Here is a 57,671-nt window from a genome sequence, read left to right as displayed (position 1 = left end):
GGGGTGTTTGGCAGTCTGACGCCTGTCATTGCACTGTGGCTGGCCACAATTACGCAGGTGCCTGAAGCACCGGTTGTCTGGCTCATTGCCACGACTACTATCGCACTGTTGCTTATTAAGCATCTGGCCGATCAGGAACCTTCCGGCTAATTTTCCTGACAAAGACACCCGTGTGGTTATCGGAGATATCTGTGCACAGTGGTTGGTTCTCAACTATACCTTCACTTGCGATTAAATCGGACACTCTCCGATGGAAAACTGTGTCGCAATTTTAAACCCTTAACAAACAGTTATTTCCGATGAACAGAAAAGCACAGGCATTGCCTGTGAACAGTATGAGTTCCCCATGCAGTTAACCATTGATCGAATAGACAGGCGTACAATCAATTACCAAACGTTTTTCGACAACTACTTGAAACCGGAAAAGCCTGTCATTCTGTCTGGAGAAAATCAATATAATCCCTCACTGCTGGAACCTGATTTTATTAAAGCCCATTACCAGGTCGAAGAATATCGTCGGGAGGGCTGGTTTGATTCTCCTTTGAATAAAGATGATCCCCTTATTACCATTCCCCCCTTTATTCAGGAAACATTACATCGACGTGATATTTCCCTCAGGCCCTACCCGATGCGCGTTTTCATGCAGCCCAAGGGACACAAGACACTGGCGCACTTTGATGGCAACAGCCTATCCGGCTTTAACTGGCAGATTGCCGGACAAAAGCGCTGGATACTGGTGTCACCCAACACGCCATTACCCTGTGCGCCTTTTGCGTTTTTTGCACTGGTATCTCTCGCATTCAAGGTCAATCCAGCCCGCCATGATTTTTACGATTTCACCACGCACCCCGGTGATGTTCTCTATTTACCGCGTTACTGGTTTCATGAAGTTTATAGCCTTCAAGAAAAGAATATTAATATTAACTGGGTTTATACCCCTTTAATGCCTAACAGAAATACCATTATTGGTCGCAGAGAATGCGAATTATTGAAATTGCGAAAAGTATTCAAACCCATCAATCGCATCATGCTGGATGATTTTGATGAATATGGCGGTAATGGTGTCACAATTATCAATAATTATACAAAGGGTATTCATACACGAGCGGGCATATCCCGCTTCTTCAAGGAAATCATCAAATTGCCAAAATTTATTCTTCTCGGTAATGACCTGAAGCTCAGTGCACGACTGTTCTCACAGAATAACTTTAATATTCACTAGTCTTGTTCATTGCTCTAAATGGCCATCACCATAGGTGTTCCGGTTAGCGACTGATGAAGCCACGTTATACAGAAAAACGACATGTTGCCGTTATCGGTGCGGGGTATGCTGGACTGATCACGGCGCATGCGCTGAAAGAGAAAGGCATTCAGGTATCCGTTTTTGAAAAACAGTCCGGCCCCGGTGGTTTATGGCGTTATGCAGACAGTCATCGCAAGCCTCCTGATATCCGCCACAACGCTGAACCGTTAAGCAGTGCGATTTATCCAGGCCTGCGTACGAACCTGCCGATAGAGTTAATGACACCGCCCAATCTGCCCGATTTCTTTGCAGATAAAACCCTATACTCACGATTTCCGAGTCATACGGCTGTACTCCAATACCTGGAGCGATATGCCAGGCACAAGTCACTCAACACCTGTATTCACTATGGCCAGGAAATTCTGCATATAAAACCCAAGACACTCTATCCATTACCAGTAAAACACAATCAATTGACACTCGTTATTCGTGATATCACAACCCACCATTTATCGTGTCATCAATATGATTCCGTCGTCGTGTGTAACGGTCACTTTCACAAGCCTTACATGCCTGCAACCCCCGACTTTTCTGCTTACCGTGGACACCTGACTCATAGCCTCTATTACCGAGAACCTCATTATTATCACGGCCAGAATGTCATCGTCGTAGGCGCGGGTAGTTCAGCAGAAGATATCTGTAAGGCATTGAGTCCTGAGGCCCGGCATGTTTATCAGTGTCGTCGTCCCGGTGACAATGCCATATCCCCACTACGCAACGGACGTTACGGCAGCGCCGACAATATTACCCAACACAGCTTCATCAAGAGTTGTGATAACCGAACCATCAAACTCCGTGATGGCGAGATACTGAACAACATTAACAGCATTATTCTCTGTACCGGCTACCAGTATTATTTCCCTTTTATCAGTGGATCTCTTGCCAGCCTCATCAAAAACACCGGACGCGATGTGGGACCACTGTATATGGATATTTTTTGTCCTCTTTTACCCGAATTAGCCTTCATTGGACTGCCAAACAAAGGACCTTCCAGCCACCTCATGTTTCATCAGGCACGTTATGTCGCCAGCATTTTTTCGGGTGAGATAGCGCTACCCTCCAGCCGGCAAATGCTGGCAGCCTGCCAGCATGCAAGACATCCCTATCCGAAGGGTGCTATCGCATCAGGGCAGCTACTTGATTATCAGGAGCGCAATTTCACCATGATGCCGCTGTTGGCAAGATTGGCCGGCACCGCTTCCGATATCAGCGCCCTGGAAGCGCTGTACCGTAAACTGGGGCAACATCGTCGCAACTTTCCCGACAACTACCGGGACGTTCCCCTGCCACCCAGCTGACGCATCGGTCAAACCACAGGTTGCACTGTAATTACCGCAACCCGTGAAAAAATCACTTTTCGAGAGTTGACACTCAAAAACGTAATCTCTAATATGCGCCGCACTTGCTGAGGGGACGCACTCACAGCAAGGACTGGGTTTCGCCGAGGTGGTGGAATTGGTAGACACGCTGTCTTCAGGTGGCAGTGTCCAATGGACGTGCGAGTTCGAGTCTCGCTCTCGGCACCATTAACCCAGGGTTTTATCAAGCTGAAAAGCTTATCAAAGTGGTGCCGCCCAGGTGGTGGAATTGGTAGACACGCTGTCTTCAGGTGGCAGTGTCCGCAGGACGTGCGAGTTCGAGTCTCGCCCTGGGCACCATTACTTAGAAATCCTCCCAAAAGAAATTCTTTCTCTTAGCATCGCCAAACACCTTTCTTTTATTGCATACTCCCGTACGCAACAGCGCTATATTTAAGCACCCAACCTTCATACTTTTGCTACCTGGCATTGATCACCATGACATTGGCAACCTGGCTTGGCTTCTTCACGGCCTGCATATTGGTCAGCATTTCTCCCGGCGCCGGCGCCATCAACACCATGAGCAGCGCCAGCCGTTTTGGCCTGATAAAAACCCTACCCTCCATACTGGGATTACAGGTCGGGTTACTGATTCATATTCTGATTATCTCCATTGGTCTTGGCGCCCTACTGGCGGCATCAGAACATGCTTTCACTATTATCAAATGGGCTGGCGTTGCCTATCTGATATGGCTTGGCATCCAGAAATGGCGGGAATCGCCAGAGCCTGACACGATCAACACCCATGCATCGACCTGGAAACTCAAACCTCAGCTGCTGAAAGCGGTACTGGTCAACCTGACCAATCCGAAGGCTATTGTCTTTCTTGGCGCCCTGCTTCCGCAGTTTATTAACCCCAACCAACCTGCCGCGCCGCAGATCTTTCTGCTGGCGATTACCATGATTACGGTGGATATGATTGTGATGGTCGGTTTCGCCCTACTGGCCGGTCAGCTGCAGAGCTTTATCAGCACCAAGCGACATATAATTCTGCAAAATCGCCTGTTCGGCAGCCTCTTCATTGGCGCCGGCGGTCTGCTGGCCAGCTGGAAAGCTTGACGTTATTTTTTCTTCGAATACATAGACACTGGACTACTGATGCTGGTTGCTGGTTTTTTCTTTTTCCAGGACAGCATCTGCCAGCAGTGTGGAGAAGGCAACACATAGCCACCGCAGAAATCCACAAGAATCGACATCACCATATTATCCGGCATCACCTTCTTAGCTTTGGCTTTCTTCTTCATCACGTCATCCTCCCTGCTGACATTCCCGACGACAGATACTGCTTTCAACGTTGGAACTTGCCTCAGCGACTGCTGAACAATTACGAGTACTCAGGATAAGAGAGCGGACGGGATGACGGTATGCCACCTTAGTCGCCACCGTAGAAAAAGCCTCCAAATAGAGGGGTTTCTGTGCGTTATACCTTGGTCGAATTCAACTATCGTCGTAGTGGCTCAAAGCTCAAAACAGCGCCTTTGGCGTAGAGCAGCGCAAAGGTGAGAAATAGTATTGACAAAAACCGGAGTCATCCATATTATTCGCTGCGTCTGGCCGGCTTAGCTCAGTTGGTAGAGCAACTGACTTGTAATCAGTAGGTCGAGGGTTCGACTCCTTCAGCCGGCACCAACAAAATCAAAGGGTTAGCGGTTAACAGCCACTAACCCTTTTTTGTGTTTTCCGATTTAGTCACCACTATGGTCACTACTTCTGTTTTGGGGTCACCACTTTCGACCGCAAGGCTGCCTAACAAAATTCAATAACAGCCTCGAAGCAGAACACATTAACCAGCAATACCATTCACTTATCAGCAATAAAATTGCTTGAAGCACACTTCATTCATTGAACATCTCTTGATGCGTTTATACGCCAAATTTTTCTCCCTCTGTCGTACCCGAAACTGCCATCAATAATTCAACTATCAATGCAACAGAAGGACGGATCGACGTTTCACCGTTTTCCCATTTCTGATATTGCCGCAACCCAGTTCGCATACGAGTTGCCATTGCCTGCTGGGTAAGTCCAAGCGCAGCCCTGGCTTCTTTTAACTCTTCTCTAGTCATCGCGTGTATCAATCTTTATCCAAGGTTCGTCTGTCCAAAATGGCAGTTCATATACAAGATAGCTGTCGCCAGGTTTTAATTGAAAACTAAATCTTTCTGCTGGCCACAAAACCAAAACCAGTATCCCCAACATTACCCACAACGCATTTTTCACAGCAGCACTCCAAGTGAGTAAACGTTATTTCCAAATAGAACCAAGACCGGCGACTTCGACAAGTATCGCCCAAGCGGAATAGGGAATCTTTTGCTCTTCACCAGTCCATTTACGGATAGTGCGGGAATTCACACCGACAATTGCTGCCGCCTTACTACCAGTCAGATTTGCCGTTTTCAACAGCTCGCGCACTTCCTGCCCGTCAGGTTGTGTCCAGGAATCACTATAGCGACAAAGGGTTTCTTTTCTGATGCTCAAGATAACTACCAAGCAATGAGTTACAACATGGAACAACAGCTGCCCGCTCAATCACTATCTGACTAGCGGCCCTGTTATTGAACAAGTATGACTACACATTTAGCGCGGCATAGTAGGCTTCATGGTTCAACCGTTCAATGGTTTTGATACCTTTCTAAGCTATCACAAGCCATTTAAAGCAAGCCTTCTTATGACAGATGGAACGATTTTATTCTATTCCGGTCTACATATTCGTAAGACCCTGTTGTGGGATGGAGGGAAACATCGGTAACCACTAATGGGTTATGCGGATGATCGCCATCGAAGCCCGCAGGGTCTTATTTTTTTACACATTTCCATAAACAGACAGAAGCCAGTTTTCATTCACAATCATGAACAAACTGCTCCATCACCTATATGGTATTATCTTGCTACTAGCGTTGTTTGGACTGGCTCTTCAGACATTAGACGTCATGCTTCCTGGCGTACTCCCATAACTGAATACACCCTATTCAAAAGACATTATTACGCAGCAAAAGCAATCATTCTTCATTAGTGTCATAGAGACATTTACACTGAGCGTGTGTCCAAAAAACCAATGATCAGTTGCGGTAGCTCATTAGGGAACACACAACAAAATCGCACTCAATATTGCTTTGCTTTTTAGCGTAGTCCTCTTGCAGTTCAACATTAACGAAAAATAAATAACGCCAGCTTTAGGACATGGAAATTTACATTTCACAGGGAGTCGCCATATGGAATATGACATCCAGTCCCGTTTACAGGGAGTACCGGGCACAGTGATTGATTGCTTGAATGGCACTAACAGTGACGCTGCGTTAGTTGCTGTTATTCCAGGCGTACCAGTAGGAAAAAGTCGTCCACGCTTTTCACGTAAAGGGCGCACCTACACGCCGTCAAAGACAGCCTTGGCCGAAGAGTATGCCCGCGCAATTGTTGTTAGCCAGACGGGCTGTAAAAGGCTTGAAGGGCCTGTCGCAGTTGAAATGCTGACTGTTATGCCAATACCGTTAAGCTGGACAAAGAGAAAGCGAAAGGCGGCACTGGCTGGGGATATTCGTCCGGCAGTAGCGCCAGACTTTGATAATCTGGCAAAGCTTTACTGTGACGCGATGAATGGTGTCTGGTGGCAGGATGACAAACAGGTAGTCGATGGACGTTGTATCAAATGCTATGGCCCTGATCCGTTTGTCATGATGTGGTGTTGGCCAGTTCATTAACTGCCAGGAAACGGGTGTCATGAGTGCAAAATGAACGGTTTATACCCCTTGGTAAATCGAGTTTCTGGAACACTATAAAAAAAGGGACACTTTTACTCACTAAAACAACAAGTATGATGCCCTGTAGACTGACCAGCATGGCTGCCCATGACCGCCCAATACAGGGAAAATACAGTCCCTTTGCCGTATAAATAAACGCTGTCCAACTGGCCAGAAAAATAGTTTCTGTACCTCTATAAAAAAAGGGACACTTTTAAGCCGTGTTTCCAGGCTGTTGTTAGTTGATCATGTTGTATATTGTCTGGCGGCTGACACCGTACTCTGTCGCAAGTGCTTTCTTGGATTCGCCCGCCTTGATCCGCTTTTTCACGGTGGCGATCTGCTGCTTTGACAGCTTAGGGCTGGCACCAATTTTCTTACCCCGTTTCTTGGCAGCAGCTATCCCTTCACGCTGTCGTTCCCGAATCATGCTGCGTTCGAATTCAGCAAAGGCCCCCATCATTTGCAGCATAAGCCGTTGCATGGGGTTTTCTGATCCGGTGAACGTCAGGTTCTCTTTGTGAAACTGAATGGTTATACCGCGCTCTGTCAGGTCTTCGACCAGGGATTGCAGGTCTTTCAGGTTACGGGCAAGGCGGTCAATGGAGTGGACGTGTAGCGTGTCACCACGGCGAAGATGGTTAAGGCAGGCCTGTAGCTGGGGGCGTTTGGTATCTTTGCCGCTACAGTGTTCTTCGAAGCGTATATCCAGCGTAATTCCATCAAGCTGGCGTTCTGTGTTCTGGTCAAGGCTGCTGACCCTGACATAGCCGACGTGCTGTCCATTCATGGCGATACTCCTTTTTCTTCATCCATGTAAATAAAAGCCTAGACCTAATTAGACAACGTGTCTAAAAATCAGTTCAGGACTTTCTTGGACACGGTAGATCAAGGACTTACAGCACCAGCAGGACGTGTAAAGGAAGTACACTCATGTGGACACAGCTATCGATGGCTGTTTCTTTTGACAGTTCAGTCTTCGGGTAATCCGTAAACATTGAACGCTTTGAATTTTGGCAGGTCTATCATGTAGCCCCCGTTGCAGGCTGGATCACTACGTCAGCTATTTCATTGGAATGGTTGCTTGTCCCAGAAATCCCAACGGGGGCTTCTTTTCAGACATCCGATACAGACAGCTATAGAAGCTCATAATTGCAGCATCCGGAATATCCTAAATATCGCATGCATAAAAATACATTTGCCCGTTATGTTGAAAAACATAGACGGGCAATCGCACTTTTAGCCTCGTGGTTAGCTGTTATGTCTCACTGGTATTGAACATGCCAGCATTAATGTTGATATGAAATGCTGCTTTCCGCATATCTTTGAATTGCTGAACATATTCTTGGTCATTCTCGTCTTTTACATAGATAGAGAAGAACTTTTCTACTGGCACTACACTTGGCGAAAGGCATTCTGCCATACAGACGCTTTTCGAATGTGCCTCTTGGTAATCTCGCTTCTCCATGGCATCCCAGTCAATCGTATTCATTCCATCGTCATAGTCCATAATTTTGGGTTCAGGGAATGCCAATGGATGACGTGGGATGATTTTCCAGCCATTGGCTTGAGCCATATCCCTACGTACAGCAATCAAGATAAAGCGCTTGCCAGTATTTGATGACGATGTCTGAACATTGCCGTCAAACGGGTTTCTGGCAAAAAAATGAAAGGGAACATAATCAGCCAGTTCCATTCGACTACGGGAACATATAATTTCAGGGTCTGCTATATCATCGAAGCCACCGCTTGGAAGGCTGTTGCGTGGTAGAAGACCAGACTCAAGAATACTGCCTAAATTGTCGCGGCAGGTTAAGTGGTACAGTAACTTTTGATCCCTGATACTTGGCATGTCCGATGTCTTCCATACGAAAAAACATGATCGTATGATGAAAAGACACCGGTTTCATTGACGCAACTGCGCCATGGCGGTTTTGACTTGGTAAGAACTAAACATCCGAGCTTTGCGATCCGACCAGTTTTCCAACTCCCTGGCCATGTCATCTTCTGAATCAATGTGTTCTTTATCTGCCAGCCAGTGGACGGACGCCAGTAGCTCCATGCCATACGGTGTTTCAAATCCTTCAATCAGCTTGGCCACACTACTCAGGCGCTGTTGCGCATCCTCATCGCTACCGATGTATGCCTTGGCTTCATCAATTGCGCCATCTAATAATTCAATTTCCTGATTAGGGTTTTCGTTATCGCCAAAACCGCGAATGTAATGACCCTCAATCCTTGTCAGAACATGCCTGAGCTTTTTGGCATATGGGCCGTAAATGTGTCTTACATAATCAAGTTTCAACGGCTCCCCTTTAGCCTCAAGGAAATACGCCAGCTTGTGTATTTCAAGCAGCGTCAGAGCATAATCAAGCTGTTTATACTGATCCATCAGCATGATCAGCAGTGCGCGGGCACGAGTCATCTTTGGCTTTTTGGTGTTGACCGGCTGATCTTTGGCCGCAGGGGCACCTTTTGGTTCATACAGGTAAACCTCAACGTCCGTCAGTTCGCTGAACGCCTGCTCAATGCGTGGTTTTATCTCGTTCCAGTCCAGTCCACCCAAACCACAACCAAGCGGAGGAATGGCAATACTGCGTATGCCGTATTGCTTGATGACATCAATCAGCGCCACCAGCCCGCTTTCCACATCCTCCATACGTGACGGGTTCCGCCAGTGCCGCTTGGTGGGAAAGTTGATGATATAACGGGGATTAATCATTCCGCCGGTTTCGAACACGTTCATTTTACCCGGCACAACTTCACCAGCCTTACAGGCTTTGTGGTAAGCATCATAGTTGTGAGGAAACTTTTTCTTGAACTGAAGTGCGATCCCTTTGCCCATATAGCCAACACAATTCACAGTATTAACCAGCGCTTCCACGTTAGCACTGAGCAGATTCCCTGATGCTTTTTTAATCATGTTAGCCTCCCTGATAATACCATTGTGGCACTGGATGAACCGGCGGGTGATGTAAATCCGGAAATTGCGCCAGTATGGCTTTGACCTTGTCTGCCATGATTTCGTTCAATACCGCTATGCCCTGAATCATATCCCATGGCAAAGACTTATGAATAAGAAACTCGGCTTGTTTACGGCGCTTACGGTCATTGTCCTCAGTGGTATCTGCCCAGACACGCCCAAGAATGACGGGCCAGTCCAGCTTGCCTAGACTGTCCAGAGTATCAAACCATTGGGTGAAGGCAGCGATACCGTGCCCATCTGAAAATACAAACCCCATGTTACGCGAAGCCACTTCTTCAGCCCTAGCGATCAAGTAGATCAGTGGCTCTTCACCTTCGTCATAGCCTTCAACACCACCTTTACCGAGCTTATACAGCATGGGCGAAAGCGGGCCGAGGTAAAACGGCAGGTAGTCATGAATAACACCGCTGGGGCCACAAGGAATTGACCGCTGGTATCGTTTTTCCTGGATACTGGCGTCATGAATCGTGCGATAGGGTAGGCCATCATGAGGCGTGTGTAACGGCGCATGAAGGGCTTCACGCCTCAGTAAGGTGTCCAGATTATCAATATGGGTTAGCCGGAAAAGGCGAACCTTGGGCGGCACCGTCATGTTGTTTTCCTTATTCACACATCCAACCCCATCCGTTCCACTTCCGCATGACACCGTTCCCAGTCCGGGTAATGACGCGCCACCAGTGTCCAGAAAGCGCTGTCGTGATGCTTTTCGACGGTATGGCACAGTTCATGGACAATCACATAATCCAGCACAGCCGGTGAAAATTCCATACACTGCGGATGAAATTCAAGGATGTTCTGTTCCGAGCAACTGGCCCACCGGCTAGGAAATTTGAACAGGCGCGCGCCACGGGCTTCAAGGCCGGTCTGGCGTTCCCAGTAGCGAATTCGGGGGAACAGCTTGTCCTTTGCCCGGTCGCGGAAAAACACCTCCCTGGCGTCTTCCAGCAGCGGACGTGACAGGCTGTCCCCTTCCGGCGACTGAACCAGGAACCGGCTATGGTTGAAGCTGATGATGGCCTTGCGTTGTTCCAGCGCCGGGGTGACCTGGCAGTAATACCAGCGTCCCCGATACAGCAGGCGACTGCCGGTGACATAGGTATCCTTCAGTGGCCGGTTCACTTCCTTCAGCCGTTCCCTGATCCACCGTGCCCGGTTACGAATCAGCGTCACCTTGTCATCATCGGACACGGCAGGACCTCGCAGTAGCACCGGCTGGCCGCGTTCTATCGTGACATAGTGATGTTTCAGGTTCGGCTCTTCGCTGAACTCCCAATGAATCGCTGTTGCGCCGTACTGGTAGACTGGCATCAGGCGTTCATCAGTTATTCATAAGAATGTCGAACAGCGCCGCACTGTGCTGACGGCTGGCTTTCAGGTCCCAGCTTGCCAGTCCCTTGAAGGTCTTGCGTATCTGTTTTTGCATATCCTGGTGAATTTCCTTTTTCTCTTTCCAGATCGGGCTGGCCAGAATGGTACTCAGCATGTCGTCGGCAAACAGCGTCGACGTCCATTGCCGGGCGGCTGCTTCGCCCACTTCGGCGTTAAGGTAGTCGAACACGCCCACCTGTGCCGCTGATTCAAACCCGGCGTTACTGGCTCCCGCTTTCCTTTCGTTGATACGCTGGATGAACATATCCAGTTGTTTCAGGAATTCCGCCTGTTCGACCCGCTGTTCTTTTTCCTGCGCCAGCAGTCGATCCAGTTCTTCCTGAAGTTTGCCGTAAAAGCCGGGGTTTTTCTGTAGCCCGGTACGGATGATTTCCTTCAACTGGTTTTTCTTGCGCAGTGCGATACTGCCCGCGCCCTGTAATCGCTTCAGCCGTTCCATCTCCTGGGTATCGAAGATGGACACTTCCTTACACAGCAGACTACGGACTTCATCCGCTGCCACATGGTCGTCCAGCAGTTGCTGTAACAGGGCGGATTCCAGTTGGTTTAGCGGCCCTTTGTAGGCCGCCTGCGGCAGTTTGTTACGCAGCGCCATCTTGATCTCGCCCAGGGTCTTGAAATAGGGCTTATAGCGCGCACCACGCTCATCCGGCAGTACGACGTCCAGTCGCCGGTTGAAGTCCGCAAACGCCGCCATAAAGTCTTCCACGACATCCAGCCGCTTGTCCGGGTCGAGCCACAGGTCGGCGTCGGCCTTGTACGCTTCCGGGTCTTTCAGGATGTCATGCTTTTTCGGCAGCAGTGACAGCACTTTCTGTAGCGCCGCTTCCAGCTTTGGCAGTTCGCTGTCGATGTCCGTCCATATCTGTTCCGGCTTCACGTCGCCTCCGTAGATTTCCAGCGCCTGATCCAGTGCGGACACGATGCCGTAGTAATCCATGATATACCCGGCGTTCTTTCCCTTGCGGGTTCGGTTCACCCGTGCGATAGCCTGAAGCAGCGTGTGTTCCTTCAACGGCTTGTCCAGGTAGAGGGTGTTGACGATGGGGGCGTCCCAGCCGGTCAGCAGCATATCGGAAACAATCAACAGACCGATATTGTTGAACCGGGTTTCATGGTCCGTGTTTTCCGCTTCATCGCCATAGGGCTTTTTGAACAGTTCGTTGACCAGTTGCGGGATTTCATCCGTAGGGACGGCTACCGGCGACTTGCCTGCCTTTTGTTCCGCCCGCACCCGTTCCTCAATGGTCTGGACAGTGGTATTCGCATCGGACGCCGCCTGCGCCTGATCCACTCCGGTACGGCTGTCGGTAATGCTGCCCAGAGAGATGACCACCCGGCTTTCAAAGGTCTCCAGCCCGGCTGCCTGCCGTTCGGCCATGATGGCGTCCAGGGTGTCTTTGTAGCGCACCGCCATGTCACGGCCATCACAGACCAGCAATCCCTTGAATCCCCGCGCTTTAACGCTGGACAGGAAATGCTCGACCAGGTGACGACTGTTCTCGGTGATTCGTTCTTTCGCCGTACGCCGCTTTTTCAGCAACGCCTGACGCAGCTTGCCTTGCCGCGCATCGTCTTCCTTACCGAACTGATCCTTGAAGGCCTGATCCAGTTCCGCGCTGACCAACTGTTCGCTCAGCCCGTCCTTGTACTTGATGGGCAGGGTTGCGCCATCGGCCACGGCTTCATCCAGCCGGTAGGTGTCGATGTAGTCACCGGCCCCGAATTCGCTCAGGGTGTTACGGTCCTTCTTCGAGATCGGCGTACCGGTAAAGGCGACAAACTTTGCCTTGGGCAGACTGGCGCGCATAAACGCCGCCAGGAACCCGTACTGGCTCCGGTGGGCTTCATCCACCATAACGTAGAAGTTGGGCTTGGTACTCAGTACCCGGAAATCCACCGCTTCCCGGCTTTGTTCGACCCACTTGGCGGTCACCGGGTTACCGTCTTCATCCCGTGCGCCAAACCGGACGTTTTCATCGACACAGATAAAGAACTGACCATTGTCGTGAATACGACGGACGCGGGTACGGTTACCCCCGTTCTCAGCCTCTTCATCATCTGATGACTGCGGCGTCAGCGGCTTGCCGTCCCGCTCCTGGAACTTCTGGATCGTGCTGGTGAATATGCCGCCGTAATCGTTGGACAGCATCTGTTCCAGCCCCGCCACAGAAGGCGCTTTCATCGGGCTCAGGCCAATATTGCGGAAGGTGTTGCTGATCTGCCGATCCAGGTCGGTGCGGTCGGTGAGAATCAGGATACTGGGGTTATCCAGCCCGGTGCTTTCAGCGCGCAGCAACCGCGCCAGGTACGCCATGGTCAGGGATTTTCCACTGCCCTGGGTGTGCCAGACTACGCCGCCCTGGTCGTCCCGTGTCAGCCGCGTCAGGGTTTTACAGACCGCCCGCCACTGCTGGTAACGGGGCAGCTTCTTGATGGTGCGGCCATCGTCCAGTTCAAACAGGACAAAATGGGTGACCAGTTGCAGAAACCGGGACGGTTCAAACAACGCCCACAACAACCGGTCCTGCTCGGTCAGTGCGTCACCGCGCAAGGCGGCAGCCTGGGCTTCCTCAGCGGGTTCCAGCCGATAACGCAGGTAGAAGGCTTCCGGCGTAAATATCGCCCCGTACAGCGCCTCATTGCGGTTGATAGCCACACAGACCTGGTTATAGAGAAAATGGCGGGGATGACTGTTCTGGTAGGCCAGCAACTGACGGATGCCCTGGCTGACTTTCACATGGCTGGCCTTACACTCAATCACCGCCAGTGGGATGCCATTGACGAACAGCAGCAGGTCAGGCCGGAACAGATCGCCCTCGCTGTTGCTGCCGACGTACTGGTCCACCACATGAAAGCGGTTGTCACTGACCTTATCCGGGTTGAAGAACCGCAGGCTGCGCAGACGCCCCTGTTCGTCCTTCACCTGAAGGTTGCCCTGGTGGACGACGTTCTGCCAGAACGCTTCGTTGGCGGCCATCAGATTGTCCGCAGAGGCGAACCCCGCGCCGAACTGACGCACTTCTCGCAACGCTGTTTCTACACCGCCGCTGACGTCTGCCAGCCACGGGTTCAGGTCTAGCAGCCGGTCACGCAGGATATCGGTCAACAAGGGTGGCAAGTGCCGGTGTTCCTGCTGCTGGCCGACGTCACTGCCGGATAGATGGGTATAGCCCAGGGTTTCCAGCCAGCGGATGGCGGGGCGTTCAACGCCGTCCAGTTCGGGCTTTTGGCCAGCCTGATCGCCAGCCACTGTTTCCGTGGTCATATTATTATTTCCGATATCAGACTTTGACGCGCAATTGGCCGGTCAGCAGTTTTTGCATAAGGCCTTTTTTTAAGATTTGTAATTGTGATTTTTTTGCAATGGCTTGATCTAGCTTACGGTTCATAGTGCTAAGGATGCCTACAATTTTGACCTGCTCTTCAATAAGAGGGCAGGCAATCAACATTTTGTCCACCTTAGTGATATAAATATGCTTAATGGTTGAACCGCCAGCATCGTCCAGCATTTTTCGCTGATAAGTGGGCGATTCAAGAAGTAGCTTCAAAAATTGTGTTTCCACATTCTGTTTTGGTCGTAGTAAGGCGACAGATTGATTGATACAAAGCTTTTCGCTATCTACTAAAGCAAGTCTGCCAAGAGAACCATCTTTAGTTAAAAGAATATCTCCCTGTATGGGACGGCTTTTGTCTGTTAGTAAATTACAGAACGCTTCCTCGGTTGTTCTCCGGGCATTCGCAGTGTCTATGCGACCATTGTTAATATTGGCCGCAGTCACCATTAAAATGCCTTCATCAGCCGTTGGCATCGGATTGGTAAAACCATATGTGATCAAAGATAAGAAATCCCCCAAAGGCTTGATTTCCCACCCAGCCGGAATCCGCCCAAGCTCGCTATCCTTGAACTCGGTATGGGGCTGCCAGTGACCGTCCGCATTCCGGGTGCCGACGCCCTGGGAAAAGAGTCGTTGCATCAGCCCTTTCTTCAGGGTGCGGGTGGCAGTGATTTTCCGGGCGATCAGGTCCAGCTTGTTATCGACGGCGGACAGGATGCTGGCGATTTTTTTCTGTTCGGGGAGTGGGGGACAAGTGATTAGTAAGTTTTTAACATCGCTTGAATTGATCGCAGGGTAATTTGATCCCACCACCAATGATTCTATTTGATCAGTGACATGATCTGAATATATGGACTGGTAAAGGAATTCACCGTCATTGTCATCGTTTGCTGATATTACAGAGTAGCCTGTTGAAGCCACCAATGGAGAGTCTACAGACTTTATTCGGATAAAATTTTTCAGGTTTGGTCTTACTGTTGCCAGCAAAATATCGCCACTACTGACAGATTTTCTTGCCCGTGATGGCGACTCACTGAACGTCATTTTCGGCAGCTCATTCACTATCCTGCCCTTTTCAACATCTCCCAGTGATATATATTCAAATGAAAAGTCGGCAGGTGTGCTATTCGATAGACTTTGTTTATCAATGACAGCACAGTCAGATAGCCTGCAAACCTCCCATGTTTCGGGGACTGGTCCAATCTGGCTATATTTGTAACCTTCAGCTAGATCAGACATCACACCACCTCCGCCTTTACAGACGAAACCAGCAGGCCCAACTCTTTCAGATAGCCATTCAGTTCATCATCCACAGTCGCCATCTGCTTATCCAGATCACTCAATTCTGCCAGCACAGCAGGAATATCAACCTGATCTTCCGGTTCGGACGTGTCGATATAGCGGGCAATATTCAGGTTGTAATCGTTGGCGGCGATCTCGTCCATATCGACCACACGACAATATTTGTCTTCATCGGACTGCTGTTCGACCGCTGCCGTGTAGGCCGCATGAATATGGTTGATATCCTGCGGGCGCAGACTGTTCTGGTTCTTGCCTTCATGGAATTCACGGCTGGCGTCGATAAAGATCACCTTGTTCTTCAACGCCGCTGGTTTCTGCTTGTTGATGACCAGGATACAGGCGGGAATACCGGTGTTGTAGAACAGCGCCGAGGGCAGGCCGATGACTGCTTCAATACGGTCACCGGGTAGTTTGCTGTTACCCGCCAGTAGGCCGGTACGGATTTTCCCTTCCTCGCCGCCACGGAACAGGACTCCGTGGGGCAATACCACACCAAGACGACCGTTGTCTTTCAGACTGGCCAGCATGTGCTGGACGAACGCCAGGTCCGCATAACCCCGTGGCGGTATACCGTAGCCCAGGCGACCGTGGGGGTCGTGAAGGTTTTTCTTGTAGTTGGGGGCGATCTCTTTTTCCTGACCGTCCTTGCCGACTTTCTTTTCCAGGTTCACTTCCAGCGGCGTCCACCACTGTTTGGCGGAAAATGGCGGATTGGCGATGACGCGGTCAAAGGTTTTCAGGCTGCGGTCACCGTCTTTATGGAGCGGGTTGACCAGGGTGTCGCCCCGTTCAAGGAACGCTTCCATGTTGTGAAGGTACAGGTTCAGTTTGCCAATCGCCCAGGTGCCCAGGTTCTTTTCCTGGCCATACAGGGAGATGTTGGGCGTGGTGGCGGTCAGCTTGCCGCCGGGCAGTTCCGCTACGTGATGGGCGCTTTCGACCAGCATACCGCCGCAGCCACAGGTGGGGTCGTAAACGGTCTGGCCCGGTTGCGGATCGAGCAGGCGTACCAGCAACTGTACCACCGGCTTCGGCGTGTAGAATTCGCCGCCTTTCTTACCGGCGTCGTCCGCGAATTTGCCGATCAGGTATTCGTAGGCGTCGCCCAGCATGTCGGACTTGTACAGGCTGCCGTTGCCCAGGTGGTATTTGTTGAAGTGGCGCAGCAGGCGTTCCAGCAGTTTGTCGCCCAGCTTTTTCTTGTCGCCGAACTGGGTGGCGGTGAGTACACCCTCAAGGTACGGGTTCAGGGCTTCGATTTCGGCAAAGGCTTCGTCGATGTATTCGCCGATATGCTGGGTGTGCTTGATGATGTAACCCCAGCGGGCCTCTTCCGGTACGTAGTGACGACCGTCTTCCTTTTCTTCCTCAATGGCTTCTTCACGGGAACAGTCCTCTTCTTCCATGATGGCGGCGACCCGTTCTTCAAAGACGTCGTTATACCGCTTCAGGAAAATCAGGCCGAAGATGTAGTTCTTGAAGTCTGAGCTGTCGATGGAGCCGCGCATGATGTTGGCGGATTCCCACAGCCAGCTTTCCAGGGTTTCAAGGGTGAGTTGGTTCGACATGGAGGCGTTGTTCCGTTGTGATGGCCGCGCTGATTGTGGCGTTCAGCGTCTGATACGTTTTCGCACTCACGCTACCGCCCGAAGGTTTGGCTGTCCCGTTTTGACTGCGGGCAGCGAAGCGTGGGCCTTGGTAGCTTGGAGCGGGTAGAAAGGGTTTTGATTGGTCGGGATTATACGCAGTTCAGAAGGGCATGGAATGGCGGCATGTGCCACGTCTCATGGTTTTGAGCGATAGATGGGTGCTGGTACTACGGGGCAGGAAAGTCATTTCAAATCCAAACCAACTGATTCCCCCACCCCACACCACATGTATATATACACGGGATGGGGTGGGGACATATTTACGCGAACATCAGGTCATCGCCATCCTGAACAATGATGTCCTTACTGATTAGCTGGTTGATGATTCTGCCAAAGTGCTTTGCATTGCCACCCTGCGCCTTAAAGTCATCAAGGATCACTTGCCTTGTCGTAGGCTCACCTGACGCATTACGCGAACGTATGGCCTGAATGATAGCTTCCTGGTTACCTGTCAGCTTCAATGGCTTTGCCGCTTCCGCCTCACTCCCTTCTGGCGGTTCCTGCCCTTCAGTGCTGGCTACCAAGGTTGTCACGTCATCACCATCTTCATCGGTATACAAATGGCGTATGTTCATCTGAAACGCTTCAGCTTTAGGCGGTTCCGAATCTTTTACCTTGGTACACTTCAGAACATACAGCATGCCTTTTTCCGGCCTGTCGATACTGTACTCAAAGTCACAGGCTGCCCGCAGTGCTGACGAACCACGGGCACCATTTTCAGCACTCTTGCCTGTATGGTGGACAACAAGGATGGTCGCGCCCGTCTCTACCCTGACCTTGTCACAGCCTGCCACAAACAGGTTCATGTCAGCCGCCTTGTTTTCGTCGGCACCACCAAAGCATCGGGCCAGCGTATCAATGATGATGGTCGAGATTTTTTCCCCGGTTTCTTTTTCTATTTCATTCACCGTGTTTATCAGTGCCTGTACCTGGTTTGGACTACCAATAAAAACAGGTGCTTTCACTGCGAACAGGTTATCTACTTCATGATCATTGTTATACGTGATCTGCCAGCCTTTCGCCCTTCGTGACGCCCCGATTCCACCTTCAGCAGCCACATAAAGGACTGGGCTGTATTTACACTTCACGCCATTCCACTGTCTGCCTGTGGCGATAGATGCGGCCCATGATAGTACGTGGAAGGACTTGAAGGACTCTGACGCACCGTACACAACCCCCAGCGTATTTGCAGGCAGATAACCTTTTATTATCCAATCCACCCTTGTATCAAAACCGACAGCCAGGTTTGAATATTCAAAGTAACCACCCCATTCCTTGGTCGTTTTATTCCCTTGTTTATTGTCATGGGCATCGTTTGACTTTGGGTTAACTGCCATTTGTTCGCGACGAGCCATTTCACTCTCCGGAATGGCGTCATCCAGCCAGTCATCTGCGTTGGTCATTGCGGCTTTTTTTTGATCTAGCACGGTTATGCTTCCTTGGACGGCTTTGGTTTTGGGCCATCCTTTTCAAAAAACAAATACACGTCATGCGGCACACAACCGGCTTGCATTGCTGCCAGTGCCGCCTGCCTATATCCAGGCTGAATCCAACACAGCGACAGGTAATACACGTGATTAGGTTGAATAATCACTGTTTTACCACTGCCATTAATTCTCAGCGTGTCAGTTGGACGCCTGTTTGGGTTTGTCCAGGCATAGGCGTTGACGCCAGTAGGCTTACGGCTATCCATGCTTCGTTCCCCACCTTGCCCGGTTACCCGGATAGATGTACTCGATAAGTCAAAACAACAGACTTATCGACTACTGCCCCTAGCCTTCATCAGCGCCTAGTCCGGCTTCCTGAAACTGTGCGAGCAGCTCATTCGCCAGTGATTCTGATAACGGCGCTCTTCCACGCTTTTTGCGGTATAGGTTCAGCAACTTAAGCGCCTGCCTTGCCGCATTCCGGTCTTGCAGTCGGTAGCGCTTGAAGTTGGACTTGTTACCTGACTGGTTCGTATAGGGGTCTAACCGGCGATCAATCGCTACCCCCTCCTTCACCAGTTTGGACATATCCGAACTCAGGCAACTGCTCCAGTACGTGCCGAACAACCGTCCTGAGCTGTAACCACTAAAGGGACTGGCGACTTCGATCTGCCGTAAGCCGGTCATTCCGGCATCAAGAAGCGCGCTGAGCGTGCGTTCTTTTTTGAGTTGTGTTCTCATGGGGTTTCCTGCAATACCCTTGCCGGGTTACTCAGTTGCCGCTGGTAACCTGGCTTCCATTTATTGAGCCGTGTCGGCACGACGCTGCTCTTCCCATTGATCAAGCGCTGATACCAGAAATCGCACACAGCGAGCACCAAGCTGTATAGGCTTGGGAAACTGTATTTCTTCGTCGTGTATCCAGCGATAAAGGGTGGTATTGCCGATCCCGTAGCGGGATAGGACTTCTGTCCTGGTGAGGTATTTCGGTTGGTTTTCTAGCATGTTATGGCCTCCTGTGGTTTTTTGTTGATTGCCACAGAACCCATTGTGAAGGCTGATTTACATGGTACATATTCCTTCTGCTTGCAGGAGGTACCTCCTGCTTGCTAAAGGAAGAAGTAGGTATATTTTTACCCCTTAGCTTTGGGAATTCCTCTGTGCCCTCAACCAGTTCAAAACTGTTTTTTGGGCATTTGTAGGGGTTAGTGGTAAACGCTCGTTTCTGCTTTCCGCAAGCTTATGAAGTTCAGCTATGATCTTATCCGCAGCTTCAGCATATGTCGGGTAAACACCAGGCTCGTATATCTCAATAGCCTTTTTCCGGTAAAAACCAACTAGCTTATTTTTAGCCTTAGCCCCATGTGCCGCACGTTCTGACAATGTCTTCTTGGCTAGTTTTATTTCTAATATGTCACGCTGATGCGCGCGGTATACATTACGCATTCGCTCTTTTCTAGAAGATTTGAGAGTCTGAAAAAAATCGGACACATGCCCCATTTCGTACATTAACCAGTCATAAATACGTTCTAAGTAATCACTAGCCTTAATACCTATCTGTTCCGCGAGCTTCTGATTTTTTAGCTGGTGACTTAAAGGAGCGTCTATGAATGACATAACTTCATAGTCAGTCGACTTTGAAACAGAGTTAAACGTCCCCACGCTAACAAACCTAAGAAGATCATCCGCCTTTCGGTTTTCAGCCAATCCCATCAAAGCGAGACACTCAGCATAACTACCTAATCCATGCTTTACCTTTAAGGGGTGGTCGTGCTTGATCACGAAACAACTCAGGTAATCATTATGAATTTCAAATAAGGTAACCAAATCTTCAATGGTGAGTGACGCTTCACCCCTTTCGACTTCCTCTAAGTGAAGCCATACATCTCCATCTTCATCTCCATTTCCTTTGATATACTCGTGGGTTTCTCCCAGCTCGGCTACAAAAAAGGATGCTATATCACCATCAATATTGAGCATGGCCTTTGATGCTATACCCAAACGGATATCATCGAAAAAGTCTTGTAATGACTTCTGCTTTAATGCCTGAATTTCGGCATCCATTGGCTGAGACAAATGCCGTTCAAGCAGCTTCCGCTGATTTTCAAGTATGCGTAAAAAAAAATCTTGCCGAAGATCAGAAGCGTCCATTTTTGTTGTTCTCCAGTTCAAGCCTGAAACTGTCTAGCTAGAATAAGTACCGACCAAATCTAGCTCTATTGCACTACATCTTCGTCGCCCACTGTTTTCTTGCGATAATGCGCCATATCCACCAGCTTGACATCTTCCCCACTAAGAATCTTGTCTAGCAACGCGTCGTAACGCTTCATGCTTTCCCGCTTCTCAGGCAAGTGCTCGTGCCTGTCATAGTGTTTAACATCCACACCATTCAGCCCATGAGACTGAAGTAAATTTCTCTGTTCCCTGTTTACACCAGCATCAACAAGCAGGTTCTTTACCGTGCGTCGCAAATCCCTTGCCGTAAACCATTCAGGCACAGGGCTACCTTTCTGTTCAGCAGTTTCAGCTAGTTGATTGTTGTACCGTGTAAATGCGGTTTTCAAAGAGCTGGGGTCTATCGGCACCAGCTCGCCCTTCGAGCCCTTCCTCCTGCTCTTCACACCTGTACAAAACGGCCAAGGGTAGTCAGCGGTAACCGTCTTCACTTCTTCAATAATGTCCAGTGCCCGTCTGCTCAACGGTACAACATGAATCTTTTCCCTTCCTTGGCCTTTGCGGTCACGAAGCGTTACGCAATTTCTGACGAAATCAAAGTCTTCCCAACGTGCGCGGGATAACTGCTTTGGTCTCTGCCCTGCTGTGGCCAACATGAAGCGTATAAAACGCGACATGACGAAACCTACATACTCTGCATTACCGATCTCGTCCCATAGCTGTTTTACTTCCTTGTGGTTCAATACGCGTTCGCCGACCTTGTTTGCGCGTGTGTTCTTCTTGGTTGCAGCTACTGGGTTATGCTGGATATAGAAACGCTTGTCACCGACCCTGGTCGGGTCATAGTCGCTCTTCAGGCCATAATTGAATACGGCGTGAAGGATTGCCCTAATTCGTACTGATTCGGCTTCAGAGCCCCTGTTATGGATGGCTGCGAGTATGATGACAATATCATCCGGCGTTACGTCCCTGGCCTTTTTGGCAGCTATCCGGGGATAAGCTTTGATGACGTTCTTTTCCATTGCCTGCCGTGACTGAGAAGCCGACTCCTTGCCAAGTCGCTCCTGGTCTTGCAGGTAGGAATGTATCAGATCGGTGAATGTCCCTTTGCTGGCTTCAGCTTCAAGCTTTCTTTGCCTTTCAATTTCCTGCTGTTGCCGTTCCTGCTCCCTTGCTAACAGGTAGGCTTTAAGGTCTCCACCTTGCTCTTCCTTGGTACGTGCCAATGTCCGCGCCTTTTCCCGCAATTCAGACAGGGAGTAACCGTAGGCTTTCCGGCGATTGGTAGGACGGTACAGCCCTATCTTGATACGCGACTCTTTACCTTGATGTCGGTAACGGTAATAGGCTTCCACGCTTCCGCTGGCTACGCGCTTAAACAGCAGCTGGCCATCACCACGACCACCTACCGGCTCGCTGGCAGTCTTTTTTAGATTGTCCAAGTCCTTTGGCTGTAGCAACCTTCCCATTGCTTCCTTTCCATCATCCTGTAAGCAATACTGACTACCGAGAAATGGTGACCACGATAAAACTGGTCACTACTTTGGTCACTGTTTGTGTTTGGGTGTTACGGTTACAAACGGCAACATACGGGAATCAATATTGCGGAAAACACTAATATATAAGCATTTCTGTACAGAAAAAAGAACATTACGGAACGTTACAGAATGTAAGTTTTTGCAACTTGTAATCAGTAGGTCGAGGGTTCGACTCCTTCAGCCGGCACCAAACACGACAAAGCCCGAAGCGTTAATAAACACTTCGGGCTTTTTTGTGTCTGCATTTTTAGTGCAGGTACTAGTGCAGGTAAATTCCAACCTTAAAATTGTCTGCCATAATCGACTCTGTTAACTGTTTGATCTGAAGCAGTAAAAATGAACATCCGCCTAAGCGGCATTTGCCAAATCGAAACTCAAGGGAGTCATATATCCCACCACGGCAACAGCATCACATGCAAACAAACATGTGCATTAAAACCGCAGTCCGGTACAGCCTCTCCCCACAGAAAAGACAAAGAAGAAGTTAAGATAGGATTTAAATGCGCAGGTAAACTTCGGCAATTATGTAAACAACGTAGATCCAATGTGTTCTTACAGCGTCTTACCCAACAGAATCCGGGCAACCTGATCCAGCGCTGTTGAAACCAGGGAATCCACATCATTCACTACAACATGGTTGGGATAATATTCCCGGACACTGTCATCCACGATGCCGATTCCCAGGGTTTCAACACCATCCGCTTCTATTTCGCTGACAACCTGCTTGAGGTGTTCCCCCAGATGGGGAGGCGCTTCCACCTTGCAGGCACGGATATGCGGTGCACCGTCACTAAGCACCATCAATACCTTGCGGGGCTCCTGCCTGACCCGCAGTCGGTCATAGGCCAACAGCAGGCTTTCGCCATCACAATTACCGACATAGCACTTGTAGGGGAGCTGGTCGATGGCCGCCATACTGGCGCGACACTTATTCAGGTTATCGTGATAACCCTTGAATTCCACCATATTGATGGGTTCATAGCGGGAGTAATTCAGCTTGCCGCTGAAGCTGAATTCATCAGGATGTTCTCGCTGGTATTGCCGGACTGCCACTTTCATCTCGTGGCTGCATTCATCATCCCGGTTCGTACAGAAACCCAGAATTTCATAACTGACGTCGGTTTTCTCCAGCGCTTCCGCCAGGGCAATCGTCGCCAGCATGGCCAGGTGTCCCTTGTTTTCCTTGACCATGGAGGTGCTCAGATCCACCAGCACACTGACCGCTGTGGCAATATCCGTGTCTTCACGACGAACCGTGAACACATCCTCTTCACCGTTATATGCATTCACTAAACGGCGATTATCAAGCCGGCCCTTCAGGGCACCACCCGCCCAGCGGATATCCCGTTTCGCTGCCAGTGAGCGTTCCAGTTTTCGCCGCAATGCGTTGATCTGGCCTGCCGTTTCACTCAGCACCTGTTGATACTGATCCCGCAACTTGGGCTGACGCAGTATTTCGCCGATATTGTCTCCACTGCGGCGATTACTCCAGGTATCGAACTCTGTCGACCAGGCGCGGTAAATCGTTTTTTCCCCTTTCAGGTGCTCACCGATCACCGCTTTCAGGGCAACAGATACATCACAGCTATGGCCTTGCTTTTTTCCCACCTCACTGGCCCGGCGATCCAGAGCGGGATTATTTTCAGGGCTTTCTGGCGGATCATCTTCCCCGTATTCTTCGAAATGAACGATGGCATCAAAGATTTCATCCGCCAGCGTCAATGCCGCCTCAGTTGATTCCAGTCCGCCAATACGTGCGGCCCAGGCTTCGCACATCTGGTAATGATCATCCGTCATCTGTTGTTTTACGACAGCCAGAAACTGGTCAATTTCACGGTTATCCTCAATACCATTCAACTTGCGTCCCATGGCCGTCATTGTGGCTGGCAGCCATTGATACCAGGGTCCCTGCTGATCACTTCCCTCCACCTGTTCTTTCAGGGTTCGACACACTGCACTGGTCACGGCGGAAAGATTGCCACCGGCGCCCTTGTAGTCCTGCATGACCAGACGCTCAATACGCGGGTCTTCAATACTCGCAGCGATGTCACGCTTCAGTGGGCATTTTGCCTTGTTGGCCTGCTGGTTATAGCGGCGCAGCTGATCCAGATCCGAGTGACGGAGGCGTCCCGTAGCATGGTCGATATAGCCACGGCTGACGGCCCACTGGAATTCATCCAGTTCCGCTGCCATATCGAGGGAGGGATAAATGATCTTGTCGCCATCAACGCCGACCATATTGCCGCGAAAGACGATAGCGATTTTTTTACGTCCGAACGTTCTTGAGGTACCCCGGCATTCATGGACAAAGGCCTGGGCAGTGATCGAGCCGGCGCGTTTCACGGATTACCCCAGCCCACTCAGAAGCCGCAGCCGGGAAAGACCCGCTGGGCCAGTCCGCGCAGGACAATCTGATCTTCTTCGTTGGCCCTGAAAATAATATTGGTATCAACCGCCATCCGTACCGCCGCCTCATGGCCACAGAGGTCTTCATAAAAGACATAATCCTCTGCAGCGCCGACGATATTTCTCAATGAAATCGGCTCGGTGATCTCAACGCTAGTAAAGGCCGTGCGATGTTCATTCACGTAAGTCATCAGCAAATCTGACACCATTTCCGGCAGGTCAGAGACATTGGCTTCCAGTACGCCCTGTTCATCCTCAACACACATGTAATCAATCGGGATGAACTTGTGGAAACGGTTCAGCAGTGCCCGAGACAAGACCCGCGTTCCCGGGTACAGACCACTTTCGTCGCCCTGTCCCTGCGTATTACAGGCCGCCACTGCACGGAAGAATGGGTTGGCCTTGATGCGACGGGCGCCATCATCGGTAATTACAAACTCGCCCTGATCCAGCGCATTCTGCAGGGCATAGAGAACATCCGGACGGCCAGCGTCCAGCTCATCCAGCAGCAGGATGGTAGGCGACTGCATGGCCTGGGGGAGTATGCCGTCGACATACGTGGAAATGGTGGTGCCGTTATCATTCTCAAGCCGGGTCTGACCCACCAGATCAAAACGGGAAATATCCCCGTCAAAGTTAATCCGACGTACTGGCCAGTGCAGCCGTGCTGCTACCTGCTGGATCAGGGTTGTCTTCCCAGTACCGGTATGACCATGAAGCCAGGCATTTTTTCCGGCTGCCAGAGTTGCCAGCACGGGTAACAGGGTCTGGGAATCAAAATGGTAACTGTCATCCAGCTCCGGTACCCAGGGATGAACGTCTTCCCATTCAAATACGGGTAAAGCGAAATCCAGCACTTTGCCAAGGTGCTTCGCGGCGTCATCCCGGCAAAATATCTCTGTGGCTTTCTTGAACACCACTTCACCGGCAGGAATACTTAAATCCCTGCCTACCTCACTGGCAACGAAGGAGCCCTGCATGGGCGCAGCAGCGCCTCGCAGCTCGCGCTTGAGCCGACCATTTTCATGGTTCAGCTCGTCCACTTTTTTATCCAGGGTTTTCGCTTGTGTCTTCCAGGCCTCGGTGGCACTGACGGCCTGGATTATCTCATCCATGCTGTAGGGCGATTCCGCACTCTGCAGCAGCGAATCAATCGCCTTGATCACACTGCTTTCATCCGCCAGCTTGGCCAGGGCGGGGTCAATGTCGATATGCAGGTCAGAAGAGTCTTCGTGCATGGTGTCTGCCTCCCTGGCTCCGTCACCGGCATTTTTTTCCAGCGTTTCGTACATGGTCTCAATGAGATCCGGCGTCCAGGTGTTATGACGCCCAAAGTGTTCGACGGATGGAAAAAGCGCCTCCTCAGTATTATTGATGGCTTCCATGAACTGGCTGAAGACGTCTTCCGGCTTATACCCACCCAGAACCAGAAAAATCATGTACAGAAGAGAGGTATCGGAAAGCTTGTCACGAAAACTGGTGGCGTTGAATTTGGCAATTTTCACGGCGCCACTTTTGATCAGGCTATTGTCATGACCGGCCGAATTCCAGTTATGACTCACATAACAGGGTTTGAAGGCGACATGCCACCATTTGCACAGTAACGCGCGGTCTGCCTGAGACTCCGCTAACTGTGTCAGTGTGGGTAACGTGGTGCCAATCGACCGATCCCTGGCCATTCACCGTGCTCCAATAAAAGGTCTTCAATAATGAATCTTAGTCAACCCTGTGGAGATCAGTGAAACGGGCACCCTGATAAAAACAGTTATCATACAGCCATTGTCACGAGCATTAGTCCTCGAAGGCTTCGCTCCGCAACTTGATCCAGCCGTTACGACCGACCGTGATATAGCGATCCAGGTCCATTTCGATATGGTCGGGATCGACCTCAAAGTCCTTATCGCGTTCCGGATGGTAATCCCAGTACAGTTCTTCGCCCGGCAGAATATCTTCCATCGCCACGGCAAATACTCGCCGATCATGGGTCACCAGCATGCTGAGGTTGGGTTCGTCGCTGCTGTTGGCCAGACGTAACCGGGAGCGCTCACCATCGGAGGCATCAATCCCCTGCTCGATGACCGGCGTGTAATTCTCCCAGTCGGGCTCAATCTCCTCTTCTTCCTCATCGTCAAATTCATACTCATCAACGAGCCAGAGAATGTAAGTGTCACTATCCAGGAAGATAGGGTAGCCGCTCTCATCCTTGTGCCACATGACGTAGCGCCCCGTCGCCGGGATCTCGATACGGAAGGCTCGCCTGCCGGCGTATTCACCCACCACACTGCCGGAGGGTATGAAATCCCGGGTAAACAAGCCTTTACCAGCGCCCTCAATGCGACTGGCAGCTTCGGTCAAGTCAAACTCATACCGTTTAAGGCGGGACTGCAATTGCTGGTTTTCAGCCGTCAACTGCTCAAGCTTCTGACGGAGACTGGGGGCATCGTTTTGATCTGGTTTATCCATACAGGCGATGTCTTTGTTATACCGGTCCATGGTTTTACCTACTGAGTAAATCTGCCAATTAATAACTACTGTTAAAGAAAAATTGATAGCTCGCCATGAAGGAAGAGTCAAATCTTTGTGGTTAGATAAGCCGGAATAACACACAGGGTTATCTATTCTTTTTTAAAAGAATGTCTGAATATCATAACCCTTGGAATGGGATTCCGGTCGCATGATACATGGATGGTCGATAACACGTTCGCTCCCATTATTATTACTTGCAGGCGCATTGGCGGCTGAAGAATCCGTCGAAAAGCCCTTGATACAGCTACATGAAATTCTTTCCCAAACCGCCGAAAAAGGCGATGCCACCATCTCCGGCGTCGTCATCAAGCGAATCAGCCCCGGTAACTATCTGATCCATGATGGCACCGGCACACTGGAAGTGGATATTCCCCATCACAAACTCCCTCCCGGCGGACTGTTACCTCATACCCCGATCCGATTACAGGGTGTGATTCAGCACGATGAAAATGAAATCCTTGAAATTGACGTTGATACGATTCACTGGTCATTCTGAACATCACAAAACGGTACTCAATACTTCAGAGCTGTGACCGAAAAACATTCATACGTCGCGATATTGAACAATACTTTTACTGTCGTACTACGGAACCCAGTGGGAAAAGGTTTGTCTACAAGACTGCCTGTTTTTTTATTGAAGGAATTATTTTATGGACAGCAGTAAACATCCGATGCAGAAACGTGCGCAAAAACGTTCTTCCGTTTCTGTGAAAACCGCTTCAAAAAACAAACAACCGATGCCGTTGCCAAAAAATCGTCACCCGACACCTGGCAAAGGCTATCCGTTTCCGGAGCGGATTCAGCAAGTGCCCAAGCGACAGCTGACAGCCTGATGAAATGGCTGTCACAGCACCCGGTCAGTAATCTGCTTGAAGCTGTAGGCCGGAATTACCTTGCAGAAATGGAAGACATCTTCCACGAAAAGCGCCAGTTCATCCTCGCCTTGACCGAGCAGTTCGCCAATCGCCTGGTTGTCCGTCATTAAACCCGCGATAACAATCACTCGAGCAATCGTATCGCGGTCACTGATCGCTGACATGACATCACTGCATGCCTGCTCCTGCGCCAGGTTCTTCAGATCATCCATGCCATCATCATTGGCAATAGCCTGAGCGCTCCACAGCCACACTATGACCAACAAACTACACCATGATGTCAGTCGACCTTCCCTGCCTCGCAGCATGACGCTTCTCTCCGTGAACGCTGACTGGAATTTCTACCATACCTGCGTTCTGACGGCTTTTCGAGCCTGAGGTCAAAGCAACAGGTTCTCCCAGTCAACGGATGGGTCTCCCACAACGGTGAAGTCAGGATTCAGCAGGCTTTCCTTACTGTTGTAGCGTAGGGGCTTCAGATCCGGATCCAGCACACGCCCCCCAGCAGCTTCGACAATAGCCTGGGCCGCAGCGGTATCCCATTCACTGGTCGGCCCTCGTCGTGGATAGATATCCACAAGCCCTTCCGCCACCAGGCACGCCTTGAGCGAACTACCGGCCGTTGTGATATGGACCTCACCAAACCGATGTTCAAAGCGCTGCATCAGGGTCGGAATCGTGTTCTCACCATGCCTGCGACTAACTGCTACGTTCATAATGCCTTCAGGCGCACAGGGACGTGTTGAAAGTTTCACCAACTCATCTTGATCGCACTGCCGCCAGGCACCGCCAGTATCGCGTCCACCCATGTAGCAAACACCATTGACCGGCCCATAAATCACACCCAGTATCGAAACACCCTTTTCAATCAGGGCAATATTGACGGTAAATTCATCCGTGCGGTCAACAAACTCCCGGGTACCATCCAGAGGATCCACCAGCCAATAGCGCTGCCAGGTAGAGCGCTCTGACCATGGCACTATGTCACCCTCTTCGGACAATACCGGGATCTCGGGCGTCAACGCCTGCAAGCCGGCCCGAATGCAACGATCCGCCGCCAGGTCAGCCTCAGTGACCGGTGAATCATCGGCCTTGGTCTGAAGGCCAACATCGTCACGCTGATAGACGGCAAGAATCGCCTTGCCAGCCTGCTGGCAGATCTCACGTAATGACTGTGTCAGTGACAACTCTGTGATCATGCTTCACCTCTCACGATGTCCCGAACCATGTAGAGTGCTGCCAGCACACGGGCTTCACTGAAGTCTTCCCGGGCGATCAATGCCGGCAGATCATCAAACGAAAAAACCTGGACGCCCAGGGGTTCCGGTTCATCCCCTTCGAGTTTTTCCTCATAAAGATCCCGCGCCAGCACCACCCGCATACTGTGCGTCATGTAATTAGGCGACAACGTGAAATCAGTCAGATATTTCAGGCTGTGAGCGCCATAACCGGCCTCTTCCTTCAGCTCTCGCTCAGCACCGGCTAGCAGATCTTCATCAGGCTCGACCAATCCCTTGGGGAGAGACAATTGATAATCCTCTGTCCCCGCCGCATACTCTTCAATCATCACGAAGTGGTTGTCATCCAACAGGGGGACAACCATCACCGCCTGATGCCCGGAGCTGTATCCCCCCAGCCGCTCGTAAGTCCGTTCGACCCCATTGCTGAAGCGGAGTTTCATCCTTTCCACCCGAAACAGTGCCGAGCGGGCGACTTCCTGGGTCTCGAGAATTTCCGGTTTTTTCTTCATCATCGGTTCCACCCGGGCGCATGAAACTCCATTATACGACGTAGCTATACAACAATGTGCAAATATCATGATTGACTGGAAAACCATCGACACCGTCCTGTTTGACATGGACGGTACCCTGCTTGATCTACACTTCGACAACTACTTCTGGCTGCAGTACATTCCAGCGAAATATGCCGAAAAGCACGGCATCTCCATGGAAAAATCCTGTGCCGAAGTGGATGTCTGGATGCAGCAAACCATGGGCACCCTGAACTGGTACTGCCTGGATTTCTGGGATAAAACCCTGGGCCTGGAAACCGCGGTATTGAAACAGGAGCTGGCGCATCTCATCAGCCTGCGCCCCCATGTGGACGAATTGCTCAGCGCTCTGAAAGCCGCCGGTAAGCATATTGTCCTGATCACTAACGCCCACCAGGACAGTCTGTCCCTGAAAATGGAACGCATCTCACTGGCGCACTATTTTGACCGCCTGATTACGTCCCACACTTTCGGTTACCCCAAGGAAGATCAACGCTTTTGGGAGGCGTTACAGGCCAATGAACCCTTTAACCGGGAACGCACCCTGTTCGTCGACGACAGTATTCCTATACTCCGGTCTGCCCGTGAGTATGGCATCCGTGAGCTGCTGGCCATAAAACACCCAGACAGCAAAAAAACGGCAAAAGATACCGAGGAATTTCCCGCTATCGACCAGTTTACGGAACTATTACCCGTTCTCTGATTCCAACCAGCAGGACTTATGAAAAACAACGATTCAACAGCAAAAATGCGGCTTGATAAATGGCTGTGGGCTGCCCGTTTCTATAAAACCCGCAGCCTTGCCAAGCAGGCCATCGAAGGCGGAAAAGTGCACGTTAATGGCTGCCGCGCCAAACCGGGGCGGGAACCCCGGCTGGGCGATGAAATCAAGCTTCGCCAGGGCTGGGATGCAAAAACGGTGATCATTCGTGCGTTGTCGGATGTCCGTCGTACAGCGACAGAGGCGCAGCAACTGTACGAAGAAACACCGGAAAGCATTCGTCTGCGGGAAGAAGGCGCCGCACAGCGCAAAGCGCTGCGGGGCAGCACACCCTTCCCTGAAAAGCGACCGGACAAAAAGCAACGCAGGGATCTGGAAAAACTGCGTCAGCAAAACCTGACCGAGTAGCACCGATTCACCGCATCCAGGCCGCTGACCATCCATCAGCGGCCAGTGCACTTTCACAATCACACCCTACACCCACCAAGAAGAAACCGCATAAACTTGCGGGCTTTACGGATCATCATCTAGGCTGCAGGCACCGAAGCAAACTGGCTAGTCACACCATGGCGAAGCTTACCGGCTCTCGCCTGGCAGTGCTTAGAGACGTGCCCTATGCCAACCACACCGTCCGATTCTGGAAGGGGTTCCCCCCACCATCAGCCGATGATCCGCGCGTCCTCTCTTTCCCTGCTGGAGCGTATTGGCAAGAAGATTCCCGACCCTGTCATTATTTTCCTGGGTTTGTATGTGCTCTGCCTGCTGGCGTCTGTTTCACTGGCCGGACGACAGTTCAGTACCCCCAGCATCACCGGAAGTGACACCATCCACAGCATTCGGAACATGCTGGAATTAGATAACATTCGCTGGATTTTTGATCACGCGCTTCTGCAGAACTGGCTGACCTTCGGCCATGGCATTCTCGGCGTTATCCTGATCGTTATGATGGGCGTCGGCATCGCCGAAAAATCGGGATTATTAACCGCTCTGATTAAAAAATCCGGCCTGCATATCAGTGAAAAGTGGCTGCCGCTGCTGCTGGTTTTCTTTGGCATCATGAGCAGCATTGCCACCGATGCAGGCTACCTGGTGCTTATTCCTTTGGCCGGATTACTCTATGCCGGGCTCGGCAAAAACCCCATTATCGGGATGGCGGCGGCCTTTGCCGGCGTGTCTGCGGGTTTCAGTGCCAACCTGATACCAGCCACGCCCATTGACGTCATTATCGGTGCCAATGCCCGCATTTTCGCCCAGGCCCAGAATGTCCCGTTCGCACGCCACGATGGTCAGCCGCTGACGCCTGCCACCATGCATTACTATTTCATTCTGGTATCAACCGGTGTGTTGTCGGTGGCCGGTGCGATCGTCACGGCGCGCTTCGTGGCTCCGAAACTGAAAGACACCCCCTGGTCGTTACCAGACGATCTCAAAATCGATAATTTCAACCTCAGCGATGGTGAAGAACGTGGCCTCAAAGCCTCATTTTTCGGGCTGGTCGGTGCACTGGCGTTTATTGCCTGGTTGGCGCTTTATCCCCTTGCCCCTTATACCGATGCGTCCGGAAACCGCATCGTCCCCTACCTGGATAATGTGATTCTGCTGATTACGCTGGTTTTTACCATTACCGGTATTGTGTTTGGCACCGCCTCCGGCAAATTCCACTCTGTGGCCAATGTCGTCCAGGCCATGGTCAAACAGATGGATGCCATGGGCTATATCCTGGTGCTGACGTTCTTCTGCTATAACTTTCTCTCGCTGCTCAGCTATTCGGGCATGGGTACATGGATTACCTGGCTCGGCGCCAGCCTGCTGAATTCGCTGGGCTTGCAGTCCTTTCCGGTGCTATTGATCATCGGCTTCATCATCACGACGGCCTTTATCAATATTTTCGTGGGAGGGCTGACCTCCAAATGGATGCTGCTTGGCCCGATCTTTGTGCCCATGCTGTACCAGGTAAATAACCAAATGACCCCGGATATTGTCGCAGCCGCCTTTCGGGTCGCTGATTCGTCCACCAACATCATTACCCCCATGATGACCTATGCAGGGGTTATTCTTGCCTTCATTCGTAAATATTCACCGGAATTCAGCATGGGGGATCTCATCGGCCTGATGCTGCCCTATTCAATCTGTTTCCTGACCATCTGGACTCTGCTGCTTATCCTGTTTTTTGAGCTGGGGATTCCCCTTGGGTTTTGAATGGTCACCGTGAAACTGACACTATACAGACAACATTCCCGTTTACGGATGCTCCCTGCCCTGATGTTGATCAACACATCGACCATGCCGTAGTGGTATTAACTCCCTCGACAAATCAACGACGAAGAATCCCCATTCGAGGAAGTAATGCAAACAACACCCCCTGCCAGCGTGGCGCATATTGGTGGAGAAACCTGTTTCATCACCGGTGGTACCGGCTTCATTGGCCGTTTCCTGATTGAAAAATTACTGGCCCGAGGCGCCAGTATTCACCTATTGATCCGTGACGGTGAGCAGGCTCAGGTAGACCAGCTGATTACACACTGGAACGTTGCACCCAACCGGGTTAATACGCTGATTGGTGACATTACCCAGGCCAAACTGGGGCTGAGTGACGAACAGATTGCCACTCTCAAGGGCAAGGGCGAAATTGACCACTTCTTCCACCTGGCCGCCATTTACGACATCAATGCGGATGAAGAGAGCCAGATCCACGCCAATGTGGAAGGTACCCGTCATGCGATGGCCTGTGCCGAAACCCTGAAAGCCAAATGCTTCCACTACACCAGTTCCATTGCTGTAGCAGGGCTGTATGACGGCACCTTCACGGAAGACATGCTGGAAGAAGCCGGCCCGCTGAACAACCCCTACCTGAAAACAAAACACCAGGCCGAGCGGGTGATTCGTAATGACTGCACAATCCCATGGCGCATTTACCGTCCCGCGATGGTCATCGGCCATTCAAAAACCGGTGAAATCAACAAAGTTGACGGCCCTTACTACCTGTTCCATGCCATCCGGAAGATGCGCAATTCCCTGCCCCAGTGGCTGCCCATCATTGGCCTGGAAGGCGGCTGGCTGAACATGGTGCCTGTGGATTATCTGGTCGATAGTATTGACCATATCGCCCACAAGGAAGGCTTTGACAACCAGTGTTTCCATATCACTGATCCAAACCCTCAGCGACTGGGAGAACTGCTCAATACCTTTGCCTCTGCTGGCGGCGCGCCACGTATGGCATTGCGAGTGGATTCCAGTTTCGTGAGCCCCTTCGTGTCCATGCTGCTCAAGAGCCTGTACCGGATGCCGGCCATCACCAAGGTGTCCCAGGCGGTACTCCGCGACCTGAAAATACCGGATGCGGCACTGGACTTCCTGCACTACCCCACCCACTTTGATCGCACAAACACCGACGCAGCCCTTGAAGGCAGTAATATTCGTTTACCGGTTCTGCGTGAGTATGCCCGGGTTATCTGGGACTACTGGGAAAACCATCTGAACGAAGAACGCATAACCTCCGAAAACATCGACAAGGCCGTAGCGGATAAAGCGATTCTGATCACCGGCGCCGGCTCCGGTATTGGTCGTGCCACCGCGGAACGACTGGCCACCACATCAGCCCGCCTGGTACTGGTTGACCGTGATGAGGAATCACTGGCCGAGGTTGCCCGGATCATCAGGGAGCAGGACGGACGTGTCTGGACCTGGACCGCCGACCTGACCGACACCCAGCAATGTGACGCCATGATCCAGCAGATCAACGAGGAACTCGGCGGGATTGATATTCTGGTCAACAATGCCGGCCGTTCCATCCGACGCTCCGTGAACAACAGCTACGACCGTTTCCATGATTTCGAACGCTGCATGGATATCAACTATTTCGGTGCCATGCGCATGATCATGGGCTTCCTGCCCGGGATGGAAAACCAGCAGAGCGGTCAGGTCATCAACATTTCATCCATCGGCGTTCTGGCAGGCAGCCCCCGGTTCTCAGCCTATGTCGCCTCCAAGGCCGCACTGGACGCCTTTACCCGCTGCGCATCCAGTGAATTGGCAGACAAAGGGGTGAAATTCACCACGATCAACATGCCGCTGGTGCGCACTCCGATGATTGCACCGACCAAGATGTATGAATCAGTCCCCACCCTGTCGCCGGACGAAGCCGCCGGCCTGATCATCAAGGCCATGGTGCGCAAACCCAAGCGAATTGCCACCCGGATGGGATTGATGGGGCTGGCACTCCACGAAACCATGCCCGTACTGAGCGAACTGCTGATGAACGCCAGCTTCAACATGTTCCCGGAATCAGCCGCTGCAAAAGGCAAGAAAGAAGAAGGGAGCAATGCGCAGCGTCCATCAGCTGAACAAAAATTGCTCGTCAATCTGATGAAAGGTGTGCACTGGTAATCCACACGGTATAACGCCGCTTATTGGATAGCCAAAAGCCAGTGCTCTGTTGGGCACTGGCCTATCAAGATCAAGCAATGCTTCCAGTGCATGTGATTATCAGCGATCACTGGCTTTGGGGAATACCTGAAGGTTGTTTCTCGACAAACGCGAGGAATACCTCAGCCACGGCGGAAGGATCTTCGATCATGGGCAAGTGACCAATTTCTTCAAAGATCACCGCTTCAGTCGTTGGCATATATTTCTGCATTTCACTGACACTGGAGACATCCAGTACCCGATCCTCTTCTCCCCAGATAATCAGTGACGGTGTGGCGATGGCCGCCAGCCACTCTGATTGCGGAATACCTGCCAGACGCTCATCCCGTGAGCGCAGCAGATCATCGAATATTTTCTCGTTCACCGGTTCACGCGCGAGGGCCTGCTCTTCCAAGACAGACGTAATCGGCCAGGGAATGAACGGGCGATCCGTCATCACAAATGACAGGAGTCTATCCATATCACCGGGCTGATTCACAATCAGGGGGTTTTCACCCTGCTCCAGCAAATGCTGAAACTCACTGGCATCAGGTGGTTCAACACCGCCATTATCCAGCAACACCAGGGTATTAACGACGTCAGGCTGGATTCTCGCTAATTCCAGACCGATCCAGCCCCCCATGGAGTTTCCCATGTAGTGGACCTGACCCAGCCCCAGTGTCTGGATAAAATCTGCCACACGCTGAGCTTGCGCCGGCATACGGTAATCCAGTTCCAGCGGCGCACTGCTGTCACCATGCCCCGGAAGATCCAGTGCGATGATGTGATACTGGTCCTCCAGTTTTCCAGCCAGTCTGACCCAGTTGTCTTTGTTGGCGCCAAACCCGTGCACCATCAGAATGGTTTCACCGTCGGCATTGCCGCCTTCCAGATAAGCGACTTTCAGGTTATCCATAACCACTTCCGCAGGCGCCAATCCCGCACGCTGGCGTTCCAGGGACATGGCTGTTTGATAAAGATCCTGCCGGGAACAGGCGGTTAACACCAGCAAACTGAATAGAAAGGGAATACCAAGCAGCGTTTTCAAACGTATCGTCATGGGCATCCAACCTCTTATTGTTATTGGGTAATAGTATTGACAAGCCAGATAGAAAGTAGAAAGCCGGAATATCTTAACCGGCTTAGCATCAAGTTGATAACACCATTATGAAAACGGGGAATGCTGTGACGGAAAGGACACACCGTCAGAGTTAAATTCCGGTTTGTCTGCTGGCTTATCCAGTTTAGGGGAGGATGAGAACGGGGACTGCTTGCTATCTTCCGGGAAGACACCTTGTGGTTCAGGCAGTGGCGAGCTTTTTGGCAGCGGAGGCTTGGGAATTGGCGTAAAAGGAATATGCAGCTGTTGTGGCGAATGGTAAGGCATGGGGTGCGCAGGCATGCCGCCCACAAAATTTCTGGACTCCCTCCCTCGCCAGACCACCGTCCGCTCTATCCCATCCTCTCCTCGCCATGTGGCGGACTGCTTACGACCGCCAATTTCGGCCGTTTTTTGGCCCAACGCCCAAGTGACCGGGATACTCACCGCAGAGACCGTGAACACATAGGACTGGTTTTTATCAACATCCAGCTGCCCATCCATCAGCAAAGGCAGCTCCATGACGGAATCCTGCCCTGTATTCTGAATCATCAGGTTCGCGTTGATCATTGCATGACGTTCATCAGTCCCCTGCAGAATCAAGGGTGCCACCATGCTCAGCCGGGTGCTGTCATTGAGTACAAACAGATCATCCATACTACTGTCAGACAAATCCGTAATCATGCGGTGACTGAGCGCTGCAGAAATCGTTTTTACGGTTTCACCGGCAACCGAATCCAGCCCGGCCATCGTGGAAGACGAAAAGCGAATCACCAAACGCCCTTCCAATGCTTCCAGATCATCCTGCTGAATGCGTTCGTCCAGATTCAGCCCGTCACTCGACGCAACCACCCCTTGCAAACCTGCAAGCCCGGCCCAGAGCACAACTAACACCGTCAGGCAACATCGCAAAACACCAGAACAACGCACGGCTGGAGAAACATCAAACCGCATGACAACACCCTCTACTCTACGCTACGCAGCCAACCACAGGCAATGCAGTGTAGTACATGGCGCCAAGGTGCATGAAAAAATCGTCCCGGTACCAACCCACAAGCCTTGCCTGACCAGGAACGTTTCCCGCAAGTGATGATCCTGGCCGTTAGCGTTATACTTTCCGGCACCATTGGCATGACTGACATCAGACTTGAAGTTGCCAGCAGCCGCCACCAGATTAGTGATTTTTCTTGGAACACTCTGCGTTAATGACTATCCCGGATACAGCCCAGCGCTTCCTTTTCGAAAACACCGATATTCGCGGTGAACGCGTCGGACTCAGCAGCAGCCTGCAGGCCGCCTTTGAACCCCATGCTTACCCGCCGGCCATCCGTCGCCTGCTGGGTGAAATGGCGGCAGCGGCCGTCTTGCTGAGCACGACCCTGAAGTTCCAGGGCACCATGAGCCTGCAGGCGCGCTCGAATGGGCCGGTTTCCGTACTGATGGTCGAATGCACCGATCAGCGCACCTTCCGCGCCATCGCCCGCTGGAAAGAGGAACCTGCCGACGATGCGGGCCTTCAGACACTGCTACCTGACGGCCAGCTGGTCATTACGGTGGATCCTGTTAAGGGCAAGCGCTACCAGGGCATTGTTCCGCTGGAGAATCCAGCACTGGCTGACTGCTTTGCCCAGTATTTCCAACAGTCAGAACAGTTGCCAACCAGTGTCTGGCTGGCCTCTGACGGCGACAGTGCCAGTGGTTTCCTGCTGCAGGCGCTGCCTGCAACGGTCGAGAAAGACGAAAAAGTCCGCGAAGAGCGCTGGTCACACCTGACCACCCTGGCGCATACCCTGACAGACGAAGAGCTGCTCTCGGTAGAGACCGAAAAACTACTGCACCGCCTGTTCCATGAAGAGGATATCCGTCTGTTTGATACCGAACCCGTCAGCTACCGCTGCACCTGCTCCCGTGAGCGCACGGCCACAGCTCTGCAGACCGTTGATCGTCAGGAGCTGGAGGATATTCTGGCGGAAGAGGGTGCAATCAATATGGATTGCCAGTTCTGCAATACCCGGTACAGCTTCTCAGCTGACGACGTTACAGAGCTGCTGGCGCCTGAATCGACCCGTTCCCGAACATTGCACTGACCCCGTCTACGGGATCACTGACAGAACCGCAAGGGGTGAACGACGTCAGCTATCGACTGACGTATAATCCCCTTTTTTATTCAGATGTAGCCAAAGAGTACCCCATGGAGAGCATCTTTCAGCGCATCGCTGCAGAGTTGAATGTACGACCACAACAAGTCACCGCCACGGTCAATCTGCTGGATGAAGGGGCCACGGTTCCGTTTATCGCCCGTTACCGGAAGGAAATCACCGGCGCCCTGGATGATACCCAGTTGCGTACCCTGGAAGAGCGTCTCCGTTACCTGCGGGAAATGGAAGAACGCCGTGACACCATCCTCAACAGTATTCGTGAGCAGGAGAAGCTGACACCGGGACTGGAAAAGTCCATCAAGGAAGCCGATACCAAGACCCGGTTGGAAGACCTCTACCTGCCCTACAAGCCGAAGCGTCGCACCAAGGCCCAGATTGCCCGCGAAGCGGGTCTTGAGCCGTTGGCAGAAGGGCTGCTGGCCGATCCGACACTGGATCCGGAACAGGAAGCCGCCCAATACATCAATGCCGAACTGGATATTGCGGACACCAAGGCAGCACTGGACGGCGCCAAGTACATCCTCATGGAGAAATTCAGTGAGGACGCGGAATTGCTCGGTACACTGCGGGACTACCTGTGGGAAGAAGGCCGCATGAGCAGCCGCGCTGTCGCCGGCAAGGAACAGGAAGGCGCCAAGTTCCGCGATTATTTTGAGCACGACGAACCCATCAGCAAGGTACCGTCTCACCGGGCGCTGGCGATTTTCCGGGGTCGTAATGAAGGCTTCCTGCAGGCTTCTATCACGGTAGAAGGTACGGAAGACCGGAGCCAGGCGCATCCCTGTGAAAGCATGGTGGCCAGCTTCTGGTCAATCAAGAATGAAAGCCGTGCCGCAGACAAATGGCTCGGTGAAGTCGTACGCTGGACCTGGCGTGTCAAACTGTTGCCCCACCTGGAAGCAGAACTGATGACCCGGGTTCGGGAAGCGTCGGAAGAGGAAGCCATCAAGGTCTTCTCCAAGAACCTGCACGACCTGCTGCTGGCCGCACCGGCTGGCCCAAGGGCCACACTGGGTCTGGATCCGGGCCTGCGTACTGGGGTTAAAGTCGCCGTCGTTGACGCTACCGGTAAACTGGTGGATCACACCACCATTTTCCCCCACGTTCCCCAGAACCGCTGGAATGAGTCTCTGGCCGCTATCGCCAAGCTGGTGCTGAAGCACAACGTTGAGTTGATTGCCATTGGTAACGGCACCGCCTCCCGGGAAACCGACCGCTTTGCGGCTGAGCTAATCAAGCAGTTCCCCAAGCTGAACCTCTCCAAAGTTGTGGTCAGTGAAGCGGGCGCATCCGTTTACTCAGCCTCGGAAACCGCAGCGAAAGAATTCCCGGATCTGGATGTCACCTTCCGTGGCGCGGTATCCATCGCCCGTCGTCTGCAGGATCCGCTGGCTGAGCTGGTCAAGATTGAGCCCAAGTCCATTGGTGTTGGCCAGTACCAGCACGATGTCAGCCAGACACTGCTGGCACGCTCTCTGGACGGGATTGTGGAAGACTGTGTAAACGCGGTTGGCGTCGATATCAACATGGCGTCTGGCGCACTGCTGGCACGGGTTGCCGGTCTGAACCAGACCATTGCCAACAATATCGTTGAATATCGCAACCAGAACGGCGCATTTACCAGCCGTAACCAGTTGAAATCCGTGCCTCGCCTGGGGGACAAAACCTTCGAACAGTGTGCGGGCTTCCTGCGCGTCATGAGTGGCGAGAATCCACTGGATTCTTCCGCCGTGCATCCTGAGACCTATCCAGTGGTACAAGCGATCGCAGCACGGTTTGAGCGTGACCTGCGCAGCCTGATCGGTGATACCGCCTTCCTGAGATCACTGAATGCTGCTGACTATACCAGCGAGGCCTTTGGTATCCCCACAGTCACCGACATCATCAGCGAACTGGACAAGCCGGGACGTGACCCCCGTCCCGAATTCAAGACGGCGGCATTCCAGGAAGGTGTCGAGGACATCAAAGACCTGAAGCTCAACATGGAGCTGGAAGGCGTGGTGACCAACGTGACCAACTTTGGCGCGTTTGTGGATATCGGCGTCCATCAAGATGGTTTAGTGCATATTTCCGCGCTTTCCAACACGTTCGTGAAAGATCCGCGGGAAGTGGTCAAAGCGGGTGATGTGGTTCGGGTCAAGGTGATGGAAGTTGACGTACCCCGCCGCCGGATCGGTCTGTCAATGCGGATGTCGGATACCGCAGAGGAGCAATCCGAAAACCGCCAGCAACAGCGGGCAGAACGGGGCAAGCCCCACGCAGCACGCCCATCCAACCAGGCCAAACGTCCTCAGGGACAACGGCAGAAAGCAGATAACGGCGGTACCTTCGCCGACCTGTTCGCCAACGCCAAGAAACTGCGCCGCTAATCATCCAGCAGAGGGGGAGTACACACTTCCCCGCTGCCGATGAATTGAGCGCGTTAGCATGGATGCAGTGTCAGCCACTGCGCGGTATAGTGGCTGACCATTTACTTACAGTTGCTGGACATCAGTGATAACGGCCAGGAATTGCGGAATCCAAAGCATGGCTGCAGATAACAACGAACAGGAAGACTGTCAGCTTCCATCGCATAAACAGACTATACGCCGGGGCAGTGACTACAGTCGCCATCTTGGTATCGATTTTCTGGACGCTGACGAAGGCTGCAGTAGACTGTCCATGGATATACTGCCGTTCCATGCCAACATGCGCGGGCATGTCCATGGCGGTGCGTTGTTCTCTCTGGTCGATGCCGGCATGGGGATTGCCCTCTACTCCCGCTTGCCCGACAATCTCGCTGCCGCAACGATCGAAAGTAAAATCAATTACCTGAAAGCCGTCACCAAGGGCCAACTGATCTGCGAATCCCGTGTTATTCATCTGGGCTCCCGCACCGCGGTGCTGGAAGCTGACGTGATGCAGGACGGTCAGCCTGTGGTCAGGGCGCTGGCTACATTTGCACTGATTCCGGCCAGTGACGATCAATCCCGTTAAGCAAGGGTTACAGCTTGTCCCAGATATTTGAACGCCGCCTGCAGGCTCTGCAAAAGGCTGAACATCACCACTGTCTGCGCCAGATCCGCCATGGCATCGAAAAAGAAGGCCTGCGCGTGACGGCAGACAGCCACCTGTCGCAGACTCGCCATCCGGAACGTGTTGGCGCCACCCTGACGCATCCCTATATCACGACCGATTATTCCGAAGCACTGCTGGAATTCATTACGCCGGTCTACCAGGATATTGGCGCCACGCTGGCCTTTCTTGAGGAACTGCACAGTTTCACCCTCAAGCAGATGGATCCTTCCGAATTTCTCTGGGGCTCCAGCATGCCGCCGGTACTGGAAGGGGATGACCGTATTCCTGTCGCCTGGTATGGAACGTCCAATATTGGTCAGATGAAGTACATCTACCGTCAGGGGCTGGCCCATCGCTACGGCAAAGCCATGCAAACCATTGCCGGTATTCACTACAACTTCTCATTGCCGGGCACCTTCTGGTCACTGCTGCAAACACTGGCAAACGACTCCCGTGAACTCATCGATTACCAATCGGAAGGCTATTTCGCACTGATTCGTAACTTCCGCCGTTATTCCTGGCTACTGATGTACCTGTTTGGCGCCTCTCCAGCCATGGATCGCGGTTTCCTGGATCAACATCCAGATGGTAACCTGCCGCTGGAATCAGAAGGTGACAGCACACAACTGATGCCCTGGGCGACATCGCTGCGAATGAGCGACCTTGGCTACACCAACAATGCCCAGTCATCCCTGAATATTTGTTACAACAATCTGAACGACTACGTAGAAAGCTTGTGGCAGGCCATCCACGCGCCTTATGCCGAGTATGAGAAAATCGGTCTCAAAAAAGACGGCGAATACCTGCAGCTCAACACCAACCTGCTTCAGATTGAAAATGAGTATTACAGCCCGATCCGCCCCAAGCGCGTCACCCGTTCCGGGGAGAAGCCCGTCGTGGCCCTGCGCGAACGCGGTGTCGAATATATCGAGGTTCGCTGCCTGGACCTGAACCCATTCCTGCCACTGGGCATTGATACGGTTCAGGCGCGTTTTCTGGATGTTTTCCTGGTGTACTGCGCCCTTCAGGACAGCCCTGCTATTGAAGAAGCGGAATGTCAGGCGATTGCCCGGAACTTTGAGAAAACCGTCAACGAAGGACGTCGCCCTGGTTTGACGCTTGAGCAGCAAGGTCAAAGTACCACGTTAACAGACTGGGGACTTGCACTACTGGATCAGATGGAACCTGTCGCCGCCTTGATGGACAGTATTCACGGCACCGGTGACTTTTCCATGAGTATTCGCCAGCAACGGCGCAAGCTAAACAACAGTGAGCGTACGCCATCAGCCCTGGTGATGAACACGCTGTCAAAGCACAACCATAGCTTCATTGAGATGTCGCAGGAGCTGGCCGAGATTCAATCCGACTATTTCAGGCAAATCCCCCTGAGTCAGTCCCGGATCGACTATTTCTCAGAGTTGGCTCAGCAATCCCTGCGTGACCGGCAGGCCATTGAGGCAGCGGATACTGTCGACTTTGACACGTTCCTGGCGCAATACTTCGCCGACTGAACAAGACTGGCGACGATGCGGTACCGCGTTCGTCGCCCAATAACAAAACAAGGATATAACGAGGCTTCCATGCTGATTCCCAAGTCACGCCATCTACACCTACTGGCTTTCCTGGCTGTCATCGGACTGCTGGCAACGGCCATGTTCTTTGAGCATGTCATGATGCTGGAACCCTGCCCGCTGTGTATCACCCAGCGCATTGCATTCCTGATCCTTGGCCTTATTTCATTGATTGCAGCTATTCACAATCCAACAGGACGTGGGCTTCGCGTCTACGGTGGCTTCATTTTGGCCTTTGCCATCGTCGGCGCAGGCCTGGCGATCCGGCAGCTATACTTGCAGGGGCTTCCGCCAGAACAGGCGCCCGCCTGTATGCCCGGCATTGAATACCTTGTCGATGTCATGCCCATGAATGAACTGATCAGCATCATGTTCAGCGGTACCGGCGACTGTGCTGAAGTGCAGTGGCGCTTCCTGGGTCTGTCGATTCCAGGCTGGACTCTGGTTGCCTTTATCGGCTATGGCCTGTTTGGTGTACTGGAAATGATTCGTAAGCGGGATATCGTGCAGTAAATGATCAAAGGGCTGTTTATCCTGTTGCTGTTCCAGAGTCTGGGCGAAGCCATCCACCGCTTCGCCCATGTGCCCGTGCCTGGTGCGGTGATAGGGATGATGCTGCTGTTTCTCTCTCTGCCCTTTTTTGGAGCTTTGTCAGATGACCTGGCAAGTGCCAGCAGTCATTTGATACGACACATGTCGCTGCTGTTTGTCCCGGCAGCAACCGGTTTCATCTTTTATCTGCTCCACAGCCAAAACCAGACCCTTCCTATTTTGGCCGTTGTCTCCCTGGGTACCGTGATTGTTATTGTGGTCACTGCGCTGGTGATGAAAAACCTTGTACGCGGCAGCTATAAGCCGGAGAACGGTGCCTCAAAGGTCCCTGAAAATGACCATTGATACCGATGCCATCCGGGCTTTCATCTGCACTCCACTCTTTGGCCTGACACTGACGCTGGGCTTTTTCCAACTGAGTGCCTGGCTGTTTCGCAAGTCCGGCGAATTCCCTCTCCTGCACCCTGTCTTAACTGCCGCCATACCGATTGCCGTTGTCATTTATTATCTTCCGATGGACTATCGCGATTATGCGGACAGCACCGAGCTACTCTCGATTCTTCTGGGCACAGCGACAGTTGCCCTGGCCGTACCGCTTTATCATCAACTTCCCACCATTCGCGCAGAAGCACCGGCCGTTGTTGTCACACTGTTGGTTGGCGCCACGGTTGCGCCACTTTCTGCAATCGTCATTGCATGGCTGACAGGCGGGAATATGGAAACCCTGTTGTCTGTCGCACCGAAATCGGTCACAACCCCCATCGCCATGGCCGTATCGGAAAGTATCGGTGGACTGGTTTCCGTGACGGCTGGCACAGTGATCAGCGTCGGCGTGTTTGGCGCCGTCGTGACGGTCCCGCTGATGCGAATGATGCGTATCGATAACCAGGCTGTACTGGGTTTTACGCTAGGGTTATCAGCACACGGCGTGGGCACTGCCAAAGCCTTTGAATGCAGCACGACCGCTGGTGCTTTTGCCAGCCTGGGCCTGGCACTGACTGGCGCATTGACAGCCATTGCCATGCCACTGATTTATCACCTGCTTTTTTGACCATCTGTCGTCGTTTTTAATACCATCACAATTATTCTTTTCGATAATCAGGTTTTATTGTTTTTATGAAATTTGTTGGCGCCCACGTCAGCGCTGCCGGCGGTGTGGAAAATGCGCCGGTCAATGCCCATCACATCGGAGCGACCGCTTTCGCCCTGTTCACCAAGAATCAACGACAGTGGAAGGCTAAACCGCTGACCGAAAAAAGCATCCAGCTGTTTCGGGAACGCTGTGATCGTTATGGTTTCACGCCAGCGCAAATTCTTCCCCACGATAGCTACCTGATCAACCTTGGCCATCCTGAACAGGAAGCTCTGCAAAAATCACGAACGGCGTTCATTGATGAGATGGAACGCTGTATGCAACTTGGTTTGGATCGCCTCAATTTTCATCCTGGCAGCCATCTTCGTACGATCAGTGTCACGGAATGCCTGAAGCGTATTGCCGAGTCCATCAACATTGCGCTGGATAAAACGGAAGGCATCATCACAGTGATTGAGAACACTGCCGGCCAGGGCAGCAACCTTGGCTGGCAATTTGAAGAACTTGCCGAGATTATTGACCACGTCGAAGACAAAAGTCGTATTGGTGTTTGTCTGGATACCTGCCATACCTTTGCTGCAGGCTACGACCTGAGAACAGAAAGCGCCTGCAAAACCACCTTCCAGCAATTTGCCGATACCGTAGGCTTCGAATACCTCAAGGGTATGCACCTCAATGATTCAAAAGGGGAACTGGGCTCCCGAAAAGACCGTCACCACAGTCTCGGTCAAGGGGAAATTAGCTGGGATGTCTTCCGCTATATCATGCAGGATGAGCGCTTCAACAATATTCCCCTGGTACTGGAAACCATTGATGAATCAATCTGGCCGGAAGAAATTTCTGCGTTAAAGATGCTGGAAAAGTGAACGCTCAATAATGCAGCCCAGCTCGTTTCATACAGCGGCTCACCCTATGCGATTTTCAAGAGCAATACTGTTTTCATAGCGATATTGTGAAAACAGTATGGCCACTCACAATCCCCCTGCAAGCACACTGACCAATATAAGTGACGGTTTCAAGAAAAGCAGGCAAATTGAAAAATCCCCAAAACGTTTCATATCCGCGTATGCAAACAGTCTATCGCTTTTGATAGCGGGTATTGTTCCAGTGCAAGCTCTGTTATTGCCAGCAAATGACTCAGAAATGTACTTTCAATCTGCGATGAAGAAAAATGAATACCCTCGGCTGCAATGTAATCCTCAACGGAAACATCATTCAGTAGAGACAAGTAAAATGCTTTCAGAGCCTCTTCTTCGACATTCAACGACGAAATAATTCTTGCACACGGCACGCTTATCGAACCCATTGACCATTCTCCCTGAAGCCCAAGATGATCAGCTCCACTCACCTCTCTAACGCCATCCCTTTATTAAAGGAATCAATAGAAGCTACGACTCGAACAATACGCTTTTCAATCCTCTGCCAGCCCTGATACCTTTTCCATGGATCAGCCTTTAGTCACTGATTAACCGTTTGCCACGATGCCATTAAACGTCATTATAGCAATAGAGTTTCTAATCGTTATTGAACGTTCAAATATAAACGACGCATAGACTGGATCGTAAAGATTCCGTGAAGACTGGATCAGTCTGATGGCCCAATTCCCCAAACATCTGCCGATGAATAACAATTTGTATGCGTTTCAGCGCAACATTCTCTTTCAGGGCGTTGGTACCGCTATGCGTTCACTCTATAATAGAGGCCAAACAGCCATGAAAGGCGACCGTTCCCGACCTGCCAGGCAGCGAGGATCGTGTTTCCAATAACAGTCATGGACAATTGCCTCCGCCACGTGAGATGAAGCTATGTCTATTGAAAGCCTCGGCCAGCTCGAAAGCAAAATTCAGAACGCCATCGACACCATTGCCCTGAACAAGATGGAAGTCGAGGAACTGAGAGAAGCCAAAACCCGCCTCGAAGAAGAAAACGCCCAGTTAAAACAGGAACTGCAGGCGTGGACTGAGCGGGTCAGCAGCCTGATCGGCAAACTCGACAGCCTGGCAGAAGAAGCGCTTTAAGCCTGTTTCCATGCCCATAAAAAATGCCACCTTTCGGTGGCATTTTTTATTTCGCGTTTAGATTATCGCTGTTAAGCAAGGCTCTCCTGCCGCACAGGTGAACCACTCTTCAACATACCAATCACAAAGCCCGCAACACCAGGCACCATCCACCCCAGACCACTGCTCTGCAGCGGGAGATGGGAATAGACGTCTACCAGAGGCTGAACAAACGACAGTCCGGCAGCACTCAGTCCATCGACAATGCTAATGGCCAATACAGGCAACAGTGTAAAGGCAAACACGATACCCGGCTGAGCAAAACGCTCACGGAACAGACAAAGCATTATCAAGGCAATCGCAATCGGGTAGACAACCAGCAATGCAGGAATGGTGACAGCCAACAGCTCAGTCAAACCCATATTGGCAATCAGGGCGCTCACTATCGTACAGAGCACCACATAACCCCGGTATCCCATCACGGGCAGCACTTCTGCAAAATATTCACCGCAAGCCGTCATCAGTCCAACGGAGGTCGTGAGACACGCCAGACCAATCGTCAGCGCCAGGATAATCATACCCCAGTCACCAAATACGGCCGTGATATAAAGATTCAAAATCCGCGCACCGTTTTCTGCGCCAGCAGCAATCGCATAACTGGTCGCCCCCAGGTAAGAAAGCACGATATAAACAACGGACAGTCCCACCGCAGCAATGATAGCGGCAATAATGGTGTAACGGGTCAGATCGGCGCGATCTTCCACACCCCGCTGACGCAGCGCAGTGATGATAACAATACCAAAAGCCAGTGACGCCAGGGTGTCCATCGTCTGGTAACCCTGTTTGAAGCCATAAATGAATGCAGGCTCTTCCAGATGCATTCCCGCTTCAGCGACCACACCCTGCGGTGCAGCAAAAACACCGATGGCAATGGCAACCAGAACCAGCACCAGCAACGGGGTAATCAACTTACCCACCGTTTCAATCAGCCTACCGGGGAAAAGCGCCAACACCAGCGTCAGCAGGAAAAACCCTGCACTGTACAGGGCAAGGGCACCGGTACTCTCTTCACCAACAAACGGCAATACGCCCATTTCAAAAGAAACAACCGCCGTCCGGGGTGCTGCGAAGAGCGGCCCGATCGCCAGATACAAAACAATACCCGTCAACATGGCGGCCCATTTGGGAAGGTCCTGGGTAAAACGATCCAGACCACCGCCCAGTTTTGCAGCAACCATCAGCCCCAGCAAAGGGAGCCCAACACCGGTTAACAGGAATCCGGCCGCCGCAGGGACGACAGCTTCACCGGCCAACTGGCCAAGAAAGGGAGGGAAAATCAGGTTACCTGCGCCCAGAAACAGCGCAAAGGTCATCAGGCCAACGGCCACTACATCAGTAGATTTCAAACGAATAGACAAAGACATACCCCTTTTCGTGGCATTACGGCAGCCCTTCGGCTGATGTCACAAGAGGGATGCAGGCAGGTAAGAAAGCACGGGGTCGCCGGCTCGCTACTCCGAAAAAGGATAGTTTCGCGGAGCGGTGATCGCAGCTCTTGTGAAGCATTGATCATCCCTTGCATACCCAGAATGCCCTGTCCTGAAACTGGCTGGACTCTATCACGGCACTCAGCCAGCGGAACATGACAATTAAGCTTCCGCTATATATCCCACACTTTTCACCGCCACCTCAATTACGGCTTATACCTATAAGGAGACTGAGCAGCTGTCTCACCCTTAACAGGAAAAACATCTAAAAATGGCGCCATATCTGCGACTGGCGCCCATTTTTTGCTCAGGAAACCTGACTTTCTGCCATCTCCAGGGCTTCACAGGCTTCCATCCACTCATCCTCCAGCTGCTGCGATTGCTGTTTCAACGCAGTCTGACGCTCCAACAGGATTTTCAATTGCTCCTTACCATCATCGGTATAGAGAGACGGATCATGCAGAGACTGCTCCACCTCTGACAATGATGCATGACATTTCTCCAACGTCTGCTCCAGCTTTTCGACCCGCTGGCGGTAGGGACGCAGTTTTGCCCGCAAAGCCGCTTCAAGGCGCTTTTGTTCTTTACGGTCACGGGCCGAAGAACCGGCAACAGAATCCGTCGTTACCTGATCGGAGGTACCACGCAAACTCGCACTGCGACGTTGCTGGGAGAGCCAGGTGGCATAGGCATCCAGATCGTCGTCAAACGGTTCCATTTTACCGTCGCTGACCAGATACAGTTCATCGGTGGTATTGCGCAACAGATTCCGATCGTGAGAAATCAGTACCATTGCGCCGGTATAGCCCTGCAGGGCCATGGTCAGGGCATGCCGCATTTCAAGATCAAGATGGTTGGTTGGCTCATCCAGTAATAACAGGTTGGGCTTCTGCCAGGCCACAATGGCCAGCGCCAGTCGCGCCTGCTCGCCACCGGAAAAGCCTTTAACCACTTCCAGTGCCTTTTCGCCATGAAAACCAAAGCCACCAAGGAAATCCCGGATTTCCTGCTCCCGGGCAGTTTTGGTCAAACGTTGGATGTGCAACACCGGTGTGGCATCCAGATCCAGACTTTCCAGCTGATGCTGGGCAAAGTAACCAATTTTCAGGTGTTCGCCTTCAACGCGATCCCCTGCCAGTAACGGTAACTGATCGGCAAGCGTTTTCATCAGCGTGGATTTACCGGCACCGTTCTGCCCCAACAGACCAATACAACTGCCGGGATGCAGCCCCAGCGAAACTTTTTTCAGTATTGGCGCTCCGGCATAGCCCATTTCTCCTTTTCGGATCATGAGCAGTGGGTCAGAAAAACGCTCAGGTTCAGGCAGCGTAAACGTGAAGGGGGAATCCACATGGGCTGGAGCAATTTCTTCCAGACGATCGAGAGCCTTCAGACGGCTCTGAGCCTGTTTCGCCTTGGTCGCCTTAGCGCGAAAACGGCGAATAAAGTCATCCAGATGGGCTTTCTGCTTCTGTTGCTTTTCATAGCTGGATTGCTGCAGCGCCAGACGCTCAGCCCGGGTACGTTCAAAGGCGGTGTAATTACCCCGGTACATCGTCAATGTCTGCCGTTCAATATGGGCAACCTGGTCGACAACACCATCCAGAAAGTCGCGGTCATGGGATATCAGCAGCAACATGCCCGGATATTGCTTCAACCAGCTTTCCAGCCAGATGATGGCATCCATATCCAGGTGGTTGGTGGGCTCATCCAGTAACAGCAGGTCAGACGGACACATCAATGTCTGTGCCAGGTTCAGGCGCACTCGCCAACCACCGGAAAACGAGCGGACACTGGACTCCATCTGATCCTGACTGAAGCCTAATCCATGCAGCAACTGCTCTGCCCGGGATTTGGCTGAATAGCCATTATGGCTTTCCAGCGCGGCATGATGGATGGCCAGGGCATTGTCATCGTGGCGGGCCTCAGCATCCGCAATCGCCTGCTGGATACGGCGCAGCTCAACATCGCCGTCCAGGACATAGTCAACAGCAGGCCGGTCAAGGGCAAGCACTTCCTGGGCCATATGGGCAATCCGGAGATTTTTGGGAATACCCACATCACCAGCATCTGCCGATATATCTCCCCGAATCAAGGCAAAAAGCGTTGATTTCCCGCAGCCATTGGCACCAGTCAAACCAATCTTCTGGCCCTGGTGGATAACGAAACTGGCCTCTTCCAGCAGGCGTTTTCCGCCACGCATGAGGTTAATTTGCTGTAATCTGATCATGACGCGCATTCTATGTTAAGGCTGTCATGAAGAACATATCCGACAATCCCTTTTGGCATTACTCCGTACATCTGTGGCCAACGGCTGGAGAAACCCTGTTAATGCTGCAGGATTCCTATCAGCTGGATATCAACATGGTGCTATATTGCTGTTGGCTGGCAGAAGAAAAGCGAATCATTCATTCGTCGGATCAACTCGCGAATTACTGGTCTGAAATATCCCAGTGGCAGGACGAGGTGATTCATCCTCTAAGAAGCATCAGGCAAAACATGAAAACAATGATCAAACCTGATGTCGACCTTCAGAGCCTCTATTCCCAGTGTAAGCAGATTGAATTATATGCTGAGTGTATCCAGCAAAAGCGACTTTTTAATCTGAAAAACCAACTCTCAAGAAGCAGTAATATGCACAGTCATAAGCGGTTGGGAGAGAATCTTCAGCAGTATTTAAACGTTTGCGGCTCCCATAAAAACGACTATCCGATGTTACAAACCTTGCTCGCGCATTGCCTGAAAATAATAAAGGGGCCTAATGGCCCCTTAAATACTTGATGCTACATCGCCTATTCCAACCAGGGGAACAGGCTAGCCATCAGCTTATCTCTTTTTAACAGCCTTTCTTGTAGCGGTCCTGCGAGCAGCCGGCTTACGGGCAACCGCCTTTTTGGCAGGCCTACGCGCTGGTGCTTTTCTCTTAGCAGTCGTTTTCTTTACCGCTGCTTTTCTGGCAGGCGCCTTACGAGTTGCAGACTTCTTCTTAGCTGCAGTCTTCTTCGCAGTAGCCTTACGCGCTGCTGGCTTCTTCTTGGCTGCAGCTTTCTTCGCAGTAGCCTTGCGAACTGCTGGCTTCCTCTTGGCTGCAGTCTTCTTCGCAGTAGCCTTGCGAGCTGCTGGCTTCTTCTTGGCTGCAGTCTTCTTCGCAGTAGACTTGCGAGCTGCTGGCTTCTTCTTGGCTGCAGTTTTCTTCGCAGTAGACTTACGCGCTGTTGTCTTCTTCTTGGCAACAGTCTTCTTCGCAGTAGACTTACGCGCTGTTGTCTTCTTCTTCGCTGCAGTTTTCTTCGCAGTAGACTTACGCGCTGTTGTCTTCTTCTTGGCAACAGTCTTCTTCGCAGTAGACTTGCGCGCTGTAGTCTTCTTCTTCGCTGCAGTTTTCTTCGCAGTAGACTTGCGCGCTGTTGTCTTCTTCTTGGCTACAGTCTTCTTCGCAGTAGACTTACGCGCTGTTGTCTTCTTCTTGGCTGCAGTTTTCTTTGCAGTAGACTTGCGCGCTGTAGTCTTCTTCGCAGTAGACTTACGCGCTGCTGTCTTCTTCGCAGTAGACTTGCGAGCTGTAGTCTTCTTCTTCGCTACAGTCTTCTTAGCAGTAGACTTACGTGCGGTAGTCTTCTTCTTGGCGACTGCCTTCTTCGCAGTAGTTTTGCGAGCTGCCGGCTTCTTCTTGGCAACAGTCTTCTTAGCAGTAGACTTACGCGCTGTTGTCTTCTTCTTGGCAACAGTTTTTTTCGCTGCAGGTTTCTTTTTGGCTGTGCCGGCCTTCTTAGGCGCGGCTGACCTCGTGAATTCCATTTCTAGCTTTTCCATGGCTTTCTCCTTAGCGCTTGCAAGCTTGGATCATTACCTAACATCCCTGTATCACTTCCAGAAACTGTTGTATGCCACGGACATCCACGTCCACTGCCTACAACAGTATCTCTGGCCTTTACCTGCCTGATTACAATCAGGTCAGTTTAAACCTCTCGGCAATGTCAGCTTTACCTCATCCCAGCCAGCACCATTTTCGATTCTTAACTGCCCAGTGCTAACCTTGCTGCAACGCCAATATCACCTGAATGACTCTTCTAAACATTCAGCGTATTCAGAACGTAGAACATAAACATTTCTGAATCACTATCACAGCCACTCGCTGATTCCTTAATTATTGCTGTTATCCAGCGCAGTGTACTGTTGAGACATTCCATTAGATAAGTAGCAACTGTTAATCAAACGAAACATCTCACAACACTCTCTCAATGAAATTAAAGCGTTTTTCATCAAGGCAAAAACATTGATTATAAGAGTAGCTCAATTTATACCAATATTTTTACATAGATATAGACCATCATTTGCAGCCTACGCAAAATTTTTTTCAATTAACTTCGAACAATCCATTTTATTTTATTTGCCAAAAATAAAATAAAAACAAAACAACCTGCATATAAAGGAAAAAACTCCCACGTATTCATTTTCCTTTGCGATTCCAATAAAAGCACGCTTCATTACTCCCCCCTAAAAGAAGGTTCAAGGCTTATTAGTTCCAGTGTCAATATTACGTTATTATCTCTACAATAATAGCTAGCTACACTTGCCTTTGACATAAAATTGAACAATGATGTTCCGAACTTCCTTTCCCCGGAAGGGTTCTTCCAACCTGAAAAAGAGAATGCAATGAAGCTGAAAACGATTGCAGCCACACTGATTCTGGCCAGCACAACGAGTATGTCTGTACTGGCTGAAGGGACAACTCCCCTGGCAACCGAAAAGGCTAAGTTGAGCTACAGCCTTGGCGCCATGCTTGGCGAACGTTTGAAAAATGACTTTGACAATCTCGATCTTCAGGCGCTCTCACAGGGCATTGAGGATGCTGTGTCTGATAAGAAGCTGGCTCTGGATCGGAATGACATGATTGCAGTGATTCAGAAAGCCCAGCAGGCACAAGCGGAAAAAATGCAAAAAGAAATGCAGGAACAAGCCCAGAACAACCAGGAAAAGGGTGATCAGTTCCTAAAAGACAATCGCAAGAAATCCGGTGTTGTAACAACGGATTCCGGCCTGCAATATAAAGTACTGAAAAAGGGTAATGGACCCAAGGCATCACCAGATGCTGAAGTAACTGTCCATTATGAAGGCAAGACCCTTGATGGCAAAATCTTTGATAGCTCCTATGAGCGTGGCGAACCCGCCAACTTCAAAACCACTCAGGTTATTCCCGGCTGGACCGAAGCACTTCAGCTGATGCCTGAGGGCTCCACCTGGGAACTCTATATTCCCGCAGGTCTGGCCTACGGACCGGGCGGCATTCCAGGACGTATCGGCCCCAATGAACTACTTACCTTCAAAGTCGAACTGATCAAAGTCGGTGAGCAGGAAACCAAGGCGGTGAACTAAAGGAATGGCTGGTTGTGGTCAAACGATCAATCATCACAACCAGCCATTTGCAGAATAGCGCAACCGCAACCCAGACTACTGGGTAACAGCCTCCCCATGCGAGTTATGCAGCACTTCAATTAACTGGTCTTCAAGTGCAAAACGCTCTTCCAAACACTCACCGAGCTTGGAAAGAGCGACCTGCAGAGACTGTATGTCGCTGAACTTATCGATACCATCATTGAAGTCGAGACAGAATTCGGTTGTCTTCTGAATGGCGTCAAACAGCGCCGTTGCAGAGTTCAGAGCCACATTATCATCAAACTCTACGGCTTCCTGCTGAAGCTGTTCATAGATCTCGAAATGCCCCGCAGAGACATAATCAACCAGCATCTGGCAAAGATGTCGCATTTTCTCAAAAAAGGGACGTTCATCGACCCGTAACTGGTCAACACCGCTTAATGAACAGTAAAGAACCAATAGCTCCTGTCTCTCATTCAGCCAGTTGTCGATCAGCTCGGATACACCTCCCCAGCGCTCTTTGGCTGACTTGCAACCTTCCAGCATTATCTTTCCCCTTTACTGTTAGCGTCGGTTTTACAGCCAGTAGTAATGGAAAGGCTACCCAGAACGCGTCTGGATAACTTGAAGTCATTAGGTTACGGCAGCTCGCTATCCCCCGGCAAGAAGTTTATGACTGAAAATGCCGCTTTAGGGAATAAATAGCAATGCCATTGCATCACAATCCTCTTGTTAAGAAGATACGGAAATAAATAAAGTAAATTTAATTTTAATTGTTTATATAAGGAGCATGAGTAGCTTAATTTTCTGAATAATCAATATATTTTGACTATAAAAATGAAAACGGGTCACACAATAGCAACGACGCTTCATTGATCTATATCAATTAGCAACATCCAGTATCGATTTACAGTGAATAAATAAGAAATAGAAAAATCAACTGGAGGGAGATCAGAGTATGAACGAATTCGTAATGGTAAGCGGCTGGTTTTGCATAGGCTCTATCGGCGCACTCGCGGCTGCAGGTTTTTTGGCAGGTGGTTTACTGGCTTTTCTGGATAGCCGTATTACCCGAAATGATGGCCATTAGCCCCTAATTTCCCATAAGAAAAAATGCCAGCGTTTAAGCTGGCATTTTTGTTCGCAAGCTAAATCCACCTTCAGAGCAGGATGTTCCTGATATCTGAGAGCAACTGACCCAGCAGCGCAGTAAAGCGCGCCGCTTCAGCGCCATTAATCGCTCGATGATCATAGGAAAGCGACAAAGGCAACATCAAGCGAGGTGCAAACTCCGCACCATTCCACTTCGGCTTGATCTCCGCCTTGGAGATGCCCAGGATCGCCACTTCAGGCGCATTGACGATGGGCGTAAACGCCGTACCACCAACAGACCCGAGACTGGAAATAGTGAAGCAGCCGCCCTGCATCTCATCCGGCTTGAGTTGCTTGTTTCTGGCTTTCTCTGCCATAGCTACGCACTCATCAGCCAGCTCCCACAGCCCTTTCTTGTCGACATCCTTGATGACCGGCACCAACAAACCATCCGGGGTATCAACCGCCACACCAATATTGACGTATTTCTTGTAGATAATACGATCCACTTCCGGTGACAGGGAGGCACAGAACTGCGGCATTTCCTTCAGCGCATACGCGCACGCCTTCAGCATGAACGGCAGCGGTGTCAGCTTGCTGCCACGAGCCTGGGCAGCAGCCTTCTGGCTCTTGCGGAAATCTTCCAGCTCCGTGATATCTGACTCATCAAACTGGGTCACATGCGGAACGTTCAGCCAGCTGCGCTGGAAGTTCTTTGCCGCAACCTGGCGCAGACGGGTCAGTTCCTTCTCTTCGATCTCGCCCCACTTGCTAAAGTCTACAGCCGGCATCTGGGGAATACCCAAACCACCGGATACCTGAGCAGACTTCGGCTCGCTCAGCTTGGCTTTCACATAATTCTGAACATCCTCTTTCAGAATCCGGCTGCGGGGGCCAGAACCACGAACCTGTGACAGATCCACACCGAACTCACGGGCAATTTTGCGCACTGCCGGGCCGGCATGAATGCTCTTATTAGCCTGTTCCAGCTCACGGTTAGATTCAGCCGTCGGCTGAGTCGGAGCAGCGACAGAGGCTGCAGGCTGGCTTGCGGTCGGCTTATCAGCCTCAGGTGCCTGTGAAGGTGCTGCTGGTTGGGCTGCAGGCGCTGCACCGGCAACTTCCATCATCACAACCAGGTCACCCTGGCTAAGGGTATCGCCTTCCTTCACCTTCACTTCCGTGACCACGCCACTGAAGGGAGAAGGAACTTCCATGGTTGCCTTATCGGATTCCAGCGTGACCAGCGGGTCTTCTTCGCTGATCTCGTCGCCCGGTTTCACCGACACTTCAATAACCGGCACATTATCAGAACCAATGTCCGGTACCCGCACTTCCTTGATAACGGTCGCAGCTGCTGCTGCCGGTGCTGCTTCAGGCGCAGGCACCGCAGCAGGCGTTTGTGCAACGGGTTCAGGCGCTGCCGGTGTTTCTTCTGCGGGTGCAGCCGCACCGGATTCAGCCGCCATTTTCAGCAGGTCGTCGCCTTCAGCCACCTTGTCGCCCACCTTCAGCAGGACTTCGACAACGCGGCCATTGCGTGGCGCAGGCACTTCCATGGTTGCCTTGTCAGACTCAAGAACAATCAGAGAATCTTCGGCCTCAACCTGATCGCCCGCCCCGACACACACTTCGATGACTTCTGCGCCATCGCTGCCAATGTCCGGTACCTTGATGATTTCGTCAGTCATTCGTTCACCTTAGGATCTGGAACCGGGTGGCGGTTTTGACTCCGCCGCCACCCTGGGTTACAGAGCGTTAGCAATACAGGGGATTGTTCTTTTCCGGATCAATGCCGAATTTCTTCATGGCATCAACCACCACACTGGCTTCAACTTCACCGTCCTTCATCAGGCCAGACAGTGCTGCAACCGTGATGTAATAACGGTCAACTTCGAAGAAGCTACGCAGGTTCTCACGGGTATCGGAGCGACCGAAACCGTCAGTACCCAGGGCAACAAACGTACCCGGTATAAAGTCACGGATCTGATCAGCATACAGCTTCATATAGTCAGTCGCGGCAATGACAGGCCCCTTGCGACCGGACAGCTGCTTCTCAACCCAGGAAACACGCTTCTCAGCGGTCGGATTCAGCATGTTCCAGCGCGCGGCATCCAGGCCATCACGACGTAGTTCGTTGAAGCTTGTTGCGCTCCAGATGTCGGATTCCACCCCGAAGTCATTCCGCAGGATCTCTGCCGCTGCACGAACTTCTTCCAGAATGGAGCCACAACCCATCAGCTGAACCTTGGACTTGTCGTTGCAGGAGTTCTCTTCGAAGCAGTAAAGCCCCTTGATGATACCCTCAATGACTTCCTCACCTTCAGGCATCGCCGGCTGGACGTAGTTTTCATTCAGGGTAGTCAGGTAATAGAAGACATTTTCCTGATCTTCAACCATACGGCGCAGACCGTCCTGAATGATGACAGCCAGTTCATAGCCATAGGTCGGGTCATAGCTCACGCAGTTCGGGATGGTGGACGCCAGGATATGGCTGTGACCGTCCTGATGCTGCAGACCTTCACCGTTCAGCGTGGTACGACCAGAGGTTGCGCCTACCAGGAAGCCACGTGCCTGCATGTCGCCGGAAGCCCAGGCCAGGTCGCCAGTACGCTGGAAACCGAACATGGAGTAGAACACATAGAACGGAATCATCGGCACGTCGTTGTTGCTGTAAGAGGTCGCAGCAGCAATCCAGGCCGCGTGGGCACCGGCTTCGTTGATACCCTCTTCCAGAATCTGGCCAGACTTGGATTCCTTGTAGAACATGACCTGATCAGAATCCTGTGGCTCATACTTCTGCCCTTCCGCAGAGTAGATACCCAGCTGACGGAACATACCTTCCATACCGAAGGTACGGGCTTCGTCAGGCACAATCGGTACAACGTGCTTGCCGAGGGTCTTGTCCTTGGTCAGGACACCCAGAATACGGGTCAGTGCCATTGTCGTGGAAATCTGACGCTCGCCGCTGCCTTTGGTAACCGCTTCAAAAGCTTTCAGCTCAGGCACAGGCAGGGCAACCGTGGTCCTCGGACGACGCTGCGGAATGAAACCACCCAGCTTCTCACGACGCTTGCGCATGTAAACCATTTCCGGGCTGTCCGGATCCGGCTTGTAATACGGTACATTTTCCAGCTCATCATCACGGATCGGCAGATCGAAACGATCACGGAAATGCTTGAGATCTTCAATCGGCAGCTTCTTGACCGAGTGGCTGACGTTGGCTGATTCTGCGCTGGCGCCGGTGCCATAACCTTTAACGGTCTTGGCCAGGATAACGGTCGGC

Annotated in this window: 55 protein-coding genes and 3 tRNA genes (2 of these 58 only partly in view); 26 read left to right on the top strand and 32 right to left on the bottom strand. The window is 51.6% G+C overall.

Annotation, left to right across the window (positions count from 1 at the left end; translation table 11 throughout):
- From KHS78_RS04085 to rhtB, 6 genes are all read left to right on the top strand, one after another.
- Window positions 1–150: the 3' end of an MFS transporter gene (locus tag KHS78_RS04085; RefSeq protein WP_211825345.1), read on the top strand. The gene continues 1,098 nt to the left of window position 1, outside the view; the window shows 150 of its 1,248 coding nt (coding positions 1,099–1,248); its start codon lies beyond the left edge, outside the window; its stop codon occupies window positions 148–150.
- Between the two features lie 196 nt (window positions 151–346).
- Window positions 347–1,222: a cupin-like domain-containing protein gene (locus tag KHS78_RS04080; RefSeq protein WP_211825343.1), complete on the top strand. Its 876-nt coding sequence runs from the start codon at window positions 347–349 to the stop codon at window positions 1,220–1,222.
- 53 nt (window positions 1,223–1,275) lie between these two features.
- Window positions 1,276–2,601, top strand: a complete 1,326-nt coding sequence (locus KHS78_RS04075; protein ID WP_211825342.1) for an FAD-dependent oxidoreductase — start codon at window positions 1,276–1,278, stop codon at window positions 2,599–2,601.
- Window positions 2,602–2,743: 142 nt separating this feature from the next.
- Window positions 2,744–2,829: transfer RNA gene (locus tag KHS78_RS04070), tRNA-Leu, on the top strand.
- A gap of 46 nt (window positions 2,830–2,875) precedes the next feature.
- Window positions 2,876–2,961 (top strand) — tRNA-Leu (locus KHS78_RS04065).
- 138 nt (window positions 2,962–3,099) lie between these two features.
- Window positions 3,100–3,720 (top strand): homoserine/homoserine lactone efflux protein, encoded by a 621-nt coding sequence (gene rhtB / locus KHS78_RS04060; protein WP_211825340.1) that lies wholly within the window; start codon window positions 3,100–3,102, stop codon window positions 3,718–3,720.
- A gap of 2 nt (window positions 3,721–3,722) precedes the next feature.
- Here rhtB and KHS78_RS04055 read toward each other — a convergent pair whose 3' ends face one another.
- Window positions 3,723–3,908: a hypothetical protein gene (locus KHS78_RS04055; RefSeq protein ID WP_211825338.1), complete on the bottom strand. Its 186-nt coding sequence runs from the start codon at window positions 3,906–3,908 to the stop codon at window positions 3,723–3,725.
- 306 nt (window positions 3,909–4,214) lie between these two features.
- Between KHS78_RS04055 and KHS78_RS04050 the strand changes: the two genes are divergently transcribed.
- Window positions 4,215–4,290: transfer RNA gene (locus KHS78_RS04050), tRNA-Thr, on the top strand.
- Window positions 4,291–4,523: 233 nt separating this feature from the next.
- On the opposite strand, the gene KHS78_RS04045 is transcribed toward KHS78_RS04050, so the two are convergent.
- Window positions 4,524–4,724 (bottom strand): helix-turn-helix domain-containing protein, encoded by a 201-nt coding sequence (locus KHS78_RS04045; protein ID WP_211825336.1) that lies wholly within the window; start codon window positions 4,722–4,724, stop codon window positions 4,524–4,526.
- A gap of 178 nt (window positions 4,725–4,902) precedes the next feature.
- Entirely contained in the window at window positions 4,903–5,136 is a 234-nt protein-coding gene (locus KHS78_RS04040) for a helix-turn-helix domain-containing protein (RefSeq protein ID WP_281416984.1), read from the bottom strand.
- Window positions 5,137–5,870: 734 nt separating this feature from the next.
- Between KHS78_RS04040 and KHS78_RS04035 the strand changes: the two genes are divergently transcribed.
- Window positions 5,871–6,356 carry a RusA family crossover junction endodeoxyribonuclease gene (locus KHS78_RS04035; protein ID WP_211825334.1) on the top strand — a complete coding sequence of 162 codons (486 nt, stop codon included), beginning with the start codon at window positions 5,871–5,873 and terminating at the stop codon, window positions 6,354–6,356.
- 277 nt (window positions 6,357–6,633) lie between these two features.
- Here KHS78_RS04035 and KHS78_RS04030 read toward each other — a convergent pair whose 3' ends face one another.
- The 17 genes from KHS78_RS04030 to KHS78_RS03950 all read right to left on the bottom strand — a co-directional run bounded on the left by KHS78_RS04030 (window position 6,634) and on the right by KHS78_RS03950 (window position 27,098).
- Complete coding sequence (locus KHS78_RS04030; RefSeq protein ID WP_211825333.1) at window positions 6,634–7,185, bottom strand: recombinase family protein; 552 nt, start codon at window positions 7,183–7,185, stop codon at window positions 6,634–6,636.
- A gap of 468 nt (window positions 7,186–7,653) precedes the next feature.
- Window positions 7,654–8,247 carry a DarT ssDNA thymidine ADP-ribosyltransferase family protein gene (locus KHS78_RS04025; RefSeq protein WP_211825332.1) on the bottom strand — a complete coding sequence of 198 codons (594 nt, stop codon included), beginning with the start codon at window positions 8,245–8,247 and terminating at the stop codon, window positions 7,654–7,656.
- Between the two features lie 54 nt (window positions 8,248–8,301).
- Complete coding sequence (darG, locus tag KHS78_RS04020; protein ID WP_211825331.1) at window positions 8,302–9,318, bottom strand: type II toxin-antitoxin system antitoxin DNA ADP-ribosyl glycohydrolase DarG; 1,017 nt, start codon at window positions 9,316–9,318, stop codon at window positions 8,302–8,304.
- A gap of 1 nt (window position 9,319) precedes the next feature.
- Window positions 9,320–9,991, bottom strand: a complete 672-nt coding sequence (darT, locus tag KHS78_RS04015; protein ID WP_211825330.1) for a type II toxin-antitoxin system toxin DNA ADP-ribosyl transferase DarT — start codon at window positions 9,989–9,991, stop codon at window positions 9,320–9,322.
- Window positions 9,988–10,689: a M48 family metallopeptidase gene (locus tag KHS78_RS04010; RefSeq protein WP_211825329.1), complete on the bottom strand. Its 702-nt coding sequence runs from the start codon at window positions 10,687–10,689 to the stop codon at window positions 9,988–9,990. The genes darT and KHS78_RS04010 overlap by 4 nt, the downstream gene beginning before the upstream one ends.
- 10 nt (window positions 10,690–10,699) lie before the next feature.
- Window positions 10,700–14,038, bottom strand: a complete 3,339-nt coding sequence (locus tag KHS78_RS04005; protein ID WP_211825328.1) for a type I restriction endonuclease subunit R — start codon at window positions 14,036–14,038, stop codon at window positions 10,700–10,702.
- 16 nt (window positions 14,039–14,054) lie between these two features.
- On the bottom strand, window positions 14,055–15,347 hold the full coding sequence (locus tag KHS78_RS04000; protein WP_211825327.1) for a restriction endonuclease subunit S: 1,293 nt from the start codon (window positions 15,345–15,347) through the stop codon (window positions 14,055–14,057).
- On the bottom strand, window positions 15,347–16,978 hold the full coding sequence (locus KHS78_RS03995) for a type I restriction-modification system subunit M (RefSeq protein WP_211825326.1): 1,632 nt from the start codon (window positions 16,976–16,978) through the stop codon (window positions 15,347–15,349). Before KHS78_RS03995 ends, KHS78_RS04000 begins: the two co-directional genes overlap by 1 nt.
- Window positions 16,979–17,319: 341 nt before the next feature.
- Window positions 17,320–18,486 carry an AAA family ATPase gene (locus KHS78_RS03990; RefSeq protein ID WP_211825324.1) on the bottom strand — a complete coding sequence of 389 codons (1,167 nt, stop codon included), beginning with the start codon at window positions 18,484–18,486 and terminating at the stop codon, window positions 17,320–17,322.
- Window positions 18,487–18,488: 2 nt separating this feature from the next.
- Window positions 18,489–18,752 carry a hypothetical protein gene (locus KHS78_RS03985; protein ID WP_211825322.1) on the bottom strand — a complete coding sequence of 88 codons (264 nt, stop codon included), beginning with the start codon at window positions 18,750–18,752 and terminating at the stop codon, window positions 18,489–18,491.
- 79 nt (window positions 18,753–18,831) lie between these two features.
- The gene (locus KHS78_RS03980) at window positions 18,832–19,227 is read right to left on the bottom strand and encodes a hypothetical protein (RefSeq protein WP_211825315.1); all 396 of its coding nucleotides are present in this window, start codon (window positions 19,225–19,227) and stop codon (window positions 18,832–18,834) included.
- Between the two features lie 60 nt (window positions 19,228–19,287).
- The gene (locus KHS78_RS03975) at window positions 19,288–19,491 is read right to left on the bottom strand and encodes a helix-turn-helix transcriptional regulator (RefSeq protein ID WP_211825313.1); all 204 of its coding nucleotides are present in this window, start codon (window positions 19,489–19,491) and stop codon (window positions 19,288–19,290) included.
- Window positions 19,492–19,626: 135 nt separating this feature from the next.
- Window positions 19,627–20,637 (bottom strand): hypothetical protein, encoded by a 1,011-nt coding sequence (locus KHS78_RS03970; RefSeq protein ID WP_211825311.1) that lies wholly within the window; start codon window positions 20,635–20,637, stop codon window positions 19,627–19,629.
- Between the two features lie 65 nt (window positions 20,638–20,702).
- Window positions 20,703–22,130, bottom strand: a complete 1,428-nt coding sequence (locus KHS78_RS03965; RefSeq protein ID WP_211825309.1) for a tyrosine-type recombinase/integrase — start codon at window positions 22,128–22,130, stop codon at window positions 20,703–20,705.
- 621 nt (window positions 22,131–22,751) lie between these two features.
- Complete coding sequence (locus KHS78_RS03960) at window positions 22,752–24,542, bottom strand: cobaltochelatase CobT-related protein (RefSeq protein ID WP_211825307.1); 1,791 nt, start codon at window positions 24,540–24,542, stop codon at window positions 22,752–22,754.
- Between the two features lie 17 nt (window positions 24,543–24,559).
- Entirely contained in the window at window positions 24,560–26,284 is a 1,725-nt protein-coding gene (locus tag KHS78_RS03955; RefSeq protein ID WP_211825305.1) for an AAA family ATPase, read from the bottom strand.
- A gap of 112 nt (window positions 26,285–26,396) precedes the next feature.
- Entirely contained in the window at window positions 26,397–27,098 is a 702-nt protein-coding gene (locus KHS78_RS03950) for an SET domain-containing protein-lysine N-methyltransferase (protein WP_211825303.1), read from the bottom strand.
- A gap of 181 nt (window positions 27,099–27,279) precedes the next feature.
- Between KHS78_RS03950 and KHS78_RS03945 the strand changes: the two genes are divergently transcribed.
- Together KHS78_RS03945 and KHS78_RS03940 are read left to right on the top strand one after the other, a co-directional pair.
- Window positions 27,280–27,627, top strand: a complete 348-nt coding sequence (locus KHS78_RS03945) for a NirD/YgiW/YdeI family stress tolerance protein (protein ID WP_211825301.1) — start codon at window positions 27,280–27,282, stop codon at window positions 27,625–27,627.
- 154 nt (window positions 27,628–27,781) lie between these two features.
- Window positions 27,782–27,964 (top strand): hypothetical protein, encoded by a 183-nt coding sequence (locus KHS78_RS03940; protein WP_211825297.1) that lies wholly within the window; start codon window positions 27,782–27,784, stop codon window positions 27,962–27,964.
- A gap of 11 nt (window positions 27,965–27,975) precedes the next feature.
- Here the strand turns inward: KHS78_RS03940 and KHS78_RS03935 are convergent, their stop codons facing one another.
- The 3 genes from KHS78_RS03935 to nudE form a co-directional block, all read right to left on the bottom strand.
- Complete coding sequence (locus KHS78_RS03935) at window positions 27,976–28,314, bottom strand: hypothetical protein (protein WP_211825296.1); 339 nt, start codon at window positions 28,312–28,314, stop codon at window positions 27,976–27,978.
- 72 nt (window positions 28,315–28,386) lie between these two features.
- Entirely contained in the window at window positions 28,387–29,205 is an 819-nt protein-coding gene (cysQ, locus tag KHS78_RS03930) for a 3'(2'),5'-bisphosphate nucleotidase CysQ (protein WP_211825294.1), read from the bottom strand.
- Window positions 29,202–29,759 (bottom strand): ADP compounds hydrolase NudE, encoded by a 558-nt coding sequence (gene nudE, locus KHS78_RS03925; protein ID WP_343216863.1) that lies wholly within the window; start codon window positions 29,757–29,759, stop codon window positions 29,202–29,204. Before nudE ends, cysQ begins: the two co-directional genes overlap by 4 nt.
- Before the next feature lie 64 nt (window positions 29,760–29,823).
- Here nudE and yrfG point away from each other — a divergent pair, with 64 nt between their 5' ends.
- The 4 genes from yrfG to KHS78_RS03905 all read left to right on the top strand — a co-directional run bounded on the left by yrfG (window position 29,824) and on the right by KHS78_RS03905 (window position 34,884).
- Entirely contained in the window at window positions 29,824–30,480 is a 657-nt protein-coding gene (yrfG, locus tag KHS78_RS03920) for a GMP/IMP nucleotidase (protein ID WP_211825292.1), read from the top strand.
- Window positions 30,481–30,498: 18 nt separating this feature from the next.
- Window positions 30,499–30,906 (top strand): ribosome-associated heat shock protein Hsp15, encoded by a 408-nt coding sequence (gene hslR, locus KHS78_RS03915; RefSeq protein ID WP_211825290.1) that lies wholly within the window; start codon window positions 30,499–30,501, stop codon window positions 30,904–30,906.
- Between the two features lie 207 nt (window positions 30,907–31,113).
- A complete protein-coding gene (locus tag KHS78_RS03910) occupies window positions 31,114–32,697 on the top strand; it encodes an AbgT family transporter (RefSeq protein ID WP_211825289.1) in 1,584 nt (527 codons plus the stop codon).
- Between the two features lie 147 nt (window positions 32,698–32,844).
- Complete coding sequence (locus KHS78_RS03905) at window positions 32,845–34,884, top strand: SDR family oxidoreductase (RefSeq protein WP_211825287.1); 2,040 nt, start codon at window positions 32,845–32,847, stop codon at window positions 34,882–34,884.
- A gap of 106 nt (window positions 34,885–34,990) precedes the next feature.
- On the opposite strand, the gene KHS78_RS03900 is transcribed toward KHS78_RS03905, so the two are convergent.
- Window positions 34,991–35,962: an alpha/beta fold hydrolase gene (locus KHS78_RS03900; protein ID WP_211825285.1), complete on the bottom strand. Its 972-nt coding sequence runs from the start codon at window positions 35,960–35,962 to the stop codon at window positions 34,991–34,993.
- A 105-nt stretch (window positions 35,963–36,067) separates the two neighbouring features.
- Complete coding sequence (locus KHS78_RS03895) at window positions 36,068–36,955, bottom strand: hypothetical protein (RefSeq protein WP_211825283.1); 888 nt, start codon at window positions 36,953–36,955, stop codon at window positions 36,068–36,070.
- A gap of 251 nt (window positions 36,956–37,206) precedes the next feature.
- On the opposite strand from KHS78_RS03895, the gene hslO reads away from it, so the two are divergent.
- The 8 genes from hslO (at window position 37,207) to nfo (ending at window position 45,299) form a co-directional block, all read left to right on the top strand.
- The gene (gene hslO, locus KHS78_RS03890) at window positions 37,207–38,088 is read left to right on the top strand and encodes an Hsp33 family molecular chaperone HslO (RefSeq protein WP_211825281.1); all 882 of its coding nucleotides are present in this window, start codon (window positions 37,207–37,209) and stop codon (window positions 38,086–38,088) included.
- A gap of 104 nt (window positions 38,089–38,192) precedes the next feature.
- Window positions 38,193–40,529, top strand: coding sequence for a Tex family protein (locus tag KHS78_RS03885; protein ID WP_211825279.1), 2,337 nt, complete (start codon window positions 38,193–38,195; stop codon window positions 40,527–40,529).
- 157 nt (window positions 40,530–40,686) lie between these two features.
- A complete protein-coding gene (locus KHS78_RS03880; RefSeq protein ID WP_211825274.1) occupies window positions 40,687–41,136 on the top strand; it encodes a PaaI family thioesterase in 450 nt (149 codons plus the stop codon).
- Between the two features lie 14 nt (window positions 41,137–41,150).
- Window positions 41,151–42,728: a glutamate--cysteine ligase gene (gshA, locus tag KHS78_RS03875; RefSeq protein ID WP_211825272.1), complete on the top strand. Its 1,578-nt coding sequence runs from the start codon at window positions 41,151–41,153 to the stop codon at window positions 42,726–42,728.
- A 69-nt stretch (window positions 42,729–42,797) separates the two neighbouring features.
- The gene (locus KHS78_RS03870; RefSeq protein ID WP_211825270.1) at window positions 42,798–43,301 is read left to right on the top strand and encodes a disulfide bond formation protein B; all 504 of its coding nucleotides are present in this window, start codon (window positions 42,798–42,800) and stop codon (window positions 43,299–43,301) included.
- Entirely contained in the window at window positions 43,302–43,685 is a 384-nt protein-coding gene (locus KHS78_RS03865) for a CidA/LrgA family protein (protein ID WP_211825269.1), read from the top strand.
- Window positions 43,675–44,391 (top strand): LrgB family protein, encoded by a 717-nt coding sequence (locus KHS78_RS03860; protein ID WP_211825268.1) that lies wholly within the window; start codon window positions 43,675–43,677, stop codon window positions 44,389–44,391. Before KHS78_RS03865 ends, KHS78_RS03860 begins: the two co-directional genes overlap by 11 nt.
- Before the next feature lie 65 nt (window positions 44,392–44,456).
- Window positions 44,457–45,299, top strand: a complete 843-nt coding sequence (gene nfo, locus KHS78_RS03855; RefSeq protein WP_211825267.1) for a deoxyribonuclease IV — start codon at window positions 44,457–44,459, stop codon at window positions 45,297–45,299.
- 188 nt (window positions 45,300–45,487) lie between these two features.
- Here nfo and KHS78_RS03850 read toward each other — a convergent pair whose 3' ends face one another.
- Window positions 45,488–45,781: a hypothetical protein gene (locus KHS78_RS03850; protein ID WP_211825266.1), complete on the bottom strand. Its 294-nt coding sequence runs from the start codon at window positions 45,779–45,781 to the stop codon at window positions 45,488–45,490.
- 457 nt (window positions 45,782–46,238) lie between these two features.
- Between KHS78_RS03850 and KHS78_RS03845 the strand changes: the two genes are divergently transcribed.
- Complete coding sequence (locus tag KHS78_RS03845; protein ID WP_211825265.1) at window positions 46,239–46,451, top strand: cell division protein ZapB; 213 nt, start codon at window positions 46,239–46,241, stop codon at window positions 46,449–46,451.
- 71 nt (window positions 46,452–46,522) lie between these two features.
- On the opposite strand, the gene brnQ is transcribed toward KHS78_RS03845, so the two are convergent.
- A complete protein-coding gene (gene brnQ, locus KHS78_RS03840) occupies window positions 46,523–47,854 on the bottom strand; it encodes a branched-chain amino acid transport system II carrier protein (RefSeq protein ID WP_246506056.1) in 1,332 nt (443 codons plus the stop codon).
- Between the two features lie 370 nt (window positions 47,855–48,224).
- Window positions 48,225–50,147, bottom strand: a complete 1,923-nt coding sequence (locus KHS78_RS03835; protein WP_211825264.1) for an ATP-binding cassette domain-containing protein — start codon at window positions 50,145–50,147, stop codon at window positions 48,225–48,227.
- A 26-nt stretch (window positions 50,148–50,173) separates the two neighbouring features.
- On the opposite strand from KHS78_RS03835, the gene KHS78_RS03830 reads away from it, so the two are divergent.
- Window positions 50,174–50,698 carry a TIGR02444 family protein gene (locus KHS78_RS03830; protein ID WP_211825262.1) on the top strand — a complete coding sequence of 175 codons (525 nt, stop codon included), beginning with the start codon at window positions 50,174–50,176 and terminating at the stop codon, window positions 50,696–50,698.
- A gap of 45 nt (window positions 50,699–50,743) precedes the next feature.
- Here the strand turns inward: KHS78_RS03830 and KHS78_RS03825 are convergent, their stop codons facing one another.
- On the bottom strand, window positions 50,744–51,730 hold the full coding sequence (locus KHS78_RS03825; protein ID WP_211825260.1) for a histone H1-like repetitive region-containing protein: 987 nt from the start codon (window positions 51,728–51,730) through the stop codon (window positions 50,744–50,746).
- 843 nt (window positions 51,731–52,573) lie between these two features.
- Here KHS78_RS03825 and KHS78_RS03820 point away from each other — a divergent pair.
- Entirely contained in the window at window positions 52,574–53,293 is a 720-nt protein-coding gene (locus KHS78_RS03820) for an FKBP-type peptidyl-prolyl cis-trans isomerase N-terminal domain-containing protein (RefSeq protein ID WP_211825258.1), read from the top strand.
- 75 nt (window positions 53,294–53,368) lie between these two features.
- On the opposite strand, the gene rsd is transcribed toward KHS78_RS03820, so the two are convergent.
- Complete coding sequence (gene rsd, locus KHS78_RS03815) at window positions 53,369–53,839, bottom strand: sigma D regulator (protein ID WP_211825256.1); 471 nt, start codon at window positions 53,837–53,839, stop codon at window positions 53,369–53,371.
- Between the two features lie 412 nt (window positions 53,840–54,251).
- On the opposite strand from rsd, the gene KHS78_RS22410 reads away from it, so the two are divergent.
- Window positions 54,252–54,383 (top strand): hypothetical protein, encoded by a 132-nt coding sequence (locus KHS78_RS22410; protein ID WP_281416983.1) that lies wholly within the window; start codon window positions 54,252–54,254, stop codon window positions 54,381–54,383.
- Between the two features lie 70 nt (window positions 54,384–54,453).
- Here KHS78_RS22410 and aceF read toward each other — a convergent pair whose 3' ends face one another.
- Window positions 54,454–56,076 carry a dihydrolipoyllysine-residue acetyltransferase gene (gene aceF, locus KHS78_RS03810; RefSeq protein ID WP_211825254.1) on the bottom strand — a complete coding sequence of 541 codons (1,623 nt, stop codon included), beginning with the start codon at window positions 56,074–56,076 and terminating at the stop codon, window positions 54,454–54,456.
- Between the two features lie 67 nt (window positions 56,077–56,143).
- Window positions 56,144–57,671, bottom strand: the 3' portion of a protein-coding gene (gene aceE / locus KHS78_RS03805) for a pyruvate dehydrogenase (acetyl-transferring), homodimeric type (protein WP_211825252.1). It continues 1,133 nt past the right edge of the window; 1,528 of the gene's 2,661 nt are visible here — the last part of the coding sequence; its start codon lies off the right edge, out of view; it ends in the stop codon at window positions 56,144–56,146.

It is taken from the genome of Kistimonas asteriae (assembly GCF_018263925.1).
Classification (GTDB): Bacteria; Pseudomonadota; Gammaproteobacteria; order Pseudomonadales; family Endozoicomonadaceae; genus Kistimonas; species Kistimonas asteriae.
This window is presented reverse-complemented; position numbering and strand designations above follow the sequence as displayed.

Bases quoted from the DNA above. Each gene is read 5' to 3' on its own strand.
- KHS78_RS03835 (WP_211825264.1), bottom strand. From the start codon at position 50,147: ATGATCAGATTACAGCAAATTAACCTCATGCGTGGCGGAAAACGCCTG.
- KHS78_RS03950 (WP_211825303.1), bottom strand. From the start codon at position 27,098: ATGGACCGGTATAACAAAGACATCGCCTGTATGGATAAACCAGATCAA.
- aceF (WP_211825254.1), bottom strand. From the start codon at position 56,076: ATGACTGACGAAATCATCAAGGTACCGGACATTGGCAGCGATGGCGCA.
- KHS78_RS04035 (WP_211825334.1), top strand. From the start codon at position 5,871: ATGGAATATGACATCCAGTCCCGTTTACAGGGAGTACCGGGCACAGTG.
- KHS78_RS04030 (WP_211825333.1), bottom strand. From the start codon at position 7,185: ATGAATGGACAGCACGTCGGCTATGTCAGGGTCAGCAGCCTTGACCAG.
- KHS78_RS03900 (WP_211825285.1), bottom strand. From the start codon at position 35,962: ATGACGATACGTTTGAAAACGCTGCTTGGTATTCCCTTTCTATTCAGT.
- KHS78_RS03935 (WP_211825296.1), bottom strand. From the start codon at position 28,314: ATGCTGCGAGGCAGGGAAGGTCGACTGACATCATGGTGTAGTTTGTTG.
- KHS78_RS04080 (WP_211825343.1), top strand. From the start codon at position 347: ATGCAGTTAACCATTGATCGAATAGACAGGCGTACAATCAATTACCAA.
- KHS78_RS03995 (WP_211825326.1), bottom strand. From the start codon at position 16,978: ATGTCGAACCAACTCACCCTTGAAACCCTGGAAAGCTGGCTGTGGGAA.
- KHS78_RS04000 (WP_211825327.1), bottom strand. From the start codon at position 15,347: ATGTCTGATCTAGCTGAAGGTTACAAATATAGCCAGATTGGACCAGTC.
- KHS78_RS03820 (WP_211825258.1), top strand. From the start codon at position 52,574: ATGAAGCTGAAAACGATTGCAGCCACACTGATTCTGGCCAGCACAACG.
- KHS78_RS03865 (WP_211825269.1), top strand. From the start codon at position 43,302: ATGATCAAAGGGCTGTTTATCCTGTTGCTGTTCCAGAGTCTGGGCGAA.
- nudE (WP_343216863.1), bottom strand. From the start codon at position 29,759: ATGATGAAGAAAAAACCGGAAATTCTCGAGACCCAGGAAGTCGCCCGC.
- KHS78_RS03895 (WP_211825283.1), bottom strand. From the start codon at position 36,955: ATGCGGTTTGATGTTTCTCCAGCCGTGCGTTGTTCTGGTGTTTTGCGA.
- KHS78_RS03845 (WP_211825265.1), top strand. From the start codon at position 46,239: ATGTCTATTGAAAGCCTCGGCCAGCTCGAAAGCAAAATTCAGAACGCC.
- KHS78_RS04005 (WP_211825328.1), bottom strand. From the start codon at position 14,038: ATGACCACGGAAACAGTGGCTGGCGATCAGGCTGGCCAAAAGCCCGAA.
- darG (WP_211825331.1), bottom strand. From the start codon at position 9,318: ATGATTAAAAAAGCATCAGGGAATCTGCTCAGTGCTAACGTGGAAGCG.
- rhtB (WP_211825340.1), top strand. From the start codon at position 3,100: ATGACATTGGCAACCTGGCTTGGCTTCTTCACGGCCTGCATATTGGTC.
- KHS78_RS03965 (WP_211825309.1), bottom strand. From the start codon at position 22,130: ATGGGAAGGTTGCTACAGCCAAAGGACTTGGACAATCTAAAAAAGACT.
- KHS78_RS04010 (WP_211825329.1), bottom strand. From the start codon at position 10,689: ATGCCAGTCTACCAGTACGGCGCAACAGCGATTCATTGGGAGTTCAGC.
- hslR (WP_211825290.1), top strand. From the start codon at position 30,499: ATGAAAAACAACGATTCAACAGCAAAAATGCGGCTTGATAAATGGCTG.
- KHS78_RS03885 (WP_211825279.1), top strand. From the start codon at position 38,193: ATGGAGAGCATCTTTCAGCGCATCGCTGCAGAGTTGAATGTACGACCA.
- KHS78_RS03880 (WP_211825274.1), top strand. From the start codon at position 40,687: ATGGCTGCAGATAACAACGAACAGGAAGACTGTCAGCTTCCATCGCAT.
- KHS78_RS03985 (WP_211825322.1), bottom strand. From the start codon at position 18,752: ATGGATAGCCGTAAGCCTACTGGCGTCAACGCCTATGCCTGGACAAAC.
- KHS78_RS03975 (WP_211825313.1), bottom strand. From the start codon at position 19,491: ATGCTAGAAAACCAACCGAAATACCTCACCAGGACAGAAGTCCTATCC.
- KHS78_RS04075 (WP_211825342.1), top strand. From the start codon at position 1,276: ATGAAGCCACGTTATACAGAAAAACGACATGTTGCCGTTATCGGTGCG.
- KHS78_RS03980 (WP_211825315.1), bottom strand. From the start codon at position 19,227: ATGAGAACACAACTCAAAAAAGAACGCACGCTCAGCGCGCTTCTTGAT.
- KHS78_RS03860 (WP_211825268.1), top strand. From the start codon at position 43,675: ATGACCATTGATACCGATGCCATCCGGGCTTTCATCTGCACTCCACTC.
- hslO (WP_211825281.1), top strand. From the start codon at position 37,207: ATGACTATCCCGGATACAGCCCAGCGCTTCCTTTTCGAAAACACCGAT.
- KHS78_RS22410 (WP_281416983.1), top strand. From the start codon at position 54,252: ATGAACGAATTCGTAATGGTAAGCGGCTGGTTTTGCATAGGCTCTATC.
- KHS78_RS03870 (WP_211825270.1), top strand. From the start codon at position 42,798: ATGCTGATTCCCAAGTCACGCCATCTACACCTACTGGCTTTCCTGGCT.
- KHS78_RS03830 (WP_211825262.1), top strand. From the start codon at position 50,174: ATGAAGAACATATCCGACAATCCCTTTTGGCATTACTCCGTACATCTG.
- KHS78_RS04025 (WP_211825332.1), bottom strand. From the start codon at position 8,247: ATGCCAAGTATCAGGGATCAAAAGTTACTGTACCACTTAACCTGCCGC.
- KHS78_RS03945 (WP_211825301.1), top strand. From the start codon at position 27,280: ATGATACATGGATGGTCGATAACACGTTCGCTCCCATTATTATTACTT.
- KHS78_RS03940 (WP_211825297.1), top strand. From the start codon at position 27,782: ATGGACAGCAGTAAACATCCGATGCAGAAACGTGCGCAAAAACGTTCT.
- nfo (WP_211825267.1), top strand. From the start codon at position 44,457: ATGAAATTTGTTGGCGCCCACGTCAGCGCTGCCGGCGGTGTGGAAAAT.
- KHS78_RS03970 (WP_211825311.1), bottom strand. From the start codon at position 20,637: ATGGACGCTTCTGATCTTCGGCAAGATTTTTTTTTACGCATACTTGAA.
- KHS78_RS03825 (WP_211825260.1), bottom strand. From the start codon at position 51,730: ATGGAAAAGCTAGAAATGGAATTCACGAGGTCAGCCGCGCCTAAGAAG.
- brnQ (WP_246506056.1), bottom strand. From the start codon at position 47,854: ATGTCTTTGTCTATTCGTTTGAAATCTACTGATGTAGTGGCCGTTGGC.
- KHS78_RS03910 (WP_211825289.1), top strand. From the start codon at position 31,114: ATGCCAACCACACCGTCCGATTCTGGAAGGGGTTCCCCCCACCATCAG.
- KHS78_RS04045 (WP_211825336.1), bottom strand. From the start codon at position 4,724: ATGACTAGAGAAGAGTTAAAAGAAGCCAGGGCTGCGCTTGGACTTACC.
- yrfG (WP_211825292.1), top strand. From the start codon at position 29,824: ATGATTGACTGGAAAACCATCGACACCGTCCTGTTTGACATGGACGGT.
- rsd (WP_211825256.1), bottom strand. From the start codon at position 53,839: ATGCTGGAAGGTTGCAAGTCAGCCAAAGAGCGCTGGGGAGGTGTATCC.
- KHS78_RS03955 (WP_211825305.1), bottom strand. From the start codon at position 26,284: ATGGCCAGGGATCGGTCGATTGGCACCACGTTACCCACACTGACACAG.
- cysQ (WP_211825294.1), bottom strand. From the start codon at position 29,205: ATGATCACAGAGTTGTCACTGACACAGTCATTACGTGAGATCTGCCAG.
- KHS78_RS03905 (WP_211825287.1), top strand. From the start codon at position 32,845: ATGCAAACAACACCCCCTGCCAGCGTGGCGCATATTGGTGGAGAAACC.